This is a genomic window from Mycobacterium sp. NGS26 (assembly GCF_059813025.1).
In genome coordinates this window covers 170,004-224,998 of sequence record NZ_JCALDU010000008.1, presented here as the reverse complement: position 1 = coordinate 224,998, position 54,995 = coordinate 170,004, and the positions used below count along the sequence as shown (strand labels likewise).

57 protein-coding genes and 1 pseudogene (2 of these 58 cut by a window edge) are annotated in these 54,995 nt (G+C 68.7%); 30 read left to right on the top strand and 28 right to left on the bottom strand.

What is annotated here, in order from left to right:
- Positions 1-264: pseudogene (locus AC5Y6X_RS23825) on the bottom strand (pyridoxal phosphate-dependent aminotransferase); it reaches 1,037 nt to the left of the window's first position.
- A 66-nt stretch (positions 265-330) separates the two neighbouring features.
- Here AC5Y6X_RS23825 and AC5Y6X_RS23820 point away from each other — a divergent pair.
- Positions 331-564, top strand: a complete 234-nt coding sequence (locus AC5Y6X_RS23820; protein WP_499989592.1) for an antitoxin MazE-like protein — start codon at positions 331-333, stop codon at positions 562-564.
- Positions 561-884, top strand: coding sequence for a type II toxin-antitoxin system PemK/MazF family toxin (locus AC5Y6X_RS23815; protein WP_499989591.1), 324 nt, complete (start codon positions 561-563; stop codon positions 882-884). Before AC5Y6X_RS23820 ends, AC5Y6X_RS23815 begins: the two co-directional genes overlap by 4 nt.
- A gap of 7 nt (positions 885-891) precedes the next feature.
- On the opposite strand, the gene AC5Y6X_RS23810 is transcribed toward AC5Y6X_RS23815, so the two are convergent.
- The 5 genes from AC5Y6X_RS23810 to AC5Y6X_RS23790 form a co-directional block, all read right to left on the bottom strand.
- The gene (locus AC5Y6X_RS23810; RefSeq protein ID WP_499989590.1) at positions 892-3,717 is read right to left on the bottom strand and encodes a (Fe-S)-binding protein; all 2,826 of its coding nucleotides are present in this window, start codon (positions 3,715-3,717) and stop codon (positions 892-894) included.
- Between the two features lie 112 nt (positions 3,718-3,829).
- Positions 3,830-5,539, bottom strand: coding sequence for an Hsp70 family protein (locus tag AC5Y6X_RS23805; protein ID WP_499989589.1), 1,710 nt, complete (start codon positions 5,537-5,539; stop codon positions 3,830-3,832).
- A 100-nt stretch (positions 5,540-5,639) separates the two neighbouring features.
- Positions 5,640-6,173 carry a hypothetical protein gene (locus AC5Y6X_RS23800; RefSeq protein WP_499989588.1) on the bottom strand — a complete coding sequence of 178 codons (534 nt, stop codon included), beginning with the start codon at positions 6,171-6,173 and terminating at the stop codon, positions 5,640-5,642.
- Positions 6,174-6,243: 70 nt separating this feature from the next.
- Positions 6,244-6,489, bottom strand: a complete 246-nt coding sequence (locus AC5Y6X_RS23795; RefSeq protein ID WP_499989587.1) for a hypothetical protein — start codon at positions 6,487-6,489, stop codon at positions 6,244-6,246.
- Between the two features lie 58 nt (positions 6,490-6,547).
- Positions 6,548-7,087 (bottom strand): hypothetical protein, encoded by a 540-nt coding sequence (locus tag AC5Y6X_RS23790; protein WP_499989688.1) that lies wholly within the window; start codon positions 7,085-7,087, stop codon positions 6,548-6,550.
- Positions 7,088-7,522: 435 nt separating this feature from the next.
- Here AC5Y6X_RS23790 and dnaK point away from each other — a divergent pair, with 435 nt between their 5' ends.
- The 4 genes from dnaK to AC5Y6X_RS23770 all read left to right on the top strand — a co-directional run bounded on the left by dnaK (position 7,523) and on the right by AC5Y6X_RS23770 (position 11,689).
- A complete protein-coding gene (gene dnaK, locus AC5Y6X_RS23785; protein WP_499989586.1) occupies positions 7,523-9,385 on the top strand; it encodes a molecular chaperone DnaK in 1,863 nt (620 codons plus the stop codon).
- Positions 9,382-10,065: a nucleotide exchange factor GrpE gene (grpE, locus tag AC5Y6X_RS23780; RefSeq protein ID WP_499989585.1), complete on the top strand. Its 684-nt coding sequence runs from the start codon at positions 9,382-9,384 to the stop codon at positions 10,063-10,065. Before dnaK ends, grpE begins: the two co-directional genes overlap by 4 nt.
- A 62-nt stretch (positions 10,066-10,127) precedes the next feature.
- Positions 10,128-11,303, top strand: coding sequence for a molecular chaperone DnaJ (gene dnaJ / locus AC5Y6X_RS23775; protein ID WP_499989584.1), 1,176 nt, complete (start codon positions 10,128-10,130; stop codon positions 11,301-11,303).
- On the top strand, positions 11,303-11,689 hold the full coding sequence (locus tag AC5Y6X_RS23770) for a heat shock protein transcriptional repressor HspR (RefSeq protein WP_499989583.1): 387 nt from the start codon (positions 11,303-11,305) through the stop codon (positions 11,687-11,689). The genes dnaJ and AC5Y6X_RS23770 overlap by 1 nt, the downstream gene beginning before the upstream one ends.
- On the opposite strand, the gene AC5Y6X_RS23765 is transcribed toward AC5Y6X_RS23770, so the two are convergent.
- The 3 genes from AC5Y6X_RS23765 to AC5Y6X_RS23755 are packed head-to-tail and all read right to left on the bottom strand — an operon-like array spanning position 11,686 to position 14,287.
- Positions 11,686-12,324 carry a HEAT repeat domain-containing protein gene (locus AC5Y6X_RS23765; RefSeq protein WP_499989582.1) on the bottom strand — a complete coding sequence of 213 codons (639 nt, stop codon included), beginning with the start codon at positions 12,322-12,324 and terminating at the stop codon, positions 11,686-11,688. The genes AC5Y6X_RS23770 and AC5Y6X_RS23765 overlap by 4 nt on opposite strands.
- A 14-nt stretch (positions 12,325-12,338) precedes the next feature.
- Positions 12,339-12,974 carry a HEAT repeat domain-containing protein gene (locus AC5Y6X_RS23760; RefSeq protein ID WP_499989581.1) on the bottom strand — a complete coding sequence of 212 codons (636 nt, stop codon included), beginning with the start codon at positions 12,972-12,974 and terminating at the stop codon, positions 12,339-12,341.
- Positions 12,971-14,287: a putative toxin gene (locus AC5Y6X_RS23755; protein WP_499989580.1), complete on the bottom strand. Its 1,317-nt coding sequence runs from the start codon at positions 14,285-14,287 to the stop codon at positions 12,971-12,973. Before AC5Y6X_RS23755 ends, AC5Y6X_RS23760 begins: the two co-directional genes overlap by 4 nt.
- Before the next feature lie 92 nt (positions 14,288-14,379).
- Between AC5Y6X_RS23755 and AC5Y6X_RS23750 the strand changes: the two genes are divergently transcribed.
- Positions 14,380-15,504 carry a hypothetical protein gene (locus tag AC5Y6X_RS23750; protein ID WP_499989579.1) on the top strand — a complete coding sequence of 375 codons (1,125 nt, stop codon included), beginning with the start codon at positions 14,380-14,382 and terminating at the stop codon, positions 15,502-15,504.
- On the opposite strand, the gene AC5Y6X_RS23745 is transcribed toward AC5Y6X_RS23750, so the two are convergent.
- Complete coding sequence (locus AC5Y6X_RS23745; protein ID WP_499989578.1) at positions 15,479-15,769, bottom strand: WXG100 family type VII secretion target; 291 nt, start codon at positions 15,767-15,769, stop codon at positions 15,479-15,481. The genes AC5Y6X_RS23750 and AC5Y6X_RS23745 overlap by 26 nt on opposite strands.
- A gap of 2 nt (positions 15,770-15,771) precedes the next feature.
- On the bottom strand, positions 15,772-16,095 hold the full coding sequence (locus AC5Y6X_RS23740) for a WXG100 family type VII secretion target (protein WP_499989687.1): 324 nt from the start codon (positions 16,093-16,095) through the stop codon (positions 15,772-15,774).
- Positions 16,096-16,144: 49 nt separating this feature from the next.
- On the opposite strand from AC5Y6X_RS23740, the gene AC5Y6X_RS23735 reads away from it, so the two are divergent.
- On the top strand, positions 16,145-16,576 hold the full coding sequence (locus AC5Y6X_RS23735; RefSeq protein WP_499989577.1) for a hypothetical protein: 432 nt from the start codon (positions 16,145-16,147) through the stop codon (positions 16,574-16,576).
- 1 nt (position 16,577) lies between these two features.
- Here AC5Y6X_RS23735 and AC5Y6X_RS23730 read toward each other — a convergent pair whose 3' ends face one another.
- The 3 genes from AC5Y6X_RS23730 to AC5Y6X_RS23720 form a co-directional block, all read right to left on the bottom strand.
- Positions 16,578-16,868 (bottom strand): YbaB/EbfC family nucleoid-associated protein, encoded by a 291-nt coding sequence (locus AC5Y6X_RS23730; RefSeq protein ID WP_499989686.1) that lies wholly within the window; start codon positions 16,866-16,868, stop codon positions 16,578-16,580.
- 71 nt (positions 16,869-16,939) lie between these two features.
- Positions 16,940-17,830: an aldose 1-epimerase gene (locus AC5Y6X_RS23725; RefSeq protein WP_499989576.1), complete on the bottom strand. Its 891-nt coding sequence runs from the start codon at positions 17,828-17,830 to the stop codon at positions 16,940-16,942.
- A 3-nt stretch (positions 17,831-17,833) separates the two neighbouring features.
- Positions 17,834-19,006, bottom strand: coding sequence for an FAD-binding oxidoreductase (locus AC5Y6X_RS23720; protein WP_499989575.1), 1,173 nt, complete (start codon positions 19,004-19,006; stop codon positions 17,834-17,836).
- Between the two features lie 142 nt (positions 19,007-19,148).
- Here AC5Y6X_RS23720 and clpB point away from each other — a divergent pair, with 142 nt between their 5' ends.
- The 8 genes from clpB to AC5Y6X_RS23680 all read left to right on the top strand — a co-directional run bounded on the left by clpB (position 19,149) and on the right by AC5Y6X_RS23680 (position 28,816).
- Entirely contained in the window at positions 19,149-21,695 is a 2,547-nt protein-coding gene (gene clpB, locus AC5Y6X_RS23715; protein WP_499989574.1) for an ATP-dependent chaperone ClpB, read from the top strand.
- 141 nt (positions 21,696-21,836) lie between these two features.
- On the top strand, positions 21,837-22,703 hold the full coding sequence (ttfA, locus tag AC5Y6X_RS23710) for a trehalose monomycolate transport factor TtfA (protein WP_324682073.1): 867 nt from the start codon (positions 21,837-21,839) through the stop codon (positions 22,701-22,703).
- A gap of 55 nt (positions 22,704-22,758) precedes the next feature.
- Positions 22,759-23,532 (top strand): SDR family NAD(P)-dependent oxidoreductase, encoded by a 774-nt coding sequence (locus tag AC5Y6X_RS23705; protein WP_499989573.1) that lies wholly within the window; start codon positions 22,759-22,761, stop codon positions 23,530-23,532.
- A complete protein-coding gene (gene pyrE, locus AC5Y6X_RS23700; protein ID WP_499989572.1) occupies positions 23,519-24,058 on the top strand; it encodes an orotate phosphoribosyltransferase in 540 nt (179 codons plus the stop codon). The genes AC5Y6X_RS23705 and pyrE overlap by 14 nt, the downstream gene beginning before the upstream one ends.
- Before the next feature lie 12 nt (positions 24,059-24,070).
- Positions 24,071-24,976 carry a hypothetical protein gene (locus AC5Y6X_RS23695; protein ID WP_499989571.1) on the top strand — a complete coding sequence of 302 codons (906 nt, stop codon included), beginning with the start codon at positions 24,071-24,073 and terminating at the stop codon, positions 24,974-24,976.
- Entirely contained in the window at positions 24,973-25,617 is a 645-nt protein-coding gene (locus tag AC5Y6X_RS23690; protein WP_499989570.1) for a TrmH family RNA methyltransferase, read from the top strand. The genes AC5Y6X_RS23695 and AC5Y6X_RS23690 overlap by 4 nt, the downstream gene beginning before the upstream one ends.
- 131 nt (positions 25,618-25,748) lie before the next feature.
- Positions 25,749-26,873 (top strand): glycoside hydrolase family 76 protein, encoded by a 1,125-nt coding sequence (locus AC5Y6X_RS23685; RefSeq protein ID WP_499989569.1) that lies wholly within the window; start codon positions 25,749-25,751, stop codon positions 26,871-26,873.
- Positions 26,870-28,816 carry an acetoacetate--CoA ligase gene (locus AC5Y6X_RS23680; RefSeq protein ID WP_499989568.1) on the top strand — a complete coding sequence of 649 codons (1,947 nt, stop codon included), beginning with the start codon at positions 26,870-26,872 and terminating at the stop codon, positions 28,814-28,816. Before AC5Y6X_RS23685 ends, AC5Y6X_RS23680 begins: the two co-directional genes overlap by 4 nt.
- Here AC5Y6X_RS23680 and AC5Y6X_RS23675 read toward each other — a convergent pair.
- A complete protein-coding gene (locus tag AC5Y6X_RS23675; RefSeq protein WP_499989567.1) occupies positions 28,778-29,488 on the bottom strand; it encodes a DedA family protein in 711 nt (236 codons plus the stop codon). The genes AC5Y6X_RS23680 and AC5Y6X_RS23675 overlap by 39 nt on opposite strands.
- Before the next feature lie 93 nt (positions 29,489-29,581).
- On the opposite strand from AC5Y6X_RS23675, the gene fbaA reads away from it, so the two are divergent.
- Entirely contained in the window at positions 29,582-30,625 is a 1,044-nt protein-coding gene (gene fbaA, locus AC5Y6X_RS23670) for a class II fructose-bisphosphate aldolase (protein ID WP_499989566.1), read from the top strand.
- A gap of 75 nt (positions 30,626-30,700) precedes the next feature.
- On the opposite strand, the gene AC5Y6X_RS23665 is transcribed toward fbaA, so the two are convergent.
- Positions 30,701-31,567, bottom strand: coding sequence for an Rv0361 family membrane protein (locus tag AC5Y6X_RS23665; protein ID WP_499989565.1), 867 nt, complete (start codon positions 31,565-31,567; stop codon positions 30,701-30,703).
- 18 nt (positions 31,568-31,585) lie between these two features.
- Here AC5Y6X_RS23665 and AC5Y6X_RS23660 point away from each other — a divergent pair, with 18 nt between their 5' ends.
- Complete coding sequence (locus AC5Y6X_RS23660; protein ID WP_324681629.1) at positions 31,586-31,999, top strand: DUF3151 domain-containing protein; 414 nt, start codon at positions 31,586-31,588, stop codon at positions 31,997-31,999.
- On the opposite strand, the gene AC5Y6X_RS23655 is transcribed toward AC5Y6X_RS23660, so the two are convergent.
- From AC5Y6X_RS23655 to AC5Y6X_RS23640, 4 genes are all read right to left on the bottom strand, one after another.
- The gene (locus tag AC5Y6X_RS23655) at positions 31,996-32,895 is read right to left on the bottom strand and encodes a cation diffusion facilitator family transporter (protein ID WP_499989564.1); all 900 of its coding nucleotides are present in this window, start codon (positions 32,893-32,895) and stop codon (positions 31,996-31,998) included. The two genes, AC5Y6X_RS23660 and AC5Y6X_RS23655, sit on opposite strands and share 4 nt — an antisense overlap.
- Positions 32,896-32,936: 41 nt before the next feature.
- Positions 32,937-33,710 carry a site-2 protease family protein gene (locus AC5Y6X_RS23650; RefSeq protein WP_499989563.1) on the bottom strand — a complete coding sequence of 258 codons (774 nt, stop codon included), beginning with the start codon at positions 33,708-33,710 and terminating at the stop codon, positions 32,937-32,939.
- Between the two features lie 9 nt (positions 33,711-33,719).
- Positions 33,720-34,106, bottom strand: a complete 387-nt coding sequence (locus AC5Y6X_RS23645; RefSeq protein WP_499989562.1) for a DoxX family protein — start codon at positions 34,104-34,106, stop codon at positions 33,720-33,722.
- Positions 34,107-34,279: 173 nt separating this feature from the next.
- Entirely contained in the window at positions 34,280-34,624 is a 345-nt protein-coding gene (locus tag AC5Y6X_RS23640) for a hypothetical protein (protein WP_499989561.1), read from the bottom strand.
- Between the two features lie 2 nt (positions 34,625-34,626).
- Here AC5Y6X_RS23640 and AC5Y6X_RS23635 point away from each other — a divergent pair, with 2 nt between their 5' ends.
- Complete coding sequence (locus tag AC5Y6X_RS23635) at positions 34,627-35,052, top strand: hypothetical protein (RefSeq protein ID WP_499989560.1); 426 nt, start codon at positions 34,627-34,629, stop codon at positions 35,050-35,052.
- A gap of 7 nt (positions 35,053-35,059) precedes the next feature.
- Here AC5Y6X_RS23635 and AC5Y6X_RS23630 read toward each other — a convergent pair whose 3' ends face one another.
- The 3 genes from AC5Y6X_RS23630 to AC5Y6X_RS23620 all read right to left on the bottom strand — a co-directional run bounded on the left by AC5Y6X_RS23630 (position 35,060) and on the right by AC5Y6X_RS23620 (position 37,658).
- Complete coding sequence (locus tag AC5Y6X_RS23630) at positions 35,060-35,686, bottom strand: peptidase M50 (protein WP_499989559.1); 627 nt, start codon at positions 35,684-35,686, stop codon at positions 35,060-35,062.
- Between the two features lie 9 nt (positions 35,687-35,695).
- On the bottom strand, positions 35,696-36,646 hold the full coding sequence (locus tag AC5Y6X_RS23625; protein WP_499989558.1) for a DMT family transporter: 951 nt from the start codon (positions 36,644-36,646) through the stop codon (positions 35,696-35,698).
- A gap of 130 nt (positions 36,647-36,776) precedes the next feature.
- Positions 36,777-37,658 carry an oxidoreductase gene (locus tag AC5Y6X_RS23620; RefSeq protein WP_499989557.1) on the bottom strand — a complete coding sequence of 294 codons (882 nt, stop codon included), beginning with the start codon at positions 37,656-37,658 and terminating at the stop codon, positions 36,777-36,779.
- Between the two features lie 170 nt (positions 37,659-37,828).
- Between AC5Y6X_RS23620 and AC5Y6X_RS23615 the strand changes: the two genes are divergently transcribed.
- Positions 37,829-38,815, top strand: coding sequence for a diacylglycerol/lipid kinase family protein (locus AC5Y6X_RS23615; protein WP_499989685.1), 987 nt, complete (start codon positions 37,829-37,831; stop codon positions 38,813-38,815).
- A gap of 24 nt (positions 38,816-38,839) precedes the next feature.
- On the opposite strand, the gene AC5Y6X_RS23610 is transcribed toward AC5Y6X_RS23615, so the two are convergent.
- Positions 38,840-39,145: a hypothetical protein gene (locus AC5Y6X_RS23610; RefSeq protein WP_499989556.1), complete on the bottom strand. Its 306-nt coding sequence runs from the start codon at positions 39,143-39,145 to the stop codon at positions 38,840-38,842.
- 410 nt (positions 39,146-39,555) lie between these two features.
- On the opposite strand from AC5Y6X_RS23610, the gene AC5Y6X_RS23605 reads away from it, so the two are divergent.
- From AC5Y6X_RS23605 to AC5Y6X_RS23565, 9 genes are all read left to right on the top strand, one after another.
- Complete coding sequence (locus tag AC5Y6X_RS23605; RefSeq protein WP_499989555.1) at positions 39,556-42,807, top strand: thioester reductase domain-containing protein; 3,252 nt, start codon at positions 39,556-39,558, stop codon at positions 42,805-42,807.
- Between the two features lie 30 nt (positions 42,808-42,837).
- A complete protein-coding gene (locus AC5Y6X_RS23600) occupies positions 42,838-43,746 on the top strand; it encodes a metal-dependent hydrolase (protein WP_499989554.1) in 909 nt (302 codons plus the stop codon).
- Positions 43,747-43,761: 15 nt separating this feature from the next.
- Positions 43,762-44,667 (top strand): alpha/beta fold hydrolase, encoded by a 906-nt coding sequence (locus AC5Y6X_RS23595; protein WP_499989553.1) that lies wholly within the window; start codon positions 43,762-43,764, stop codon positions 44,665-44,667.
- On the top strand, positions 44,664-45,746 hold the full coding sequence (locus tag AC5Y6X_RS23590; protein WP_499989552.1) for a PDR/VanB family oxidoreductase: 1,083 nt from the start codon (positions 44,664-44,666) through the stop codon (positions 45,744-45,746). Before AC5Y6X_RS23595 ends, AC5Y6X_RS23590 begins: the two co-directional genes overlap by 4 nt.
- A gap of 194 nt (positions 45,747-45,940) precedes the next feature.
- The gene (locus AC5Y6X_RS23585) at positions 45,941-47,239 is read left to right on the top strand and encodes an adenylosuccinate synthase (protein ID WP_499989551.1); all 1,299 of its coding nucleotides are present in this window, start codon (positions 45,941-45,943) and stop codon (positions 47,237-47,239) included.
- On the top strand, positions 47,236-47,892 hold the full coding sequence (locus AC5Y6X_RS23580) for a PaaI family thioesterase (protein ID WP_499989550.1): 657 nt from the start codon (positions 47,236-47,238) through the stop codon (positions 47,890-47,892). Before AC5Y6X_RS23585 ends, AC5Y6X_RS23580 begins: the two co-directional genes overlap by 4 nt.
- A gap of 35 nt (positions 47,893-47,927) precedes the next feature.
- The gene (gene purT / locus AC5Y6X_RS23575) at positions 47,928-49,091 is read left to right on the top strand and encodes a formate-dependent phosphoribosylglycinamide formyltransferase (protein WP_499989549.1); all 1,164 of its coding nucleotides are present in this window, start codon (positions 47,928-47,930) and stop codon (positions 49,089-49,091) included.
- Entirely contained in the window at positions 49,088-49,504 is a 417-nt protein-coding gene (locus AC5Y6X_RS23570) for a rhodanese-like domain-containing protein (RefSeq protein WP_499989548.1), read from the top strand. Before purT ends, AC5Y6X_RS23570 begins: the two co-directional genes overlap by 4 nt.
- Positions 49,501-50,721: an O-succinylhomoserine sulfhydrylase gene (locus tag AC5Y6X_RS23565; RefSeq protein ID WP_499989547.1), complete on the top strand. Its 1,221-nt coding sequence runs from the start codon at positions 49,501-49,503 to the stop codon at positions 50,719-50,721. Before AC5Y6X_RS23570 ends, AC5Y6X_RS23565 begins: the two co-directional genes overlap by 4 nt.
- Here AC5Y6X_RS23565 and AC5Y6X_RS23560 read toward each other — a convergent pair.
- Positions 50,718-52,100: an NAD(P)/FAD-dependent oxidoreductase gene (locus AC5Y6X_RS23560; protein ID WP_499989684.1), complete on the bottom strand. Its 1,383-nt coding sequence runs from the start codon at positions 52,098-52,100 to the stop codon at positions 50,718-50,720. The genes AC5Y6X_RS23565 and AC5Y6X_RS23560 overlap by 4 nt on opposite strands.
- A gap of 45 nt (positions 52,101-52,145) precedes the next feature.
- Here AC5Y6X_RS23560 and AC5Y6X_RS23555 point away from each other — a divergent pair, with 45 nt between their 5' ends.
- Positions 52,146-53,570 (top strand): HNH endonuclease signature motif containing protein, encoded by a 1,425-nt coding sequence (locus tag AC5Y6X_RS23555; RefSeq protein ID WP_499989546.1) that lies wholly within the window; start codon positions 52,146-52,148, stop codon positions 53,568-53,570.
- 12 nt (positions 53,571-53,582) lie between these two features.
- Here AC5Y6X_RS23555 and AC5Y6X_RS23550 read toward each other — a convergent pair whose 3' ends face one another.
- The 3 genes in view from AC5Y6X_RS23550 to AC5Y6X_RS23540 are tightly spaced (at most 12 nt apart) and all read right to left on the bottom strand, a layout consistent with a single transcriptional unit that may run on beyond the window.
- Positions 53,583-54,194 (bottom strand): hypothetical protein, encoded by a 612-nt coding sequence (locus tag AC5Y6X_RS23550; protein WP_499989545.1) that lies wholly within the window; start codon positions 54,192-54,194, stop codon positions 53,583-53,585.
- An 11-nt stretch (positions 54,195-54,205) separates the two neighbouring features.
- A complete protein-coding gene (locus AC5Y6X_RS23545; RefSeq protein ID WP_499989544.1) occupies positions 54,206-54,844 on the bottom strand; it encodes a TetR/AcrR family transcriptional regulator in 639 nt (212 codons plus the stop codon).
- A 12-nt stretch (positions 54,845-54,856) separates the two neighbouring features.
- On the bottom strand, positions 54,857-54,995 hold the 3' portion of the coding sequence (locus AC5Y6X_RS23540; RefSeq protein WP_499989543.1) for an acyl-CoA dehydrogenase. The gene runs 1,049 nt beyond the window's last position; only the last 139 of its 1,188 coding nucleotides appear in the window; its start codon lies off the right edge, out of view; its stop codon occupies positions 54,857-54,859.

Genomic DNA, 54,995 nt, shown 5'->3' with positions numbered 1-54,995 from the left:
CCTGGATGATGTCGCGCATGATCACGTCGGGCGCCTCGAAGCCGAACGGCGCCGGGTTGCCGATGTTCAGCTTGAGGATGCGGTGCCCTTCGGCCTCCAGCCGCGCGGCGTGCTGGTGCACCGGACCCCGGATTTCGTACAGGACGTCCTGCAGTTTGGACGACTGCGCGAAGGTCCGCTGCCGGTGATGACCGGGCGGATGACCTGGGGTGGGCAGGTGCAGCGGGTGAGTTGTCACGTCCCTATGGTGCCATCGTTGTCCAATCGAATTTGCTGATTGGGCGCCTGCCGCCCGCGGCGCCGTTGCATGCAACAGGCGTTTCATGCAACATGTTGAGTGTGGGTAGGACATCGACGCGGCGGGCCAGCGAATACCGCCGCCGCATGCGTGAACGGGGATACCGCCCCGTCCAGATGTGGGTGCCGGACGTCCGGTCGGCGCGGTTCGCCGCGGAGGCGCACCGGGAATCCTTGGCGTTGGCCGAAGCCGACCGGCGCAGCGATGACATGGAATTTGTCGAAGCGATCTCGGAGGATCTGGCGTCACCGGATGACGACGAGTGAACCGCGGCGAGTTGTGGACGGTCTCGGGAGGCGTCTACGCGGCCAAGCCTCGTCCGGCGATCATTGTTCAGGACGACCTGTTCTCCGCGACGAAATCTGTCGTCGTCATCCCGCTGACGGCGACGACGGTCGCCGGCGTGGCGGTGGCGCGGATCGCGGTCCCGACGACGACCGGCGTTGCGCAGCCGAGCTACGCCATGATCGACAAGATCACGACCGTCCGCCGGTCGAACCTCGGAACGCGGATCGGTCGCGTGTCCGCGACGCTCATGGCGGAGATCGAGCGGTCGCTCATGGTGTTCCTCGGCTTGGCCTCCTGAGAGGCAGTCAGCGCTTGCCGGGCGGACGCGCCCCGCGCGCGATGCCCAGCCCCTTGACGGGCGCTGCCGGCGGTGCGGCGTCGCCGTCGGGCTGGGCGGAGGGCTCCGGTTTTTGCTCGGGCTCCGCCTTGGCCTCGGGCTCCGCCTTGGCCTCGGCCGGCTTCGCCTCGGCCGCCGGCGCGGCCTTCTTGGCGCCGGGCCGCTTGGCGCCTGCGGCGATGCCCAGCCCCTTGACCGGCTGAGCGGCGGGCGCGGGCGCCTCCGTCTTGGCCTCCGTCTTGGCCTCGGGCTTGGCCTCGGCCGGGGCGGGTGCGGCCTTCTTGGCGCCGGGTTTCTTGGCCCCGGCGGCCAACCCCAGCCCCTTGGCCGGCGCCGCCGGGGCGGGCGCGGCGCTTGCCGATGGCTCCGACGGCTGGGCCGCGGCTTTCTTGGCGCCCGGTTTCTTGGCGCCGCCGGCGATGCCGAGACCCTTGGCCGGCGCGGGGGCGGCGGGAGCCTTCGCCTCGGCGGGTTGCTCGGCGGGTTTGGCGGGCGCTTCAGCCGGGGCCTCGACGGTCGCGGTGGCCTTGGGCTCCGGCTTGGGCGCCCGAGCCGCCCGCTCTTCGGCTTCCTTGGCGGCCGTGCCCTTCTCGGGCAGCGTCGCCTTGTCGTACTCGAGCGAGCCCAGCAGCACCTGGGCCACGTCCAGCACCTCGACGCCGCTGCGGCCGGCTTCCTCCTGCCGGTCGTTGACGCCGTCGGTGACCATCACCCGGCAGAACGGGCATGCGGTGGCGATGGTGCCGGCCCCGGTGGCCAGCGCCTCGTCGACGCGTTCGTGGTTGATCCGCTTGCCGATGTGCTCTTCCATCCACATCCGGGCGCCGCCCGCGCCGCAGCAGAAGCTGCGCTCGGCGTGCCGCGGCATCTCGGTGAACTTCGCCCCGGAGGACCCGATCAGCTCGCGCGGCGCCTCGTACACCTTGTTGTGCCGGCCCAGATAGCACGGGTCGTGATAGGTGATGTCCTGGGAGACGGGCGAAACGGGCACCAGTTTCTTGTCGCGCACCAGCCGGTTGAGCAGCTGGGTGTGGTGCAGCACGGTGTAGTTGGCGCCCAGCTGCCGGTATTCCTTGCCGATGGTGTTGAAGCAGTGCGGGCAGGTGACGACGATCTTGCGGTCGACGGTCTCCACACCCTCGAACAACCCGTCCAGCGTTTCCACGGCCTGCTGGGCCAGCTGCTGGAACAGGAACTCGTTGCCCGACCGGCGCGCGGAGTCGCCGTTGCAGGATTCCCCGGTGCCCAGCACCAGGTACTTGACCCCGGCGATGGACAGCAGCTCGGCGACGGCCTTCGTGGTCTTCTTGGCCTTGTCGTCGTAGGCGCCGGCGCATCCCACCCAGAACAGGTATTCGTAGCCGTCGAAGCTGTCCACGTCTTGGCCGTACACCGGGACGTCGAAGTCCACCTCGTCGATCCAGTTGGTCCGGTCGGAGGCGTTCTGCCCCCACGGGTTGCCCTTGGTTTCCAGGTTCTTGAACAGCGTGGACAGCTCGGAGGGGAACTCCGACTCCATCATCACCTGGTAGCGGCGCATGTCGACGATGTGGTCGACGTGCTCGATGTCGACCGGGCACTGCTCGACGCACGCGCCGCACGTCACGCAGGACCACAGCACGTCGGGGTCGATCACACCGCCCTGCTCGGCGGTGCCGACCAGCGGCCGGCTCGCCTGCTCGGGCCCGTGCCCGGGAACGCGGCCGAAGCCGGACTCCGGCACATGGTGGGCCTCTTCTTTGGGTGTTTCGAGGTCGAGGCCCTCGAGCGGCTCCGAGCTCTTCTCACCCAGCAGGTAGGGCGCCTTGGCCATCCAGTGGTCGCGCAGGTCCATGATGACGAGCTTGGGTGACAGCGGCTTGCCGGTGTTCCAGGCCGGGCACTGCGACTGGCAGCGCCCGCACTCGGTGCAGGTGGCGAAGTCGAGCATGGCCTTCCAACTGAAGTCCTCGATCTTGCCGCGGCCGAATTCCGCGTCGTCCGGCGGGTTTTCGAAGTCGATCGGCTTGCCGTCGGACTCGATCGGCAGCAGCGGACCCAGCCCGTCGGGCAGCCGCTTGAACACCACGTTGATCGGCGCCAGGAAGATGTGCAGGTGCTTGGAGTGCAGCACGATGATCAGGAAGGCCAGCATCACGCCGATGTGCAGCAGCAGCGCCACCGTTTCCAGGACCTCGTTGCCCTGGTGGCCGAGCGGCGCCAGGATCTTGCCGAACAGCTGCGAGAGGAAGGCCGCCTTGCCGTAGGGCAGCGTGCCGTTGTTGACCGCGGAGCCGCGCACCAGCACGTAGGTCCAGATGACGTTGAAGATCATGAACAGGATCAGCCACGCGCCGCCGGTGTGCGAGCCGTAGAACCTCGACGTCCGGCCGATCTCCCGCGGGCTGCGCATGATCCGGATGACCGCGAAGGTGGCGATGCCGAGGAACACGGCCGTCGCGAAGAAGTCCTGCAGGAAACCGAGCGCATCCCATCGGCCGATGATCGGGATGTGGAAGTTCGGCTGGAACAGCAGCCCGTAGGCCTCGATGTAGACCGTGAGCAGGATGAAGAAGCCCCACATGGTGAAGAAGTGCGCCAGCCCCGGAATCGACCACTTCAGCAGGCGGCGCTGCCCGAAAACCTCTGAGACCTCGGTCCAGATCCGCGTCCCGATGTTGTCGGTACGCCCCGTTGCCGGCTGGCCGGACATCACCAGCTTGTACAGCCAGAAGACCCGGCGGGCCGCGAATGCGCCCACCAAGAAGGTCATGCCCAGGCCCAGTACCAGTCTGATGACGGTCTGCGTGGTCACAGAAAGTCTCTCCAATGCATAGTTGCTCTGGCGTGCTTTGTTGCCTGCTTAGGCTTTGCTCATAGTGACATCTTCGCCGCTTGCGGCGCGAGAAAGGCTGCCCTAAGCGGCGTCAGTGCGGGAACACCGGGAATATCGGCCTGGGTCGCGAGGTCGACGACGACGGCGCGGTGGTGGTCGCCTGCGATGTCGTGGTCGGCGGGGCCGTGGTGGTCGTGGTGGTGGGCGGCGGGCTGGTCGTCGTCGTTGTCGTGGGCGGCGGGGTGGTCGTCGTCGTGGTCGGGGCGGGCGCCGTCGTCGTGGTGGGGGCGGGCGCCTCGCTGGTGTTGGTCGACGGCGATGGCGGCGGCGGGACGACGGTCACGGTGGGGCTGTTGTTCGGTCCGGTCACGGTGATGGTTTGCGACGTCGGCGGCGGCGCCGGTGCGTTCGCCGGCGCGGTGTTGGTGTGGCGCAGGGTCAGCGCCAGCACCACGGCCACCAGCACCGCGGCGAGGGCACCGGCCACGGTCAGGACCAGCGCCGTGCGCTTGTACCAGGGCAGTCGCGCGGCCTGCGCGCCGTAGCGATCGTCGTCGCCGTCGCCGAATCCCGTTGGCTCCCTGCCGTAATCGCCGACGTATTCGGGGCCGGCGTACGGGACGGGCTCGGCCCCGTCGGCGTCCTGTGACCACGCCAACGGGTGGTCGTCGCCGGCCCGGGCGGCCAATGCGGCCCGGGTCATCTCGTCGGTGGCCCCGCCCACCAACTCGGTCGGGTTCTCCACGATCGGGCTCGCAGCGGTCGCGCCGCCCGCCGACGACTGCAGTTGGCCGAGCACCGCCGCGCCGATGGCGGCGCTGTAGACGGGCTGCGGCGTGGTGAGGACGGGCACCCGCAGGCGCCCGGACAGTCGCGTGGTGATCAACGGGATGCTCGCGCCCCCGCCGACGATGGCCGTGGCGGCCAGGTTTGACCGAATCCCGTTGCGCTGCAACATTTCTTCCACGGCGCCGACGAACCGTTCCAGCGGCTCGGAAATGAGTTGCTCGAACTCGCTGCGGGACAGGCTGACCTCCGCGCCGGGGCCGGCGTGGACCGTGGTCACGGTGCCCGCCGACAGGTGTTCCTTGGCGCGCCGGCACTCGCCGAGCAGGCGGGTCCACGAACCAGCCCGCGTGGTGCCCGCGACGTCGAGGGCGGTGTCCGCGCCGGCCTCCGCCGCCGCCCGCACGTGATCCAGGAGGAGCTGATCGATCCCGTCGCCGGAGAAACCCGCATACCGGACCGTCGGACCGACCTGCTGAAAGTTCGCTCCGGCGTTGGTCAACGTGACGCTGGTGCCGCCGGCGCCGAAGTCGCACAGCGCGACGATGCCGTTCGCCGGGAACCCCGGCTGGGCGCGCAGCGCCGTCAGCGCGGCCGTGGCGTCGGAGATCAACGCCGGGGCCACGCCGTTGGGCGCCAGCGTCGGTTGGGCGAAGAACTCGGCCCGCAGGGCGGCGTACTGCCCCTCGGACCAATACGCGGGGACCGCGACGGTGACCGGGGACCCGTAGCCGACCTTGCGCGCCATCACCTCGAGCGCCTCGACGGTCAGCGCCTCGCCGCTGAACTTGGTCCCGTCGGCCGCCACCAACGGGGCCCGGTCCCCGACCCGCTCGACGAATCCCCGCATCACCAGGCCGGGTTCGCCCGCGTTCGGGTCTTCGTCCGGCAGGCCAACTTCGGACGGCCGCTGGTCGTACACCGTGAGCACGGACGTGCGGATCACCGGGGTGCTGTCCTCGCGGGCCGCGACCAGGTTGGCCACACCCAGCGACAGCCCGAGCGACTCGCCCATATCGCGCACCCCTGTGTTCGTCGTTAGCGGCGGTGGATTCCAGCGAGTCTAGGTGCGCCGCGGCGGCACACGCCGGGCGGCGACGTCATTGGGCGCAATGTCAGCGCAGGGCGGGCGGGACGTTCACCGTCGGCCCCCCGGGGATGGTGATCACCGGCGGCAGCTGCGGCATGTGATGCCGATGCGATGGCTGCTGCGTGGGCTGCTGCGTGGGCTGCTGGGTCGGCTGTTGCGCCGGCGGCTCGACCGCACTGCTGGTCGGCGGTGTCGTCGTGGCCGTGGTGCTCGGCGGCGTCGTCGTGGTGGTGGTAGTGCTGGGCGGGGTCGTGGTGGTGCTCGGGACGGGGCTGGTGCCCTGCTGTCCACCGATCAGCTGCATGATGCCGAAAACGATCAGCGCGATCAGGATCAGAACGAGCACGGCCCAGCCGATGAGCATCACCGGCCTGCGGTACCACGCCGTCGGCTCGATTTCCTGGTCGAACGGGTCGCCGCCGGGTTCGTACTGCTCGGGGGGAAATTGCTCGGGCGACGGATCGGTGCGGCCCGCGTCGTTCGGTTGCTCGGCCATGTCGAAGTTGGCATTGCGGGTCGGCTGGTTGTGGAAGTCATCCGGTGGGCCAAAGCGTGCCACGAAACCGATCGTACTGACCCTGCCCGCGAACCAGCTCAGGCCGGTCTCGCGGCGGGCGATCGTTGATCAATTAGTTCTGGGCGGTGACCCAGGGATCGTTGGGCTTCTGGCCGGTATAGGGCATCCACTGGTAGTTGCTGTCACAGATGATGGCCTGACCGTTAGGGGCGACGTCCCGCTTGCCGATGTCGGCGCCGATGCACTGCTCACCCACAACATGCTCGGCCTTGGGTTCTGCGATGGCCGCACCGGCTGTCGTGCCCGCTACGGTTCCGGCGACAGCGAATGCGGCCGTGGCTACTGCCATGCGTTTCATGGCAAAAGTATGGACCGCCCGCCGATGCCATGAGGTCAGATCCGCGTGACGCGAGCACTCAGAACGTGTTCACCTTGTCGACGCTGACGAACATTCCGTGCCCGGTGTGGTCGTTGGTGAACCGGGTTCCGTCGGCGGTGGCGTTGATCGTCCAGCCCTGAGCGGAGTAGGTCTTGTAGTCGATGGTGACGGTCGGGATGGCCCCCAGGTTGCCCAGCACCCACTGAACGGCGCCGCTCGACGTGACGCTGACGCCGTTGGCGTGCTCACCGTCTTGCAGCGGAGAGTTGGTGAACGGCGCCTCGCAGCCCACTGTCTCCTTGTTGATCTGGCAGCGCGTCACGCCGGACTTCGTCTCGATGAAGACGTAGCCGTTGTTATCCGGCGGAAGCGGGATGGCGCCGGCCGGCGTGGTCGGGCCCGTCGGCGCCAGGGTGGGGCTGGTGGGTGTCGTGGGCGGCTCCGCCGTGGGGAATGCGGGTTCGGTCGGCCCGGCGCCGGGCGCCGCGACCGGCCTGCCGTCGATGGTGTTGCTGCAGCCGGAAACCAGGGCTGAACTGGCCAGCAGGGTCACCAGGAGCAGCGAGCCACCGGACAGGCTCCGCTGCGCCTTTCGCGATAACCGCACAGGAAATCAGGGTACGCACGGAGTCGCGAAAGTTGCTGCAACCAGTCGGCTATCGATATCGAGCCGATGGCGCGGGTTTATCGCTGCGTGACGGATCCGCTTTCCGGACGGGTCCGGCCGAGCGTGAATCCAGGGCGTTGAGCGTGAGCGTGGGGCGGGATTCCGGCGACATCCACGCCGTGGGTTCACTGCGAAAGCCCTGGATTCACGCTCAAAGCCCTGGATTCACACCCAAAGCAGACCCCCGGGAACAAGACGGCGCCGCCCACCGTTAGCATGATCGATAAGTTGAGTGAACCAGGCTCAATCCTGGGTTGACAGTTTGACGTCACCGGTAGCAGGCTTGAGTGGGGTTCACTCAGCATAGTGCCACCAACAAGCTCTACATATTCAGGAGGAATCACCATGGCTCGTGCGGTCGGTATCGACCTCGGGACCACCAACTCCGTCGTCTCCGTACTCGAGGGTGGCGACCCTGTCGTCGTCGCCAACTCGGAGGGCTCGCGGACCACTCCGTCGGTCGTCGCGTTCGCGCGCAACGGCGAGGTGCTCGTCGGCCAGCCCGCCAAGAACCAGGCGGTGACCAACGTCGACCGGACCGTTCGTTCGGTCAAGCGGCACATGGGCACCGACTGGTCCATCGAAGTCGACGGCAAGAAATACACCGCGCAGGAGATCAGCGCCCGGATTCTGCAGAAGCTGAAGCGCGACGCCGAAAGCTACCTCGGTGAGGACATCACCGACGCGGTCATCACCGTGCCCGCGTACTTCAACGACGCCCAGCGTCAGGCGACCAAGGAGTCCGGCCAGATCGCCGGTCTGAACGTGCTGCGCATCGTCAACGAACCGACCGCTGCGGCACTGGCTTACGGCCTGGACAAGGGCGAGAAGGAACAGACCATCCTCGTATTCGACTTGGGCGGCGGCACATTCGACGTCTCGCTGCTCGAGATCGGCGAGGGCGTGGTCGAGGTGCGAGCCACCAGCGGTGACAACCACCTCGGTGGCGACGACTGGGACGACCGCATCGTCAACTGGCTCGTCGACAAGTTCAAGGGCACCAGCGGCATCGACCTGACCAAGGACAAGATGGCGATGCAGCGGCTGCGCGAGGCGGCCGAGAAGGCCAAGATCGAGCTGTCGAGCTCGCAGAGCACCTCGATCAACCTGCCCTACATCACCGTCGACTCCGACAAGAACCCGCTGTTCCTCGACGAGCAGCTAACCCGCGCCGAGTTCCAGAAGATCACCCAGGACCTGCTGGACCGCACCCGTCAGCCCTTCCAGTCGGTGATCAAGGACGCCGGCATCTCGGTTTCCGAGATCGACCACGTCGTGCTGGTGGGTGGTTCCACCCGGATGCCCGCGGTGACCGACCTGGTCAAGGAGCTCACCGGCGGCAAGGAGCCCAACAAGGGCGTCAACCCCGACGAGGTCGTGGCCGTCGGTGCCGCGCTGCAGGCGGGTGTCCTGAAGGGTGAGGTGAAAGATGTTCTGCTGCTTGACGTTACGCCGCTGAGCCTCGGTATCGAGACCAAGGGTGGCGTGATGACCAAGCTCATCGAGCGCAACACCACGATCCCGACCAAGCGGTCGGAGACCTTCACCACGGCCGACGACAATCAGCCGTCGGTGCAGATCCAGGTCTATCAGGGCGAGCGCGAAATCGCCTCGCACAACAAGCTGCTCGGCTCCTTCGAGCTGACCGGCATCCCGCCGGCTCCGCGCGGCGTCCCGCAGATCGAGGTCACGTTCGACATCGACGCCAACGGCATCGTGCACGTCACGGCCAAGGACAAGGGCACCGGCAAGGAGAACACGATCAAGATCCAGGAGGGCTCCGGCCTTTCCAAGGAGGAGATCGACCGGATGATCAAGGACGCCGAGGCGCACGCCGAGGAGGACCGCAAGCGCCGCGAGGAGGCCGACGTTCGCAACCAGGCCGAGACGCTGGTCTACCAGACGGAGAAGTTCGTCAAGGAGCAGCGCGAGGCCGAGGGCGGCTCGAAGGTTCCCGAGGACACCCTCAACAAGGTGGACGCCGCGGTCGCCGAGGCCAAGAAGGCGCTCGACGGCACCGACATCACCGCGATCAAGTCGGCGATGGAGAAGCTGGGGCAGGAGTCCCAGGCGCTCGGGCAGGCGATCTACGAGGCCACGCAGGCGGAGGCCGCGCAGGCCGGCGGCGGTGAGCCCGGCGCGGGTACCGGCTCGGCGGACGACGTCGTGGACGCGGAGGTGGTCGACGACGACCGGGAGGCCAAGTGAGCGAAGGCAACCCGCAGGAACAGGTGACGGTCACCGACAAACGGCGAATCGATCCCGAGACCGGCGAAGTCCGCCACGTCCCTCCCGGCGCCCCTTCTGGTTCGGGGCCGGGAGGGACGGCGCCGGAGGCCGCGATCACCGCATCGGGCGGCGCGGCGGCCGACAAGGTGGTCGAGCTGACCGCCGATCTGCAACGCGTGCAGGCTGATTTCGCGAACTACCGCAAGCGGGCGCTGCGCGATCAGCAGGCGGCGGCGGATCGGGCGAAGGCCACCGTGGTCAGCCAATTGCTGGGCGTGCTCGACGATCTCGACCGGGCACGCGCCCACGGCGACCTCGACTCGGGCCCGCTGAAGTCGGTCGCCGACAAGCTGATGAACGCGCTGACCGGGCTCGGCCTGACGGCGTTCGGCGCCGAGGGCGAGGACTTCGACCCGCTGCTGCACGAGGCCGTGCAGCACGAGGGCGACGGCGGCGAGGGCTCAAAACCGGTCATCGGGACGGTCATGCGGCAGGGCTACCGGCTCGGCGAGAACGTGCTGCGCCACGCTCTGGTCGGCGTGGTGGACACCGTCGACGACGGCGAGGCCGCCGCGCCCGAACCCGAGCCGGCCGAAACCGTGCAGGCCGAAACCGAGCAGGCCGATGCGGACGATAACGCCGACGCCTCCGGTGAATAAGGCACAGAATCAAGACAACCGAAGAGACAACCAAAGAGAAAGGTGGGAGGGGGTGGCGCGACATGGCCCAGCGTGAATGGGTCGAAAAAGACTTCTACAAGGAGCTGGGCGTCTCCTCCGACGCCAGTCCCGAAGAGATCAAGCGGGCGTACCGCAAGCTGGCGCGCGACCTGCATCCGGACGCGAATCCCGACAACCCCGCCGCCGGCGAGCGGTTCAAGGCGGTGTCGGAGGCGCACAACGTCTTGTCGGATCCGGCTAAGCGCAAGGAGTATGACGAAACCCGCCGGCTGTTCGCCGGCGGTGGCTTCGGTGGCCGCAGGTTCAACACCGGCGGCTTCACCTTCGACGTGGGCGGCGACGGCGCCGAGTTCAACCTCAACGACCTGTTCGACGCCGCGGGCCGAACCGGCGGCACCAACATCGGCGACCTGTTCGGCGGCCTGTTCGGCCGGGGCGCCAGTGCGCGCCCCAGCCGGCCGCGGCGCGGCAACGACCTGGAGACCGAGACCGAGCTGGATTTCGTCGAGGCCGCCAAGGGCGTGGCGATGCCGCTGCGGCTGACCAGTCCGGCGCCCTGCACCAACTGCCATGGCAGCGGCGCGCGGCCGGGCACCAGCCCGAAGGTGTGTCCGACGTGCAACGGCTCCGGCGTGATCAACCGGAATCAGGGCGCTTTCGGCTTTTCCGAGCCCTGTACCGATTGCCGGGGCAGCGGCTCGATCATCGAGCACCCGTGCGACGAGTGCAAGGGCACCGGGGTTACCACCCGTACCCGCACCATCAACGTGCGGATACCGCCGGGTGTCGAAGACGGACAACGCATTCGGCTGGCCGGGCAGGGCGAGGCCGGGTTGCGCGGTGCCCCGTCGGGAGACCTGTACGTGACGGTGCACGTGCGGCCGGACAAGATCTTCGGCCGCGACGGCGACGACCTCACCGTGACCGTTCCGGTGAGCTTCACCGAATTAGCTTTGGGCTCAACGCTTTCGGTGCCAACGCTGGACGGCAAGGTCGGTGTCCGGGTGCCCAAGGGCACAGCCGACGGCCGCATCCTGCGGGTGCGCGGACGCGGTGTGCCCAAGCGCGGCGGGGGACACGGGGACCTGCTCGTCACCGTGAAGGTCGCCGTACCACCGAATCTGGAGGGCGCGGCCAAGGAGGCGCTGGAGGCGTACGCGGAGGCCGAGCGCTCCAGCGGGTTCAACCCGCGGGCCGGATGGGCAGGTAACCGCTGATGGCCAAGAACCGCAAGGAACGGGAATCGCGGACCTTCCTGATCTCGGTGGCCGCCGAGCTGGCCGGCATGCATGCACAGACATTGCGCACCTACGACCGGCTCGGGCTGGTCACTCCGAGCCGGACTTCCGGTGGGGGGCGCCGTTATTCGGAGCGCGACGTGGATCTGCTGCGCGAGGTACAGCGGCTGTCGCAGGACGAGGGGGTCAACCTCGCCGGCATCAAGCGGATCATCGAGCTGACCAATCAGGTCGAGGCCCTGCAGTCGCGGGTCAAGGAATTGACCGAGGAGCTGATGACGCTGCGCGCCAACCAGCGCCGCGATCTCGCCGTGGTGCCCAAGAGCACCGCGGTGGTGGTGTGGCAGCCGCGCAAGGGTCGCTAGTTCTCGGGGAGTTTGTCGAGGGTCTTGCGTGCTTCTTTGCGGAAGACCTCGTGCTCGTTGTCGAGGTACACAGCGACCGCAGTGCGCACGCCGGTGGCTTTCTGGCGCACCAGAGCACGCATGGCGGGAATCCGGGTTCCTGGATTCGTAAGTTGGCTGACGGCTAGCTCTTTGGCCTCTTCGGTTTTGATCCGGCCGAGCCATTCAACCAGTACCGATTTGGTGGGAAAGTCACGCTCAGAGCGGATCAGGGCGGCGATCCGTGGGAAGTCGGAGGGCTCGCAGATTTCGGCCAGCGCGAATCCGGCGGCCTCCAGCTCTAAGTCGGTCAGCGGCGGTTCGATCTCGAATTGGTGGAACAAGATGTCGATGGCGGCGCGGTTCCCCTTGGCGTGCTTAGTAATCAGATTGCGGATCAGCCCGCCCCGCCACGCTCGACGGTCCTCGTCCGGCGGGACGCGCTCATCCAGATGCTGCAGCCAGTCGATCATTATCGGGACCGCTTGCGGATAGTCGTTGCGGGAGTTGACCAGCTGCCAGACGGTGTCTTCGGGGATGCCAGCCTCGTCGAGTTCACGTTTTATTGCTCGTCGATATTCCGGCCAGGTGTCGGGATCGTCCCCGTATCTGCTCATTGCGAGTAGGACACTTAATCTTCGGGCAGTTTGTCGAGGGTCTTGCGTGCTTCCTTGCGGAAGACCTCGTGCTCGTCGTCGAGGTACACCGCGACCGCATCACGCACGCCGGTGGCCTTCTGGCGCACCAGAGCGCGCATGGCCTCAATCCGGGTTCCCGGATTCTTAAGTTGGCTGACGGCAAGCTCTTTGGCCTCTTGGGTTTTGAACTGACCTAGCCACTGGACTAGATCCGGCTTGGTGGGGAAATCGCGCTCGGACCAAATTAGGGCGGCCACCCGTGGGAAGTCGGAGCGGTCCGCGACTTGGGCCAGCGCAAAGCCGGTGGCCTCAAGTTCCTCATTAGACAACGGTGGCTCGATCTCGAATTGATGGAACAGGATATCGGCGGCCGCGCGGTTGCCCTTAGCGTGCTTGGTAATGAGATTGCGTATCAACCCAACCCGCCAGGCACGGCGATCTTCCTTGGGCGGAACGCGTTCATCGAGATGCTGTAACCAGTCGATCATGATCGGGACGGCTTGCGGGTAATCGACGCGCGAATTCATTAGTTCCCAGACGGTGTCTTCGGGGATGTCGGCGGCGTGAAGTGCGCGTTTCATCGCTTGTTCGGACTCCGGCCAGGTCTCGGGCTCGCCCGGCGACCTCATGACAAGTTCGTCGAGTCGTCGATCCGCACATCCAGCCCTTGAAATTGTTGTCTCAACGTGTCCTCCACTCCGTGGTTGATAGTGCGGCCCTTGTCCACCACTATGACCAATTTGTAGCCGTTGTCTCGTGCCCACTGCGCCATATCGCGGATCTGCTCGGTTGCGTATAGATCCTGGACGTTTTTTACTTCGCGCATCACACGCCTCGTCGGGTCGAGTTCGTCGGGTATGCGGGTTCTTCGTTGACCCGTAACCTGGTCGGTCACGCGGATCGTCGTCTTCGGCACATTTGGGTCAATGCCGGCGAGCTGCTCGGCGCGGCGGCCTTTGCGCCGGTTTTCGTTGACCCGCTGCGTGGGTGTGGGATTCACGCTGCGGGGCACCAGCGCAAGCAGCGTTTTCACCGCAGGCAGGGCGGTGCCCATCGAGGTGCCCGCCGATGTCAGATCCTTCATCGACGATGTCGCCGTGACCCGCAGCGAGGCGTTGAGCCCATTGATCTGGGTGACCGCCGTAGCGATGAAAGTCCGCTTGATGGCGTCGGTGATGATGTGCAGTTGCGGCGGGTAGCCGTCGAGAATCTTGATGATCAGGTCGAGGCTGCGTACGACAAAGGCCATGTCGTCCTTGACCGACTTGAGTTTCTCTCCATAGTCCTTGGCCGCGCGCGACAGATCCCCACACGCCCCGGCGATGTCGGTGCTGACGCCACGCGCCTCGTTGAGCCGGTCAATGACGAAGGCGATTTCCGCGGCCTCCACGTCGACGATGAGGCGCTGTTCCTCCGGACCGGGCTGGTCGTCGATATGGACCAGGTCGTGACCGAAGGTCTCCCACGCCTTCGAGGCCAACAGCGCACGGTCAGGATGCCCGTCGGGCCAGCCATCGACGATCTGACCGCTGACCAGATCCCAATGCGGCGGTTCGGGGTCACCGCCGCCGGCTACCGAACCGACCTTGACCGCCGTCTCGATATACGTCCCGGCGGATTCGCCGGGCGGGGTGATCGGCGCACCGTAGGGATCCCGCTGATTGAGCGTCGATGCCTGTTCTGTCTCGTCGTGGTTGATGCCGTCCTGGCGAAGCAGACTTCCCAAGTTGCTGAACACATTGACCAGTCGGTAGGCGACCTGGCCGACCTCGTCGCCCGCCGTGTCGTAGGCCGTCGCCCATTGCGGGCCAACCCCGTGCGTTCCGGCGGCGGTCGAGGAGTCCACCCCGGTGAGCTTGCCCAGCGCTGCGGCGGTGTGATCGCTGTTCTCCTTGTACGCCTCGGCCGCGTCGTAGAACAGTTCCGGATCGACGTCGGTCACGGTGCCCCCGCCTCACTCTCGCACCAGCGGATCGATTCTATGGCAACCTGGGTTTTTGCGATTACGCGCGAACCGGGGAGTACTGATAGGCGATGTCCTATGACCTGACGGTCTATGCGGCGTCCAGCATCGACGACGAAGAGCTGGAAGCGGTCATCGAATCCGTTCCTGGGCTGGCAGCCGGCGACAGCGGCGATCACGAGGTGACCGTGCTGCGCGGTAAACAGCAAAAGTATGCGTTCACCGTCTTCGGGCCTTACGAGATCGAGCCGCAGGATGTGCCCGACGACGTGGTGCCGTATGTCCTGGAGCCCACGACCAGCTGGCAGGTCATCGTCGAGGGCAGCGACCCCGCCGAGGTGCGGCCCGCCCGAAGGTTCGCCAAAGCCCTGGCCGTGGCGGCGGGAGGTGTCGCGGTCGACGAGCAGACCGAGGACATCCTCGGCGCAAAGCGGGTCCGCAAGACGATCCGCCCCGCCGCGGAAAAGCTGATCCGCATCCTCGACATCCATTGGTACTCGCCGGCATCGGCGCCCAACGCGCCCACGCTCTGGCTCGAGCTGGCGAGAAAGCTTCTGCCCGAAGCGCTTCCCCGCCGCTTTGGAAACTACTACCCGCTACGATATCGGCTGAATCGTGACGGGGACGATCAGTTCATATCCGTGTATTCCGCCGGTGCCTGGTTCAGCGCCACTCCGCCGTGCCTGGACGGGGGGCTGTATCAAGAACCGTGGGGCGGCATCCTCGTCGACAGCATCCGCATGGTGGCCGAGCCGCTGGACGACCCGCGTTGGCGAAACACCGTGCGGCGCTTCTTCGTCGAGTACGCCCGGCGACGCGGTTGTGTGCTCGCCACCGGCGAAGTGTTGCGCAACCACAAAATCGCGGGCCCCCGCGATCCCAATCGGGACCCCAGCGGCGGATTGCTCCGCGACGGCGACGGGATCTTGGGGTTGCCCGCGATCCCGATCTGGTGGACCTGGCTGGGCAACGACTACCTACCGGTGGTGCGCGAGTATCTGCCACCCGAGCACACCACCTATTACGACGAGGGGGCGCTGTATGCCCCCACCGACGAACCCGCCGACCGCGGCCAGCTCGCAGCCCTACCGGACCCGTTTCCCAAGTCATTGCGCGTCACCGCGATCCCGCCCGAGTATCCGGGAAACTCTCCCACCAACAGCCCGGCCGCTATCCGCCCCACATCGAAGTGTTGACCTCGGCGTTGTGGATGTAGTTGCGGTGCGCGATATGCGCATTGAGGTGCATGTCGAAAACCACCTCGCTCATCTCGTCCGCCCAGCGCTGCCAGTGCTGCAGCCGCTCGAGGAACGCGTCGAATGCGATGCCTTCCCAGCTGCTCTGCAGGCCCTTCAAATCGGTGGCCACCTCGTTGAGGCGGTCCGTCATGACCTGACAGAACTGCCGCATCGCGTCGGCCGCGTCCACCAGCTCGTCCTCGTTGACGGTGCGCCGCGCCATGGTCAGAGGCCGTCCGCGTTCATGGGCCTGACGCCGCCGAGCGCCTGCGCTCCGGCGTTGTCCATTTGCGAGTAGCCCGCGGCGGCAGCGGCGAGCGATTCGCCGATCCACCGCAAGTCGGCGAGCATCTCGCCGCACTCGTCGTTGATCTCGTTCCACACGGCCAGATATGCGGTGGCGGCCTGCCCGGTCCAGGTCCGACCCAGGTTGTCCATCTGTGTGCCCAGCTTGGCGCGCAGTCCGTCGATCTCGTCCGCGGCCCCAGTGGCCACCTTGGACGCGCGTGTGAGTTCGGCGCAGTAGGCGCGCAGCGCATCGGCCCCCATGCTCAGCACCTTTCGAAAGCTGTCCTGATCGCAGGCTACTCTCTGGCGTATGGGCTGGCGAGACACCGTGACGGAACAAGCGCAAGCCGACCTTGACGATCTGGTGGATGCGGCAGTCGAATTCGCTCTGGAGCGCATCGCGTCTGCGGGCGAGTTTCTGCCGTTCGCGCTTGCGGTGTCGACTCGCGGTGAGCGCCAAGCCATTCAGCCCAACTACCCGCGCGGTCAGGATCTACAGATCCCGGAGCAGCTCGACGCGCAGTGGCGCGCCCTTACCGACCTGAAAGGCAGCCTGCGGGCTGCCGTCGTCGCGCTGAACGTGACGTTGACGCAGGCGAATCGGGACGGTATCGAGGTCCGCGCCGAACATCGCGAAGGCGTGGCGATCGGGCTGATATTTCCCTATACGGTCGGCGCCGACGGTAACGCGGAACTGGAAGCGCCGTCGGCCTACCGGGAAGACCGTCGCATCTGGGTTTGACCTACGTTGCTGGTGGTAGGTCCCGCAACTCGGCCAAGGCGTCTGCGATCCGACTTTGCAATTCAACGAGATCGGCGTCGACACCGTCGCATGCGAAATCGATTGCCGCGCCAAGGGCTTCATTGATCCGGGCCGCAACCTCTTGAGCACCCAGGCCGAGTATGCGCGGGTCGATTTTGAGATCCGTGAGGCGGAGATGACCGTTGAGTGTCACCTCGACGGTGCCCGCCTGATCGCCGACGACGAACGACTCGGCACCCATCCGCTCAACTTCCTCGTCGAGGAGGGACATCACCGCTTCGAAGCGGCGCATCATTTCCGCGACCTGTGGATGTCTGGGGCCGGTCAGCTGTCGACCCTCGCTCAAACCCGGACCGAAAACTGCATGACCGCCGGCTCGCCCGGGTGCGCGCAGCGGTAGCCGCCGCGGCGCAGCGCATCGGTCGGTGCGGTCATCGGCTCGAAACAAACCACGTCCTCGGCGAGTGGTGCGAAGATCTGCGCCGCCGGGTAGCCCTGCTCGAAGTGCACCTCGACGCGCCGGCCGCCACCGGATACCGCGAACACCGCGCCGTCGGCGAGCCGGTCGTAGGCGTCGTCAAAGGCCTTGTCGCCCAACGGCCCTGACGCGGCCGGCACCGCGGCCGCATCCCCGGTGGGCAGCCCCCTTTCGTCCAGGCTCAAATGCCGCATCGGCGGCGTCTCTATGATCCACTCGCGGCGGGCCACGCCCGGCACGCGCAGATACGGATGAAAGCCGAAGCACAGCGGCACCGCCGTCGAACCGGTCGCGGTGACCGTGGTGCGCACCGTCAGCGTCCGTTCCGCCAGCCGCACCCCCACCGCCAGCAGATGCGGGTACGGGAAGCTGGCCAGCAGCCGGGGGTCTGCGCCGTAGTCCAGCTCGGCGGTCAGCTCGTTGGCCGTCTGCGCCGTCACCCGCCATCCGGGATGGGCGGCCAGCACACCGTGGATCGGCAACCCGTTGGGGTCGGGCCGGACACCGTTCTCCCCAGGCGTCAGCGTCACCGTCACGCCCTGTGCCGTATAAGTGTTGTCGCCCAACCGATTTGCCCAGGGATACAGGATCGGAATGCCCATCGTCTTGCCGTCCGAGACGTAGGCGCCCAGCCCGCGCCGCTGCCCGAGCAGCTCCGCGCCGGAGTCGTTCAGCGACGTGCCGATCATGCCCGCCTCGGGCACCCACTGCGCGGTCACCGACGACGACGGGTCGCGCAGGGTCACCACCTGCACAGCCTAGCGCGACAGCGGGTCGTGCTGAATGCGCTCCGGCGGCGCACCTTTGGCGATCAGCGCCGCCTTGGTGGCGCGGACCATCGCCGGCCCGCCGCAGATCAGGATCTGCCGGTCGCCCCAGCCGCCGTACTTGGTCACCACATCGGGCAACCGCCCGCTCTGGCGCACGTGCAGCCCGCGCGGCGGCGTCACGTCGGGATAGTCGGCGGCCCAGGGCGGGTCGCGGTTGTACTCGGTCACCGGCGAGACCGACAGCCACGGGTTGTGCGTCGAGACCTGCCACAGCGTGGGCAGGTCGTAGAGCTCACAGAAATAGCGGGCGCCGAAGAACAGGTGCACGCGCGGGTTCTCGGCGTAGCGGGACAGGTCCATGATCAGCGCCCGCAGCGGTGCCAGGCCGGTGCTGCCCGCCACCATCAGAACGTCGCCGCCGTCGCGGTCGACCCGCAGGCCGCCGTGCGGGCTGGACAGCCGCCACCGATCGCCGGGCCGGGTCTCGTCCACGATGGCGGTGCTGACCAGCCCACCGGGAACGAGGCGAACATGGAATTCGATCCCGCCATCCGGGTCGGCCGGAATGGCCGGGCTCAGATACCGCCAGCGGCGCGGGCACTGCGGAATGTGGACGTTGACGTATTGGCCCGGGTGATAGTGCATCGGCCGGTCCAGCCGCAGCCGGACGACCGCGAGATCCCTGGAGACCCTGAGGTGTTCGATGACGGTGCCGTCCCACCAGGCGGGTCCCTCGTCGGCGTCGGCGGCCCCGCTCATCACCCCGGTGATGAGGTTGAGCGACTGCGTGGCGGCGGCGTCGACCGCGTCGCTCCAGGCGTCGCCGACGTGGGTTCGCAGCGTCGCGTACAGCGCGCGCCGCAACGTGTCGTAATGGCTTGGCAGCACACCATATTTGCGATGATCGCGGCCGAGCTGGGCGAGGAAGGCGACCGGCTCCTGCGCGCGCTGCGCGACCAGCTCGCCATACACCCAGTGCAGCGCGTGGGCGAAAGCGGCCCGCTGACCCTCCATTTCGGGCGGGAACAGGTCGCGGACCGACATGTCGAGGTCGAACCAGCTGGTGTAGAAGCGGCGGACGACCTCGTTGCCGCGGCCGGGCCCCTCCGGCGCGAACGCGTCGCGCAGCACCTGCAGCGCGTCCCGGTCGTCCAAACCCACGGACGCCGATTCTAAGTTCCAGCAGCGTGTCAGCGGTGTCCGCGCTCCGAATCCAAAAATTTAGAGTTGAGCGGAACAGACTCAACCTTGACGACGTTGAACATCCCGACAAGCATTTTCCTAGTACCCGAACGGAGGTGTCGTGGACTCTTTCAACCCGACAACCAAGACGCAGGCGGCCCTGACATCGGCCCTGCAGGCGGCGAGTTCCGCCGGTAATCCCGAGATCAGGCCCGCTCACCTGCTGCTGGCGCTGCTGACCCAGAACGACGGGATCGCCGCGCCGCTATTGGAGGCTGTCGGCGTCGAGCCCGCCACCATCCGCGCCGAAGCGGAGCGCCTCCTCGCCCAGCTGCCGCAGGCCAGCGGCGCCAGCTCGCAACCGCAGCTGTCCCGCGAATCGCTGGCCGCCATCACCACGGCCCAGCAGCTGGCCACCGAGATGGACGACGAGTACGTCTCCACCGAGCACCTGATGGTCGGGCTGGCCACCGGCGACTCCGAGGTCGCCAAGCTGCTGACCGGGCACGGCGCCTCACCCCAGGCCTTGCGGGAGGCGTTCGTCAAGGTGCGCGGCAGCGCCCGGGTCACCAGCCCCGACCCCGAGGCCACCTACCAGGCGCTGGAGAAGTACTCCACCGACCTGACCGCCCGCGCGAGGGAGGGCAAGCTCGACCCGGTCATCGGGCGGGACAACGAGATTCGCCGCGTCGTGCAGGTGCTGTCGCGTCGCACCAAGAACAACCCGGTGCTCATCGGCGAGCCCGGCGTCGGCAAGACCGCGATCGTGGAGGGCCTGGCGCAGCGCATCGTCGCCGGCGACGTGCCGGAAAGCCTGCGGGACAAGACCGTCATCGCCCTGGACCTCGGGTCGATGGTGGCCGGCGCCAAGTACCGCGGCGAGTTCGAGGAACGGCTCAAGGCCGTGCTCGACGACATCAAGAACTCCGCCGGTCAGATCATCACGTTCATCGACGAGCTGCACACCATCGTCGGCGCCGGCGCGACCGGCGAGGGCGCGATGGACGCCGGCAACATGATCAAGCCGATGCTGGCCCGCGGCGAGCTGCGGCTGGTCGGCGCCACCACGCTCGACGAGTACCGCAAGCACATCGAGAAGGACGCCGCCCTGGAGCGGCGCTTCCAGCAGGTCTTCGTCGGCGAGCCGTCGGTCGAGGACACCGTCGGCATCCTGCGCGGCCTGAAGGACCGCTACGAGGTGCACCATGGCGTGCGCATCACCGACTCCGCGCTGGTGGCCGCGGCCGCGTTGTCCGACCGCTACATCACCGCCCGCTTCCTGCCGGACAAGGCGATCGACCTGGTCGACGAGGCGGCCAGCCGGTTGCGGATGGAGATCGACTCGCGGCCCGTCGAGATCGACGAGGTCGAGCGGCTGGTGCGCCGGCTCGAGATCGAGGAGATGGCGCTGGCCAAGGAGGAGGACGAGGCGTCCAAGGAGCGGCTGGAGAAGTTGCGCTCCGAGCTGGCCGACCAGAAGGAGAAGCTGGCCGAGCTGACCGCCCGCTGGCAGAACGAGAAGAACGCCATCGACGTCGTCCGCGAGCTCAAGGAGCAGCTGGAGACGCTGCGCGGGGAGTCCGAGCGCGCCGAGCGCGACGGCGACCTGGCCAAGGCCGCCGAGCTGCGCTACGGGCGAATCCCCGAGGTGGAAAAGAAGCTCGACGCCGCGCTGCCGCAGGCCGAGGCCCGCGAGAACGTGATGCTCAAGGAGGAGGTCGGGCCCGACGACATCGCCGACGTGGTGTCGGCGTGGACCGGCATCCCGGCCGGGCGGCTGCTGGAGGGCGAGACCGCCAAGCTGCTGCGGATGGAGGACGAGCTGGGCAAGCGCGTGGTCGGGCAGAAGAAGGCGGTGCACGCCGTGTCCGACGCGGTGCGCCGCAGCCGCGCCGGGGTCGCCGACCCCAACCGGCCGACGGGCTCGTTCCTGTTCCTCGGCCCCACCGGCGTCGGCAAGACCGAGCTGGCCAAGGCGTTGGCCGACTTCCTGTTCGACGACGAGCGGGCGATGGTCCGCATCGACATGAGCGAGTACGGCGAGAAGCACTCGGTGGCCCGCCTGGTGGGGGCGCCCCCCGGCTACATCGGGTACGACCAGGGCGGTCAGCTGACCGAGGCGGTGCGCCGCCGGCCCTACACGGTGGTGCTGTTCGACGAGGTCGAAAAGGCCCACCCGGATGTGTTCGACGTGCTGCTGCAGGTGCTCGACGAGGGGCGCCTGACCGACGGGCAGGGCCGCACCGTCGACTTCCGCAACACCATCCTGATCCTGACGTCCAACCTCGGGTCGGGCGGCAGCGAGGAGCAGGTGATGGCCGCGGTGCGCGCCACGTTCAAGCCGGAGTTCATCAACCGCCTGGACGACGTGCTGGTCTTCGACGGCCTCAACCCCGAAGAGCTGGTGCAGATCGTCGACATCCAGCTGGCCCAGCTGGACAAGCGGCTGGCGCAACGGCGGCTGCAACTCGAGGTGTCGCTGCCGGCCAAGCGCTGGCTGGCGCAGCGCGGGTTCGACCCCGTGTACGGCGCCCGGCCGCTGCGGCGGCTGGTGCAGCAGGCCATCGGTGATCAGCTGGCCAAGATGCTGCTGGCAGGCGAGGTGCACGACGGCGACGTGGTGCCCGTCAACGTCGGCCCGGACGGCGACTCGCTGGTCCTGGGGTAAATCTCTTTGGCGAGCAGACGCAAACGCCCCCGTTTCAGCGCGAAATTGGGGGCTTTTGCGTCTGCTCGGCGCAATGCCGTAACCGCGTTGTGACCTGGTCGGTTTCGGTATTCCGGCCCAACAGCAGATACCCTGTGTGGGATGGTCCCCCTCTGGTTCACGCTGTCCGCGCTGTGTTTTGTCGGCGCGGTGGTGCTGCTGTACGTCGATATCGATCGGCGCCGCGGCCGCAGCCGGCGGCGCAGGTCGTGGGCGCGGTCGCACGGCTTCGACTACGAGCCGGAATCGACCGACATCCTGAAGCGCTGGAAGCGCGGGGTGATGTCGACCGTGGGCGACGTCCCGGCCCACAACGTCGTGCTGGGCCAGATCCGCGGCGAGGCGGTGTACATCTTCGACCTCGAGGAGGTCGCCACCGTGATCGCGCTGCACCGCAAGGTGGGCACCAACGTCGTCGTCGACCTGCGGCTCAAGGGACTGAAAGAGCCACGGGAGAGCGACATTTGGCTACTGGGCGCGATCGGGCCGCGGATGGTGTACTCCACCAACCTGGACGCGGCGCGCCGCGCCTGCGACCGGCGCATGGTCACCTTCGCGCACACCGCGCCCGACTGCGCCGAGATCATGTGGAACGAGCAGAACTGGACGCTGGTCGCCATGCCGATCTCGAGCACCCGCACCGAATGGGACGAGGGCCTGCGCACCGTGCGCCAGTTCAACGACCTGTTGCGGGTGCTGCCGCCACTGCCGGACGAGACCGCGCAGGAGGCGGGAGCGCCTGCGGGCCGTCGCAACGCGGCGCCGAGCCGTCCGTTGGCGCCGGCCGGCCGCGCGGAGCTGCCGTCCCGGCGCCCCGGGCAGGATGTGGCCGGGCTGTTGGGCACCGACGTCCAGGGCGCCCGTCGCAAACCCGAGCCGGTCCGCCGCGACGAGGGCCGCTCCGAGGCCGGCCGGCGACCACCGCCGGCGGGCCGCAACGGCCGTCAGGCCAGCAACTACCAGCGCTGACGGCGCCCCGGGCCGGGCAGGGCCCGGTCGGGCCGTCGTCATTAAGATGTCGCTCATGCCACGCCCCGTCGCCGTGATCACCGGGCCCACGTCCGGGATCGGCGCCGGCTACGCGCGGCGCTACGCGAGCGACGGCTACGACCTGGTTCTGGTCGCCCGCGACGTCGACCGGTTGAACCGCTTGGCCGGCGAGCTGAAGGGTCAGGCGGGCAACGTCGAGATTCTGCCCGCCGACCTGGCCGAGCGCGCGGGCCGGGAAAAGGTCTGTGAGCGCCTCGGCGCCGGTGTCCGAGTCCTGGTGAACAACGCGGGATTCGGCACGTCCGGCGAATTCTGGGAAACGGATCCCCAGCTGCTGCAGGCGCAGCTCGACGTCAACGTCACCGCGGTCATGCACCTCACCCGCGCGGCGCTGCCGGCCATGCTCGACGCCGGCGCGGGCACCGTCATCAACATCGCCAGCGTCGCGGGCATGGTGCCGGGGCGCGGGTCGACCTATTCGGCGTCCAAGGCATGGGTGATCTCGTTCAGCGAGGGCCTGGCCGTCAGCCTGCAGGGCACCGGCGTCGGCGTGCACGCGGTGTGCCCGGGCTACGTGCACACCGAATTCCACACCAGGGCGGGGATTGAGATGGCCAAGCTGCCGTCGTTCATGTGGCTCGAGGTCGGCGACGTCGTCGCGCAAAGCCTGGCCGACATCGCGGCTGGCAAGGTGGTCAGCATTCCGGGCGTGCAGTACAAGGCGATCGTCACCGCGGGCCGGATGATGCCGAGGGGCCTGATGCGGGGCATAACCAAGCGAGTCGGCGGCGGCCGTGGCAGAACCTGACCGCGCCGAGCTGGCAGAGCTGGTGCGGCGGCTGTCGGTGGTGCGCGGCCGGGTCACGCTGTCGTCGGGCAAGGAGGCCGACTATTACGTGGACCTGCGCCGCGCCACCCTGCACCATCGGGCCTCCGCGCTGATCGGCGCGCTGATGCGCGAGCTCACCGGCGACTGGGACTACGCGGTCGTCGGCGGCCTGACCCTGGGCGCCGACCCGGTGGCGACGGCCATCATGCACGCGCCGGGCCGCCCGATCGACGCGTTCGTGGTGCGCAAGTCGGCGAAAACCCATGGCCTGCAACGACTTATCGAGGGATCTGAGGTCGCCGGTCAGCGAGCGTTGGTGGTCGAGGACACCAGCACGACGGGCGCGTCGGCGCTGACGGCGGTGCGGGCCGTGCAGGACGCGGGCGGGCACGTCGTCGGGGTGGCCACGGTGGTGGACCGCGCCACCGGCGCCGCCGAGGCCATCGAGGCCGAGGGGCTGCCGTACCGCAGCGTGCTGGGCCTTGCCGACCTGGGGCTGGACTAGGCCGCGGGCGGTATGCGCAGTCTTCTCGTCTTGCTCGCCTGCCTGGCGGTCTGCCTGCCGGGCTGCTCGGGCTCCAACCGACCCGTCAACCCGTACGGCGCCCAGGGCGCGCGGCTCGGCGAATCGCTGGCGCTGCTCGGCTGGAACGTGTCGGTGTCGAACCTGCGCTGGGACGGCGACTATGTGCTCATCGACGTCTCGGGTGCGGTGGCGTCCAAGGACCCGCACGCGTCGCACGCCAAGCCCGAGGACATTCGGTTCGGGCTGTACGGGGCGCTGGCGCACCCGCTGGAGGCGTTCGGGTTGGGCAGCTGTGACGCCGCGACGGCCAGCGTGCACGACCTCGGGTCGCCGCTGTCGGCGCCCCCCGACCGGCTCACCGGCACCGTCTGCCTGGGCCCGCTGAAGGATCACAGTCAGGTTCGCGGGGTGTACGTTTACTCGCCGCGGGACCGCATCCCCAACACCTCGGCGGCCTACCCGGCGGCGTTCCCCGTGGGGCTGATGCCGACCAACGCCAACGACACCGGCCTGGTGGTCAAGACCACCAGCCTGTCGGCATGGCGCGCCGACGGCACCCCGATCACCAAGGCGCAACTGGGCGACGCGGGGGCGTTCACCGGCAACGGCTACATGCTGCTGGGGCTGCAGGCCGACGCCGTCGCCGCCCGGTATCGCGACGACTCCGCCAAGCGCGGCGGCCCGATGATGCTGCTCGCATCGCCGACCGTGCCCGGCCCGGGGCTCAATCCGGCGTGCGCGACGTACGGGTCGTCGGTGCTGATCCTGCCCGACGCGTCGCTGGACGCGGTGCGCGTCAACGCGTCGCTGTGCACCCAGGGCGAGATCAACGAGGCGCTGCTCTACGCGACGGTTGCCATCGACGGCACCCACGCCGGTGTGTGGACGCAGCGATGAGCGAACCCGGGCCCACCGAATGGGGGAGGCCTGCCGGTGGCGTCGGCCCCTGGCGGGGCGATCTTCCCGACGACCCACGGTATGACCCAGTCCTGTTGCGCGACGGCGATACTCGCAACGTCGTCGATGCCTACCGGTACTGGACCCGGGAAGCGATCATCGCCGACATCGACAAGCGCCGCCATCCGCTGCACGTGGCGATCGAGAACTTCGGCCACGACGCCAACATCGGCTCGGTGGTCCGCACCGCCAACGCGTTCGCGGTGCACACCGTGCACATCGTGGGGCGGCGGCGGTGGAACCGCCGCGGCGCCATGGTGACCGACCGCTACCAGCGGCTGTGTCATCACGACAGCACCGCCGACCTGCTGGACTTCGCCGCGGACGCGGGCCTGACAATCGTCGCGGTGGACAACGTCCCGGGCGCGGCGCGCCTGGAGGAGACGACGCTGCCGCGCGACTGCCTGTTGGTGTTCGGCCAGGAGGGCCCCGGCATCACCGACCACACCCGCGCCGGCGCGGCGCTCACGGTGTCCATCGCCCAGTTCGGCTCGACGCGCAGCATCAACGCCGGCGTGGCCGCCGGGATCGCGATGCACACCTGGATCAGGCAGCACGCGGACCTGACCCAGGCGTGGTAGCGGCCGGCCGTGAATCCAGGGCGTTGATTGTGAACTGGCGCAGGGGATTTGGCGATTTGGCCGCCGTGGCGTCACGCTCGAAGCCGTAGGCGCACACTCGATGAACCCGCGGCTGAGGCAGGATCTACCCCATGGACCAGCTATGGGCGAACCGGGCGGCCAGCTCGGAGGCGGCGATCTCGCAGCGACACCTGAAACGGCTGTGGGCGCTGCCGGGAACCCAGCTGGGAGTGGTGGCGTGGCCGTCGACGCGGCGCGACCGGTTGTTCGGCACGTGGCACTACTGGTGGCAGGCGCACCTGCTGGACTGCCTGGTCGACGCGCAGCTGCGCGACCCGCAGCCGCAACGGCGGACCAAGATCAACCGTCAGGTGCGCTCGCACCGGCTGCGCAACAACCTCTCGTGGGTCAACAGCTATTACGACGACATGGCGTGGCTGGCGCTGGCGCTGCAACGGGCGGCCACGGTGGCCGGCGTCGAACGCAGGCGCGCGCTGCCCAAGCTCGCCGACCAGTTCGTCCAGGCGTGGGTGCCCGAGGACGGCGGCGGCATCCCGTGGCGCAAGCAAGACCAGTTCTTCAACGCGCCGGCCAACGGGCCGGCGGGACTCTTCCTGGCCCGGTATCCGGGCGGGCTGGAACGGGCCGAGCAGATGGGCGACTGGATCGACCGCACGCTGATCGACCCGGAGACGCACCTGGTGTTCGACGGCATCAAGGGCGGGTCGCTGGTGCGCGCGCAGTACACCTATTGCCAGGGCGTGGTGCTCGGGCTGGAAACCGAGCTGGCGGCGCGCGCGCAGGACAGGGCCCGGCACGCCGCGCGGGTGCACCGCCTGGTCGCGGCCGTCGACGAGCACATGGCGACGTCGGGCGTGCTGCGGGGCGCCGGCGGCGGGGACGGCGGGCTGTTCGCCGGCATCACCGCCCGCTACCTCGCGCTGGTGGCCACCGCGCTGCCCGGCGACTCCGCCGACGACGCAAAGGCCCGCGACACCGCCCGCACACTGGTGCTCACGTCCGCGAAATCGGCCTGGGATTATCGGCAAACGGTGGACGGGCTGCCGGTGTTCGGGCCGTTCTGGGACCGCGACGCGCAGCTGCCCACCGCGGAGGGCGAAGCGGCGCAATTCGTCGAGGGCGCGGTCACCGAGTCCGAGGTCGCCGAGCGCGACCTGTCGGTGCAGCTGTCGGGCTGGATGCTGATGGAGGCCGCGTGTGCGGTCGCCGCCGCGCAAGCGGGAAACGAGGCATGAGCGAACCCGGCGGCTGGATCCCCGACGACGCGACGCTGGCCGCAGCCAACCTCACCCGGTTCCTGGGCTGGCTGGACGCGACCGGACGCGGGCGGTTCGCCGACTACCACCAACTCTGGCGCCAGTCCGTCGCCGACATCGAATGGTTCTGGGACGCCGTCTGGAACTTCTTCGACGTGCGGGCCGACAGCCCGCCCCGCTCGGTGCTGGGCAACCGTTCCATGCCGGGCGCCGAGTGGTTTCCCGGCGCCACGCTCAACTACGCCGCCGAGGTCTTCCGGCACGCCACCGACGACCGCCCGGCCCTGATCGTCGCCGGCGAGGACGGCTCGAGCGAGTGGTCGTGGGCGCGGCTGCGGCGGGAGACCGCGGCGTTCGCGGCCTACCTGCGCAACCTCGGCATCAAGCCCGGGGACACCGTCGTCGGCTACCTGCCCAACGTCGCCGAGGCCGTCGTCGCCGCCCTGGCCGCCGCGAGCGTGGGCGCGATCTGGGCGGTGTGCAACCAGGACCTGGCGGTCGACGGCGTGCTCGCGCGCCTGGGCCAGCTGCGGCCGAAAGTCCTGGTGGCCAGCGACGGTTCGCTGTACGGCGGCAAGCGCGTCGATCGCCGCGACGAGCTGGCCGCGATCCGGCGGGCGATCCCCACGCTGCGGGCCACCGTGGTGGTGCCGCGGCTCGGGCTCAAGACCCAAGGCGGCGACGCGGTGCCGTGGGCCGCGGCGGTCGACGCCGATGCCGCTCTCGAGACCACCCCGGTGCCCTTCGCGCACCCGATGTGGGTGCTGTTCTCGTCGGGAACCACCGGCAGGCCGAAGGGCATCGTGCACGGTCACGGCGGCGTGCTGCTGGAGCACCTGAAGTATCTGGGCCTGCAGCTGGACCTGCACCCCGGCGACCGCTTCCTGTGGTACTCGTCGACGAGCTGGGCGATGTGGAACATCGCGCTGTCCGGTCTGCTGGTCGACGCCACCATCGTGCTGTACGACGGCAGCCCGACCCACCCGGGCACCGACGGCCTGTGGCGGGTCGCCGCCGGGGCCGGCGTGACGGTGCTCGGCACCGGGGCCGGCTACCTGCTGGCCTGCGCCAAGGAAAAGCTGAAGCCCGGCGCGTCGTATCCGCTGGAGGGGCTGCGCGCCGTCGGCTCGACGGGTTCACCGCTGCCGGCGTCCGGCTTCCGCTGGGTGCACGAGGGGCTCGGCCGGGCGGTCCCGGTCATCTCGATGAGCGGTGGCACCGACGTGTGCACCGCCTTCCTCGGCGGTTGCCCGATCCTGCCGGTGGTCGCCGGTGAGCTGTCCTGCATCTGCCTGGGTGCTGCCATCGAATCCTGGTGCGGCCCAAACAATCCCGTCATCGGCGCGGAGGGTGAGCTGGTGCTGACACAGCCGATGCCGTCGATGCCGGTGTGCTTCTGGAACGACGACGACGGCAGCCTCTACCGCGCCGCCTACTTCGAGAAGTACCCGGGCGTGTGGTGTCACGGCGACCTGATCACCATCACCGACCGGGGATCGGTTGTGGTGCATGGCCGTTCGGATGCCACCCTGAACCGGCTGGGCGTGCGGATGGGCAGCGCGGAGATCTACGCCGCGGTGGACGGGCTGCCCGAGGTGCGCGACAGCCTGGTCGTCGGCGTCGAGCTCGACGACGGCGGCTACTGGATGCCGCTGTTCGTCGACCTGACCGACGGCGCCGAACTCGACGAGGGGCTGACGTCGCGGATCGTCGCCGACATCCGCCGGCACGCCTCGCCGCGGCACGTGCCCGACGACATCCTCGCCGTTCCGGGCATCCCGCGGACGCTGACCGGCAAGCGGCTGGAGATCCCGATCAAGCGGATCCTGCTGGGGACGGCGCCCGGCGAGGCCGTGCAGCGGAGTTCGGTCGACCGGCCGGAACTACTGGACGCTTTCGTTGCGTACCGCAGGTTGCCCTGAGTCCGGTTCGGGCTCTTGGTTTTTCGTCGCGCGGCGGCGTCCCCGGTAGCCGCGCCAGGCCGCGAGGAACGCCGGCATCAGCGACACGAACAGGATCGCCAGGATGATCTTTTCCAGGTTCTGGTGCACGAACGGCACATTGCCCAAAAAGTAGCCCGCGAGCGTCGCGCCGCCGCCCCACGCGATGCCGCCGACGATGTCGAACCCGAGGAACAGCGGGTAGCGCATGTAGGACACCCCGGCGACCACCGGGACGAACGTCCGCACGAACGGCGCGAACCGCGCCAGGATGACCGCCCACGGCCCGTATTTCTCGAAGAACGCGTGGGACTCGGTCACGTAGTGCTTCTTGAAGAACCGGGAATCTTCCTTCTTGAACAGCGCGGGGCCGATCCGCCGCCCGATGAAGTATCCGGTTTGGTCGCCCAGCACTGCGACCAGCGCGACGGCGGGGGCCAGCACCCAGATGCTGGCCGGCGGGTTCGGGTGCGCGGCCAGCAGGCCGCCGGTGAACAACAGCGATTCGCCGGGCAGCAGCGGAAACAGCAACCCGGTCTCGATGAACACGATGACCAGGATCCCGGGCAGCACCGCGGACCCGAAGACGCCGTCGGCACCCAGCCAGTACATCGGGTCGAGGATGTTCGGCAGGGCCGTCACCGCGGTGTGCATGATGCATCAACATACCGGCGCTGCGTTTCGGGACGGCAAAGGCGCAGCCCGGACGGGGTATCGAAACCGGTCGCGGTGTTGCCATACTGACGCATGCCCATCGCAACGCCCGAGGTCTACGCCGAGATGCTGGGACGCGCCAAGGAGCACTCCTACGCCTTCCCGGCCATCAACTGCACGTCGTCGGAGACCGTCAACGCCGCCATCAAGGGATTCGCCGACGCGGGCAGCGACGGCATCATCCAGTTCTCCACCGGCGGCGCGGAGTTCGCCTCGGGGCTCGGGGTCAAGGACATGGTCACCGGGGCGGTGGCGCTTGCCGAGTTCACCCGCGTCGTCGCGGCCAGGTACCCGATCAACGTCGCGCTGCACACCGACCACTGCCCCAAGGACAAGCTGGACACCTACGTGCGGCCGCTGCTGGAGATCTCGGCGAAACGGGTGGCCGCCGGCCAGGACCCGCTCTTTCAGTCGCACATGTGGGACGGCTCCGCGGTCCCCATCGACGAGAACCTGGAAATCGCGCGGGGGCTGCTCAAGGAGGCCGCGGCCGCCAGGATCGTCCTGGAGATCGAGATCGGCGTGGTCGGCGGCGAGGAGGACGGCGTCGCCAACGAGATCAACGACAAGCTGTACACCACCCCCGAGGACTTCGAGAAAACCATCGACGCGCTGGGCCACGGCGAGCACGGCCGCTACCTGCTGGCCGCGACCTTCGGCAACGTGCACGGCGTGTACAAGCCGGGCAACGTTAAGCTGCGCCCCGACATCCTCGCCCAGGGCCAGAAGGTGGCCGCGGCCAAGCTCGGGTTGCGCGACTCCGATGCTTTGCGGGCCAAGCCGTTCGACTTCGTCTTCCACGGCGGATCGGGCTCGGAGAAGTCGGAGATCGAGGAGGCGCTGCGCTACGGCGTGGTCAAGATGAACGTCGACACCGACACCCAGTACGCGTTCACCCGCCCGATCGCCGCCCACATGTTCACCAACTACGACGGCGTCCTCAAGGTCGACGGCGAGGTGGGCAACAAGAAGGCCTACGACCCGCGCAGCTACCTCAAGAAGGCCGAGGCCGCGATGACGGCGCGGGTGATCGAGGCCTGCAACGACCTGCACTGCGCCGGAAGGTCGGTCGGCTGAGACTGCCGAGCAGACGCAAAAGCCCCTAATTTCGGTGCGAAATAGGGGCTTTTGCGTCTGCTCGGCAAGTAAAAGCTAGCCGCTGGGCGACTGGCAGATCTTCCACTGATCGTCGCGGTATTGCAGGTCCAGGCTGCGCGTCGAGCGGACCTGCGGGTCGTAGGCCATGAACGTGGTGACGTTCGCCTCGGCGTGCTGGCCGTTGACCACGACCTGGTCGATGCTGGCGATCACCGGGTATTGCTTGGCCGCGGAAACGCGCTGGTAGGTCTCGGCCCAGGAGTGTTCGTCGTAGTCCACATAGCCGTCGCGGGTGGTGCCGCAGGTGATGCTGCGCAGCGCCGTCAGGTCGCCCCGTTGCACCGCGACGTCGAACTGCTGGATGGTGTGGCGCACCTGGTCTTCCTGCGAGACCTTCATGTGCTTGCCGCGGGTCAGCAGCACGGTGCCCAGGATCGCGATCGCCGCCAACGCCAGCACGATGACGACCAGCGCCAGCACCCAACCCCAGTTGAATTGCCTTGAGATCCGGCTTTTTTCCCCATCGCGGGGCGGAATCGACTGTGGCACCGCTGATTTCGGTGGCATGCCGGCTGGCGGTGGCGGCGGGCCGGGGGGCGCCGGGGGCGTGGCGAAGGCCTCGGTGGCGGGCTCCGGTGTGGTGGCGATGACCGCCGTCTCCTTGGCGTCGAATCCCGGTGCGGTGAAACGACGTTCGCGCTGCTGCCTCTCCGGGTTCGGCTCGGGGTCGCCGGCCGGCTCGGGCTTGTTGATCACCACGGTCTCGGTCTCGGCGTCGTCGGGCACCAGCGGCTGGCCCTCGGTTTCGTCTTCGCCGGGCTCCACGGCCCGCTCGGCACCCGGATCGTTCCGGGATTCGTGTGGATCGGACCCAGGCCGGTTCGGCGTCCCGCCGCGGTCGGGCTCGGGTGCGTTGGGCATGACGGCAGAATAGACGACATGACGCCGATGGGTGATCTCCTGGGACCCGATCCGATTCTGTTGCCCGGTGACAGCGACGCCGAGGCCGAGCTGCTCGCCGGCGAGAACCCGGGCATCGTCGCCGCGGCGCATCCGTCGGCGTCGGTGGCCTGGGCGGCGCTCGCCGAGGAGGCGCTGGCCGACGACAAGGCCATCACCGCCTACGCGTACGCACGCACCGGCTATCACCGCGGCCTGGACCAGCTGCGCCGCAACGGCTGGAAGGGTTTCGGCCCGGTGCCGTATGCGCACGGGCCCAACCGGGGCTTCCTGAGGTGCGTGGCGGCGCTGGCGCGGGCCGCCGACGCAATCGGCGAGACCGACGAGTACGCACGCTGCCTGGACCTGCTCGACGATTGCGACCCCGCGGCCCGGCCAGAGCTCGGGCTCTAGCAGCCGTCCGGGCAGTCGCCGTCGCCGCCCGGGCCGTCGATCTGGACGGTGGCGTGGTGCAACCCGCGTGCGGACAACACCGCCCGCGCGTCCTGCAGCACCCGGGCGGAGTCGGCGCCGCTGGTCAGGTGCGCGGTGCACATGTCCTTGCCGGGCGACAGCGTCCACACGTGCAGGTCGTGCACCTCGGTCACGCCGTCGACGGCGCGCAGGGCCGAACGCAGCTCCTCGACGTCGATGTGGGTCGGCGACGACTCGGACAGGATGCGCAGCGCGTCGCGGGCCAGGGTGATGGCCCGCGGCAGCACCCACAGCGCGACCAGCACGGCGACCACCACGTCGGCGTACGGCCAGTGTGTGGTGACGGTGACCACGCCGGCGATCAGCACCCCCAGGCTGCCGACGGTGTCGGCGACGACCTCCATATAGGCGCCCCTGACGGCCAGGCTGTCCGAGGAGTGCGACCGCAGCAGCACCGCCACCACGAGGTTGGCGGCCAGCCCGCCCAGCGCCACCACGATCATCGGCACGCCGGGCACCGACGGCGCGTCCCCGAGCCGCCGGATGGCCTCCCAGAGGATGAACAGCGCGACGCCGATCAGCAGGCCGGCGTTGGCGACGGCGGTGAACACCTCGGCGCGATGCCACCCGTAGGTGCGGGCGGGCGACGAGCTGCCGCGTCGCGCCAGCACGACGGCGGCCAGCCCCATGAACACGGCCACCACGTCGGTGAGCATGTGCCCGGCGTCGGCCAGCAACGCGATCGAGTTGATCAGCAGCGACGTGGTCAGTTCCACGACGAAGAACGCCGCCAGGATCGCCGCGGCCGCGATCATCCGCGGGATCAGCCGCGACGCCTGGCCCCCGGCGGGGGTGTGGTTGTGGCCGGCGCCCATAGCATTGCAATATATGCGTGGCTACGCATATATTGCAAGCGTCAGAACCAGCGGCTCCAGAACCGGGTCAACTGGTTTCCGGCGGACACCAGCCAGTGCGGCACCCCGGAGAAATCGAACAACCAGAGCACAACCGCGAAGAACCACGGGCTGGCCGCCAACAGCACGAACAGCAGGACGAAAAAGCCCCACTGCTTGGCCGGCGCCAGGGCGCGCTGGGTCTCCGGACTCAGATGCGGTTCCAGGGCGTCGTAGCCGTCCAGGCCCGGGACGGGCAGCAGGTTCAGCAGCACCGCGGTGAGCTGGAGGAATCCCAGGAACGCGACGCCCGCCCACAGCACGGCGTGGGCCGGGTCGTAGAGCAGCCGGGTCAGCGCCAGCAGCAGCACCGCCAGGGCGAGGTTGGCCGCCGGTCCCGCCAGGCTGACGAGGGTGCGGCGGGTGGCCGTCATGAACCAGGTCCGCACGTAGACCGCGGCGCCCGGCAGCCCGATGCCGCCGAGCGCGACCAGGATGATCGGCAGCAGCAGCGACAGCGCGGGATGGCTGTAGCGCCGCGGGTCCAGGGTCAGGTAGCCGCGCACGGCGGCGTCGTGGTCGCCGAACCGCCAGGCGGTGAACGCGTGGCCGAACTCGTGCAGGCACAGCGACACCAGCCACCCGGCGATCACGAAGATGAAGACCCCGACGTAGGCCAGCGGCCGCACGCTGGATCCGGCCAGCCAGGCCAGCACGCCGCCCGCCGCCGTCAGTCCGAGCAGGGCCAAGAAGATCGGGCTGGGCCGCACCGATTCGCGCGCCCGTGGGAAGTTCACCGATCGAAACTACCGGACCGGCCTCTCGACGCGCCGCGACTGCGGGCGCAGCGCCCAGGAGGCGACGGCCAGGCCCGCGAACACCAGGGGACCCACCAGCGTGGTGGCGCCGTCGCCGACCCAGATGTGCGACGCGATCGCCCCGGCGTAGACGAACATCAGACCCGCGTACGCCCACTCCTTGACCAGCGCCAGGCGCGGCGCCAGCAGCGCGACGCCGGCCGAGACGTAGCAGACACCGAGGATGGTCATGAAGTACGGCGGATACCCCAGATGCGTCATCACGCGGTTGAACGGTTGCAGTCGGAAGGCGCCCAGCACCCCGCCCACGAAGCACTCGGCGGTGAGCAGGGCCGTCGTCGTCCAGTAGGCAGCGCGGATTCGTGCGGGTGTCATACAACATCGACACCGCGCCGCCCCGAAACGTGACCGGACGCGCTGAACGTCCTCTGAGCTGGCCACCATGTTTGTCGGCCGATGAACGTATCGTGCCCGGCATGGTTCGCCGCCGGCAGCAGGGGCAGCAGAAGCTCCGCAAAGCACGCCGCGAGGCAGTCGATCGGCTGGAATCAAGCGAAGGGGCATAGCGGCCCGATCGGCGAAACTCCCTCGCGCGACAATGGGAAACCGCTGGCGACGATCTCAACACGGTCCGGGTGCAAAACCTGATCTGGTACCGGAAAGGCCAACTGGTCGATTTCGTGATAAATCTCCAAATACTCACCTCCGAGGGCTGGGAGACAGTCGAATACGTCGACTGTTGCCATGGCAGCTGTCACCACCACCCGCAAAAGGGTGCAACACGCGCCATCCAGCGGCTGGATGTCGTAGACGACGTACAAAATGCTTACCGGGTGGCGCAACCGTTGATCTACGAACGTTTGCGTACCATCCGGGGTGAGGAGCGTGAGCAAACATGAGCGATGACCGACTCGACGCTTTTCGCCGCGAAGTTGACTGGAACCTCGCAGGTGGCGCCTTAGGGGGCGTGGAATTACCCGTCACCAGTGACGACGGTAGTTTTCCCGTGATTGTTGCGATGGAGGATGAACGGTTCTCGGTGTTGCTCGGCCGGTTGCGCGCCGTCGGCGGCTCCGCAAACCTTTTCGTGAAGAATGACGATGGACGAGTGCGCACCGCGTCAGTGATCGGCGAAAGCTGCGCGATCCCCACGCCCGACGACGAGATGGTCGGTGCCGACGCCCCGGGCGCTGACGCCACCGTGGGAATGTTTTTCGACTACCTCGAACACCAGCCGAACGGTGTCGCGGTGTCCGCTGCCGTGGGCCACCCAGCTCGCGCGCGTGACGCGAAGACCGTGGAATTCGCCGCGACGAAATAGCCGGAAGTCAGCGGACCAGCAGCCAGCCCTCGACGTGGCGGAAGAACGTCGAGCGGCGCGCGGGGCGGGCCGCCGCGACGCCGTCGCGCACCACGACGACGCCGGTGCTGCCCAGCTGGACCGCGCGGCCGCTGATCCACCTGGGCCACAACCGGTTTCGCGCCGACGCCCGCAGGCCCGGCATGGCCAGCGTCGGCTCGACGCGCACGCCGGCGACGTCGCCGTCGAACAGCGGGGTGTCGTCGACCACCGCCTCGCCGTGAAGGAGCTTCCCGTCGCCGGGCGGCCGCCAGCCGGCCCGGCCCGCGATCACCGACCCGGTCTCGTCGCGGATCAGCGGCACCCGCCGGGCCGTGCCGCGCCGGGCGCGCCTGGCCGCGCGCCGGCCGGCGGGGAGGCGATAGGCCCGGGTCGCCGGGGTGCGCCGGCGCGGCACGTAGGCCACCTCGACGTCGAGCCGTCCCGCGCGCAGCAGCCCGGTCAGCACCGCGGCCAGATCGGCGTCGCCGCCGACCACCACCAGCCGCCGGTAGGCGCCGATCGCGGCGTCGACGTCGCCCGCGTGAACCGGCAGGCCGGTCAGCGGTCTCGGCACGCGTCGATCGCCGAACAACAGCACCCCCACGGTTTCCATGCCGAGTGTTCAGCCCGATCGCCGATCCCGAGCGACCTCGGCGCCCAAGCCTTGCGACGGCGCCTTGCGGTGGGCGGATTTCAGGTCTCGGCCCGCGCCGGCCGCCATGGTGGCGGCCTCACCGCGAGCCAGGCCCACCGTCGCGACGATCACCATCACCACCGCGACCGCCAGCACAAACCACTGCGTGCCCTCGGTGCGCACCGTCTCCTCGAGCACCAGGACGCCCAGCACGCCGCCGACCACGGGCTTCGCGGCGATGATCGTGGGCAGCGAGGCGGTCAGCGCGCCGGCCCGATACGCCGATTGGTGATAGATCATTCCGGCCACTCCGCAGAACACCCACAGATAAAGCTCCGGCGCCTGCCACAACTGCCCGGCGTGGTGCTCGACGATGTCGATGACGCCCTTCATCAGCACCGCGAACGCCGCCAACAACGAACCCGCGACCGCCGCCAGCAAGACGGCCGCGACCGGACGTTCCCTCCAGACCCGGGCCCCGATCAAACACAACACCAACGGCGGCCCCATCACGAGGGCGACGACAAGCCAGGTGCTGCCGGTTGCCCGCTCCTGGCCTCCCACCGGCTGCCCGAGGGCGATGGTTATCGCCAACGCCACGGCCAGCAATACCGCCCACATCCATTCCCGGCGGGTCACCGGGTGACGGGCGAACCGCGAGTAGATCGGCAGGGCAAACAGCAACGCCGTCACCTGCAGCGACATGACCAACAACACCGAGCCGTCGTCGAGGGCGAGGGCAAGCAGGCAGTAACTGGAGATGTCGCCCACGCCGCCCAGCCACCAGCGTTTGTCGCGCAGCAACATGCCGAACAGCGCCAGGTGGCCGACGGGTTTGTCGGTGACCTCCTGCGCGGCCCGCTGACGAACGACGTTGCCGATCGCCGATGCCAGTGCGGCGCACAGCGCATAGAACACTGCAAGATCCGCTTTCGACATCGGGTGCCCTCCTCGCCGGCATCCGGCTCCGTCTCTTCTGCCGCTTGCCCTGAGAGCCCGCGCCGAAACGCGCGTCCGGTCACTACCTCACCAATTTAGCCGCGGCCGTGGAAGCAGCTCACGGGGTGGCTCAGAGCGGAAACTTGGTATCCGTGAGCCGTTCGGACAGCTCCCAGAGCGTGGCGGCGGTGGTTGCGCGCTTGGCCGGCCAGCTGCGCCAGGTCGGCTGGGTCGGGCCGTACAGGCCGAATCGCGGGCCGACGAACGTGTCGCCCGGTAGATCCTGCGATGCCGCGTACAGGGTTTGCCGGGCACCGAATTCGGCATCGGTGGACACCACACGGTCGGCGGCCAGCACCACCGCGTCGGTCAACCTGCGGCCGGAGCGTCCCTGCAGGTTGGTGTGCGACCAGCCGGGGTGGGCGGCAAGCGCGCGCAGCGACGATCCGACGGCATCCAGGCGCCGCTGCAGCTCGCTGGTGAAAAGCAGGTTGGCCAGCTTCGATTGGCCGTAGGCCAGCCACCTCGAGTACGGCCGGGATTGCCAGTTCAGGTCGTTGATGCTGATGTGGCCGATGTTGTGCAGCAGCGAGGACACGGTCACCACGCGGTCGGTCAGCTTGGGTAGCAGCAGGTTGGTCAACGCGAAGTGCCCGAGGTGGTTGGTGCCGATGTGGCGCTCGAAGCCGTCGGCGGTGAGCGCGTGGTCGACGGCCATGATGCCGGCGTTGTTGATCAGGACGTCGGCGTGGGAGATCCCGTCGGCGAAGCGGCGCACCGAGGACAGGTCCTGCAGGTCCAGGTGACGCACTTCGGCTTGGCCGGTTGTCACGCCGGTCATGCGCAGGGCGGCGGCCGCACCCTTCGCGGTGTCGCGCACGGCGAGGATGACGCGGGCGCCGACCCGGGCCAACTCACGGGCGGTCACCTCACCCAGACCGCTGTTGGCGCCGGTGACGACGACGGTGCGTCCGGCGAACGAGGGCAGCTCCGCGGCGGTCCAACCAGGCATGCAGCCACCCTAATAACGGCTACCGGACACGGTTGGCCGACCGCCACTGACCTGCCACCGACCCGCCAACCGCGAGGCCGCAGGTATCGTGCGGAAAAGCCCCCCGAAAGGAGCATTTGAGTTGCGGTCCGATGCGCCCGTCGAGCCAGACCCGCATCGGTGACGTTCGGATGTACTTGGGGGTCATCGTCAATCCGGTCGCGCGCAAGAACCGTGCCGCCCGGGGTGAGCGCGGCGCCGAGCTGCGCCGCATCGTCGGCCCGTGGGGTGAGGTGCACGAAACCAGCTCGGTCGAAGACGTCCGCGGGGTCATGGAACGGCTCCTTCCGCGGGTCAGCCACCTGGTCAGCGACGGCGGCGACGGCTCGCTGAACTGGTTGATCAACGAAACCGAGCGAGCCATCGGCGATCCGGAACGCTGGCCGGCGTTCGTGCCCGACAACGGTGGCAGCGTGAACGCGGTCGCGCGCAAGGCGCGAGTGCGGGGGCGGCCCACGGCGATCGTGCGCGCGCTGGCGGCCGCCGCCGAGACGGACCGGCCGCCGCCGGAGGTGCTGCTGGACACGCTGGCGCTCGACGGCGAGACCGCCGACGGCGCGAAGTTCCATCGGCTCTGCTTCGGGCTGGCCGCCGGGGGCGTCGGGAACCGCTTCTACGACAAGTACTACGACAGCCACACCCATGGCCGGGCCGACGTCGTTCGCGTGATTGCCCGCTCGTTCGGCGACTACGTTGCCAACAAGGTCGTGCGCTCCAGCAGGCCCAACTATGCGACCAGTTTGTTCGCCCCGACGCGGGCCCGGGTGGTGATCGACGGCGAGGAGGTCCCGACGCGGACGCACCGGCTTGTGCACGCCGGCGCGATCGACCTGCACATCGGTGCGGGGTTCCGGCTGTTTCCCAAGGCGGAGAAACCCGGCGCGCTGCACTTCCAGGCCGGAAACATGAGGCCCTCCAAGATCATTGCGAACCTTCCCACGGCGCTTCGCAGCGGGAGGTTGCGCGGTGACGAGGTACGCGACGTCAACGGTCAAGAGATGATCATCGAGGCCGACGACGAGCCGCTGTCGCCGATCATCGACGGCGAGCGCTTCGTGGGAATCGTCAGGCTGGTGGCTCGTGCCGGGCCGCGCGTCCGCGTCGCCCAGGTGGGGTGATCGTGACGGCCGTCGGCGGAGTGATCACCGTCGGGCCTGGAGCGAACGAATGATTTCGGCGGACAGTCTCGGGTCGCTCAGCAGTTGATCGATGAGCGCGGTGAGGACCTCCTGTCCGGTGACGCGGGCGACCCCGAGGCGGTCGGCGGCTTCGCGCTGCCAGGTGTCGAGAGCTCGGTGCTGGCCGGCTAACAGGTCGACCGTCCGCCGTATGCGCGCACCGCGCGTTCGTCCGATCGCAAAGGAGTCGGTCGGCGCCGCGGCCAGCGACGGTGTGACCGGCGTCATGGCAGCGTGTGATCGGCCGGCGTCGGGGCGGTTAGGGCTCATGTCCAGCCTCCTCGCACGAGCAGTACGTCAGTATGTCAGTAGATCAGTTTCAGTATATGCGCGCGGCGTGCTTCGGCGGGGTGGCAATGCGGCGAGTTTGCTAATAAAGTGCCGAAGCGGAAATTCCCATTTTGTTTGCAGAATTGTGCAGAAAAGCGTGGCGCGTAGGTCAGTATCTCCGTATTCAAGGAGATCAGGAAGAGAACTGCCAGCTAGCTACATCATTAAATACTGATCGCAGTATTTCTTGACCGGGCGTGGCGACTGGATTATCGCGAAAATGTGCTGCCTGTATTTAAGCTGTGAGACCAATCCGAACCTTTGCCTGGTGTCAATCGAAAGCGTTAAATTGGCCTTATATCGATTCGTGGGCAGTGACTTTCAGTCGAGAGCGATGGGAAGGGCCTACCGTGGAAACGCTGCTTGATTACCTGCGGCTGGGGGAAGCGCGGATACCGAACCAGACCCTGTACCGGTTCGTCGACGTCGACGGTCGGGAGCTGGAGCACTACACGTACCAGAGTTTCGCCGAACGGACGCGCGAGCTGGCCGCCTACTTGTCCACCGAGGCCGGGTTGCGGTCCGGAGATCGGGCGCTGCTGGTCTACCCGCCGGGTCTCGAGATGGTGGCGGCGTTCTTCGCGTGCGCACGGATCGGCGTGATCGCCGTCCCGGTCAGCCCTCCCACGCCCATGGCGTTCGAGGCCGGCCTGGCCAAGCTCAACTACGTCGCGCGGGACAGCCAGGCCAAGGTGGTGCTGTCCACCAAGCAGTTCGAGTACGACTTCCGCCAAATGCTCGGCCACCGACGGGCCGCGCTGCCCTGGCCGGATGCCCAGCAGCTGGCGCGACTGCCCTGGTTCGGGACGGACGGCGCGCAGGACTTCGGCGGCGCCCACGTGCCGGACACGCCCGCCCCGGTGCTCTTCCTGCAGTACACGTCCGGCTCCACCAGCGATCCCAAGGGCGTGATCGTGAGCCACGCCAACGTCATCGCCAACGCCTCGGCCTTCACCGGCAGCGAGGTGTGTGTCAGCTGGCTGCCCCAGTACCACGACATGGGCCTGATCTCCCCGTACCTGTTCGTGTTGGTCGTCGGCGGGACCACCCATGCGATGTCACCGCTGGACTTCCTGAATCGGCCGTCGGCCTGGCTCCGGCTGATCGGCCAGGTGCGTGCCACGCACACGCCGGCGCCGAACTTCGCCCTCGAGTACTGCCTGCGCGAGGACAAGCTGCCCGAATCCGAGCTGGCCGGGACCGACCTGAGCAGCCTGGAGAGCATGGTCATCGGCGCGGAGCCGTTGCGGCCCAACACGTTTGCCCGCTTCCGGGAGCGCTTCGCCCCCTACGGTCTGCGGCCCGGCGCGCTGACCGGTGCCTACGGCATGGCGGAAAACACCCTGATCGTGTCCATGCGGGGGCGCCAGACCCTGACCCTCAACAAGCGCGCGCTGGAGAACAACCTCGCGCGCGTCGAAAAGGCCCTGCCCGAGAACGGCAACCAGGCGGCCGTGGTCAGCTGCGGCAAGCCCGTCGCCGGGAACACGGTCCGGATCGTCGATCCGCAATCGAGGCATGCCCTGGGCGACGGCCGGGTCGGCGAGATCTGGGTGGACGGACCCTCCAAGGGGGGCGGCTACTGGCATCGGCCCGAGCTCACCGCGGAAACCTTCGCGGCCCGCATCGCCGGCGACGACGAGCGCACCTATCTGCGGACCGGCGATCTCGGATTCCTTTACGAGGGTGAGCTTTTCGTCTGCGGCCGCAAGAAGGACCTGATCATCGTCCGCGGCGTCAACTGCTATCCCTCGGACATCGAGGCGGTCACGGAGCGGTCGTCCGCGGAAGTTCGCAGCGGCTGTGTCGCGGCCTTCTCGGTCGAACGCGAGGAGCACGAATCGCTGGTGGTGGTCGCCGAGGCGCGCGACGAGCGCGCACTCCCGGACGGCAAGGCCCTCGCGCGAGCGATCCGACGGCACGCCCACATCGATCCGCACGCCATCGTGTTCGTGCCGCCGCGCAGCATCCCCAAGACCACCTCGGGGAAGATCCGGCGCGCGGAAACCCGCCAGCTTTGGCTGGACGACAAGCTGCCCGTGCTGGCGACCTGGATAAACCGGACGGCCCACCACACCCACGACCGGCAGGACGCCAGCACGGGCTCCCTCGAACGGTTCCGCCACCTGATCGAGAGCTACGACCTCACCGGGCAGGAGGACTGCTCCTTCGCGGACCTCGGCATCGACTCGGTGGCCTTGGCCGAGCTGCGCGGCGAGTTGCGGGCCCTGCTCGACGAGCACGGCGCCGGCGAGCTGGCCGAGGAGGTCAACACCCGCCTGCTGCAGCGCCTGACGATCGCCGAGTTCTTCCGGCTGATGCGACAGTTCGGCGAGGGCTCCGACCAACCGCTCGCCGCCCTGCGGCGGGCGCTGGACGAGATCTCCGCCGAGTACGAGGCTCACGAGGCCGCACAGATGCGCGCCGACGCGCGGCTGCCCCTTCCGGAGCTGCCGCCGGCACGAGCGGGTGCGCGCGGCGACGTCCTGGTCACCGGCGTCACCGGGTTCCTGGGACCGTTCCTGATGAGCAGCCTGCTCGGGCGCACGTCCTACACCCTGCACGCGCTGATCCGCGCGACGGATGCAGAGCATGGTCTGGACCGGATCGTCGCCGCGCTGCGGCGGGCCCGGCTGTGGTCGCCGAGCCTTGAGAGCGAGGTCCGGTCGCGGGTGCGGGTGATCTGCGGTGACCTGGCCGAGCCGCACCTCGGAGTCGGCGAGGCGGAGTTCGCGCGACTGGCCGAAAGCGTCGACGCGATCGTCCACAACGGCGCCCTGGTCAACTACGTCAGAACCTATGACGCCCTGCGGCCCGCGAATGTGCTTGGCACGCATGAGCTTTTGCGGCTGGCCATGACCGCGCACCGCAAGACCTTCCACCTGGTCTCCAGCACGTTCATCTACGGGTGGAGCGTCAAGCCGGTGGTCGGGGAGTCCGACGTGAACGCGGAGATGAACGCCCTGGACTTCGGCTACTCGCAGACCAAGTGGGTCGGCGAGCAGCTGGCGCTCGCCGCGCGGCGGCGAGGACTGGACGTGCGCATCTACCGGCCCTCGCTGATCTCGCCCACCCGCGCAGGTTTCGGGAGCCAGGACGACATCCTGGTGCGCACCATGGCGTTCATGATCGAGCACGGCATCGCCGCCGACGCGCTCAACCAGCTCAGCCTGCTGCCCGCGGACCTGATCGCGGATCACATTGTCGCGCTGATGGATCTGCCGGCCGAGGCGGGCACAGTTTTCAACATGACCGCCGACGATTACTACAACCTGCCGGACATCACCCGGATCCTGTCGGAACGGTACGGCTACCGCTTCACCTACCACGACATCCCGTCCTTCGTGCAGGAGATGAATCGCCGGTGCACGCCGGGCGACCCGATCTATCCGCTGGTCGACTTCCTCACCCGCTCGGCGGACAAGATCGCGGCCATGCGAGACAAGCGCTACGACAACGCCCGGTACCGGCACGCGCGTGCACGGGCCGAGGTGCGCCTGAACGAGCCGGCCCTCACCGAGACCGTCGACAACCTCGTCCGGTTCCTGCGAAGCGAGGGCATGATCACGGAGAATCGGTCCGAGACGCCACAGATTGCCTAGTGACACAAGGGGTTTGACAGGAGTTTGACGATGTTCACAGTCGATGACCAGGCGGCGGGCCCGCACGACGCCTCGCTCGATCACGAACGACTCGTCCTTCAGGCGCGGGACGTCGAGTTCGACTGGGCCAAGCTGCCGTTCTACTACGTGCCGGGCGAGCCCTTCGCCACCCACTTCTGCAACGTCCTGCACCTGTTGCTACCGGCGGGCGAGGAGTTCATCGTCGACGCGTTCAAGAACGCGTTGCCGCTGATCAAGGACGACCAGCTGCGGCTGGACGTGCAGGGGTTCATCAGCCAGGAGGCCATGCACTCCCAGGCGCACGCGGGAGTGCTCGCGCACTTCGCGGCCAAGGGCATCGACGTCACACCGTTCACCAACCAGATGGCCTGGCTGTTCGGCAAGCTCATCGGCGACCGGCCCCGGTGGAGCCGGCGGCGACGGCAGAGTTGGCTGCTCGAACGGGTGTCGATGGTGGCGGCCCTCGAGCACTACACCGCGATTCTGGGTGAATGGATCCTCGACACCCCGCAGCTCGACGCCATGGGCGTCGACCCGGTGATGCTGGACCTGATTCGCTGGCACGGCGCCGAAGAGGTCGAGCACAAGGCGGTCGCCTTCGACACCATGAAGCATCTGCGCGCCGGGTACTGGCGGCAGGTGCGCACCCAGCTGCTGGTGACGCCGGCGTTGCTGTGGTTGTTCGTGCGCGGCGTGCGGTTCATGTACTCGGTCGACCCCCACCTCCCGCCGGGGACCAAGCCGCGCTGGCGCGACTACTTCGACGCGGCGCGCCGCGGTCTGGTGCCCGGGCCGACCCAATTCCTGGGCGTCATCGGCGCCTACTACAAGCCGAGCTTCCATCCGTCCCAACTGGGTGGCGTCGGGCGCGCGGTCGAGTACCTGGCGAAATCGCCGGCCGCCCGCGCCTCCCACTGATTTTCGGAGGACTCGATGAGCACCACCGTGATCGCGTCCGACGGCGTGGCGTTGGCGGTCCACGCCTACGGCGAGATCGACAGGCGGCGCCCGACCATCCTTGCCATCCACGGCTATCCCGACAACCACCACGTCTGGGACGGGCCCGCCGAGATGCTGATCGACCGGTACAACGTCGTCGCCTACGACGTGCGTGGAGCCGGCGAATCGTCAACGCCCGCCGACCGATCCGGATACCGGCTCGGCCAGCTGGTCGCCGACGTCGGCGCGGTGATCGACAGCCTGGGGGTGGACGAGGTGCACCTGCTGGGCCACGACTGGGGCTCCATACAGGGTTGGGCGGCGGTCACCGACGAGTCGGTGATGGGAAGGATCGCCTCGTACACGTCGATTTCGGGGCCGCACCTGAACTATGCGGGCAGGTTCCTGCGGTCGGCTCGCACGCCGCGCGCGGTGGTCGACGTCGCCAGGCAATTCCTGGCGTCCGGATACATCTGGTTCTTCCTGTGCCCGGGTGCACCGGAGCTGGCGATCCGATCCGGGGCGACGGCGAAAGTCTTTGCCGCAGTTGAACGTATCGGCCGCGCGGGCGCCACCAGCCCGCGCCGGGCCGCGTCGCTCCGATCGATCGACGACTACCTCAACGGGCTCAACCTGTACCGCGCCAACATGCCCGGCGCGATCCTGGCGCCAGGGCCGCAGCTACCCCAGACGACGGTGCCCGTGCAGGTGCTGGTCGCGCGTCGGGATCATTTCGTGACGCCCGCCCTGCAGCGGTTCACAGGCTCGATCCCGGCCGGCAGCAGGATCCTGCCGATCGAGGGCGGGCACTGGGTAGTGGCCTCGCATCCCGACGTCATCGCCCGGCTCACCAGCCGGTGGGTCAACCTGGTCACCGAACGACTGGCCCCGGTGGGATGACTGTGTCGCAGGACATTTGGAGCACTCGACCACCCGACCTGTACGGTCGCCGCCGTCGCGATCGCCTCACCACCGCGCTGTGGGGACTGGGCGCCCTGTTCGGCGGGCTGGCGTCGGCGTCGCGCTGGAACCCGTCGCGCGTGACGCCGGTGCGGCGGATCAACACCGCGGTGATCACCAAACGCGAACTGCTCGCCCCCGATGTCGTCGGTTTGACGCTGGCCGACCCCGACGGCGGATTGCTGCCATCCTGGACACCCGGCGCGCACATCGATGTTCGGCTGCCGTCGGGCCGCTGCCGGCAGTACTCGCTGTGCGGTGCGCCCGGGCGGCGCACCGACTACCGCATCGCTGTACGCCGAATCGCCGACGGCGCAGGCGGTTCCGTCGAGATGCACGACGACTTCGAGGTGGGCGACACGTGCGAGTTCGAAGGCCCCCGCAATGCTTTCTATCTCGTCACGGACGAGCGCGAGGTGTTGTTCGTGGTCGGCGGCATCGGGATAACGCCGATCCTGCCCATGATCCGGGCGGCTCATGAGCGCGGAATCGACTGGCGGGCAGTGTATGCCGGGCGCAGCCGGGAGTACATGCCGCTGCTGGACGAGGTATTGGCGGTGGACGCCGACCGGGTCACCGTGTGGGCCGACGACGAGCGTGGCCGCTTCGCCACCGCGGACGAGCTGCTTGCCGACGCCGGCCCGGCGACGGCCGTCTACGTGTGCGGCCCCACCGGCATGCTCGAGTCGGTGCGCGCGGCGCGTGCCAAACACGCCGACGCGCCGCTGCACTACGAGCGGTTCAGCCCGCCGCCGGTGGTCGACGGCGTGCCGTTCGAGCTGGAACTCGCGCGCTCGAAGCGGGTGCTGCGCGTCCCGGCGAACCGATCGGCGCTGGCCGTCATGCTCGACCGGGACCCGACGACCGCGTACTCGTGCCAGCAGGGGTTCTGCGGGACCTGCAAGGTCAGGGTGCTGGCCGGCGACGTCGATCGCCGCGGACGCACCGCGGAGGGCGACGACGAAATGCTGGTCTGCGTCTCGCGGGCGCACGGTGATCGCGTGGTGATCGACGCCTGATCAAAGCCAACCTTTAGGATCATCCCGTGACCAGACACTTCAGCGGGTCCGGGGAAACCGGCTCTTGCGGTGCGGTGGCAAACCCGAACCCGCTGCACGGCAACCGCGCGAACACGGGCCGCGAATTGAAAACCGTTGTGGCACAGGACCACAACGTGCAGCCTTGAGCAGGCGGGATTAGGCGGGAGCAAGCCATGCCGGCAATCGTCCTCATCGGCGCCCAATGGGGCGACGAGGGCAAAGGTAAGGCCACCGACCTGCTCGGCGGGCGCGTGCAGTGGGTGGTGCGCTATCAGGGTGGCAACAACGCCGGGCACACGGTGGTCCTGCCGACCGGGGAGAATTTCGCGCTGCACCTGATCCCGTCCGGGGTGCTGACGCCGGGCGTCACCAACGTGATCGGCAACGGCGTCGTCGTCGATCCCGGCGTGCTGCTCGACGAGTTGGAGAGCCTCGAGGACCGCGGCGTCGACACCACGAAGCTGTTGATCTCCGCCGACGCGCACCTGCTGATGCCCTACCACGTCGCCATCGACAAGGTCACCGAGCGCTACATGGGCAACAAGAAGATCGGCACCACCGGCCGCGGCATCGGGCCGTGCTATCAGGACAAGATCGCCCGCATGGGGATCCGGGTGGCCGACGTGCTCGACCCCGACCAGCTGACCCACAAGGTCGAGGCCGCGCTGGAGCTCAAGAACCAGATCCTGGTCAAGATCTACAACCGCAAGGCGCTGGACCCGCACCAGGTCGTCGACGCCCTGCTGCAGCAGGCGGAGGGATTCCGTCACCGCATCCGCGACACCCGGTTGCTGCTCAACACCGCGCTGGAGGCCGGCGAGACGGTGCTGCTGGAGGGCTCGCAGGGCACGCTGCTCGACGTCGACCACGGCACGTATCCCTATGTGACGTCGTCGAATCCGACGGCGGGCGGCGCGGCCGTCGGCTCCGGGATCGGCCCGACCCGGATCACCACCGTGCTGGGCATCCTCAAGGCCTACACCACCCGCGTCGGCTCCGGGCCGTTCCCCACCGAGCTGTTCGACGAGAGCGGCGAATACCTGTCCAAGACCGGCGGCGAATTCGGTGTCACCACCGGACGGCGCCGGCGCTGCGGCTGGTTCGACGCCGTCGTCGCCCGGTACGCCACCCGGGTCAACGGCATCACCGACTACTTCCTGACCAAGCTCGACGTGCTGTCCAGCCTGGAAACGGTCCCGGTGTGCGTCGGCTACCAGGTCGACGGGGAGCGCATCCACGACATGCCGATGACCCAGAGCGATCTGCACCGGGCCGAACCGATCTACGAGGAGCTGCCCGGCTGGTGGGAGGACATCTCGGATGCGCGGGAGTTCGACGACCTGCCCGCCAAGGCGCGTGACTACGTGTTGCGGCTGGAAGAGCTTGCCGGAGCGCATGTTTCGTGCATCGGCGTCGGCCCCGGACGCGATCAGACCATCGTGCGCCGCGACGTCCTGGCGGCCCGCCCGTGACCGAGCAATCGGAACAATCCGAACCGAACCCGATCGAGCTCGATCCCGAATACGAACACCACGGCGGCTTCCCCGAATACGGCCCGGCCAGCCCCGGCCCGGGCTTCGGCCGGTTCGTGGCGGCCATGCGCCGGCTGCAGGACCTCGCGGTGTCATCCGATCCCGACGACGGCGTCTGGGACGACGCGGCCGATCGCGCGGCGGCGCTGGTGGAGCTGCTCGGCCCGTTCGAGGCCGACGAGGGCAAGGCGCCGGCCGGCCGGACACCCGACCTGCCCGGCATGGGCAGCCTGCTGCTGCCGCCGTGGACGTTGACGCGGTATGCCCCCGACGGCGTCGAGATGACCGGCCATTTCACCAGGTTTCACGTCGGCGGCAACCACGCGGTGCACGGCGGCGTGCTGCCGCTGCTGTTCGACCACATGTTCGGGATGATCTCGCACGCCGCGGGACGGCCGATCAGCCGGACGGCCTTCCTGCACGTCGACTACCGCAAGATCACCCCGATCGACACGCCGCTGGCGGTGCGCGGCCGGGTCACCAACACCGAGGGGCGCAAGGCGTTCGTGTCCGCCGAATTGGTCGACGGTGACGACGTCGTGCTGGCCGAGGGCAACGGCCTGATGGTGCGGCTGCTGCCGGGCCAGCCCTGAGCAGCAGTTTTGTGCCGCGGACCTATCCTTGTGCGGTGACTGACGGCACGACCGAAGGACCTGCCGCCGACGCGCGCGCCGCCGGCGACGGCAGGCCCCGCGTGCTGCTGCTGGGCGCCGGCGAGCTCAACCGGGAGCTGGCGATCGCCCTGCGGCGGCTGGGCGCCGAGGTGACCACGACGAGCACCGCGGACGAGCTTCCGGCGGCGATCGGGCGGTCGCGACCGGACTTCGTGGTGTCCGCCGCCGACACGGCCTTCCTCGACGCGCTCGACGCGCTTCCCGACGGCGAGCGCCCCGAGCTGGTGCCCAGCGCCCGCGCCGCGCGGCTCACCGCCGACCGCGAGGGCCTGCGCCGGCTGGCCGCCGACCAGCTGGGCCTGCCCACCGCGCCGTTCTGGTTCGCCGGATCGGTCGGCGAGCTCGAGGCCGTGGCCGCGCACGCCGGATACCCGCTGCTGGTCAAGCCGGTGACGGGGCCGTCCGGCCCGGGACGCTCGGTGGTCCGGCGCCCCGACGACATCGCGCCCGCCTGGCAGCGCGCGGCGGGGGCGCAGGCAAGGCCGCGGGTGCTGGCCGAAACGGTGGTCGACATCGAATTGGACGTCACCCTGTACGCGGTGCGCAGCGACGGCCCGCGCGGCCCGGTGATCGAGTTCTGCTCACCCATCGGCCATCGCCGCGCCGAGGCCGGCGAGCTGGAATCCTGGCAACCGCAGCAGCTGACCGACGCCGCGCTGGACGCGTCCCGATCGGTCGCCGCGCGCATCGTCAAGGCGCTCGGCGGGCGCGGGGTCTTCGGCGTCAACCTGATGATCAACGGCGACGAGGTGTACTTCGCCGACGTGTCCGCGGGCCCGCGGCCGAGCGCCTGGGTGACCCTGCGCAGCCAGCGGCTTTCGGTGTTCGACCTGCAGGCGCGCGCCGTCCTCGGCCTGCCGGTGGACACCATCATGGTTTCGCCGGGTGCCGCCCGGGCGATACCGCCGGGGCGCACCGCGTTTCCCGCCGCCGGCGCGCTCGGCGGCGCGCTTGCCGTCCCCGAAACCGACCTGCTGGTGTTCGGCCCCGGCTCGGGGCCGTCGGACACCACGCGGCCGCTGGGTGTGGCGCTGGCCACGGCGCCGGACGTGGCGGTCGCGCGCGACCGCGCCCGACAGGTGGCGACCGCGGTGAATATGCGAGACTCACGCGGATGAGCTACGCGGGAGATATCACGCCCCTCGAGGCCTGGAAGATGCTCAGCGACAACCCCCGGGCGGTGCTGGTCGACGTCCGCACCGACGCCGAGTGGCGGTTCGTCGGTGTGCCCGACCTGTCCAGCCTCGGCCGCGACGTGGTGTACATCGAGTGGAATACGACCGACGGGACGCCCAACGAGAACTTCGCGGCCGAACTGCGGGAACGGGTGCCGCCGTCCGACGAGGAGCGCCCCGTGGTCTTCCTGTGCCGCTCGGGCAACCGCTCCATCGGGGCCGCCGAGGTCGCGACCGAGGTCGGCATCACCCCGGCCTACAACGTGCTGGACGGCTTCGAAGGCCACCTCAACGCGCAGGGCCATCGCGGCGAAACAGGTTGGCGGGCAATAGGATTGCCCTGGAAGCAGCTATGACCGACCCCCGTTCGGTCCGCACCCCCAAGGCGCTGCCCGACGGCGTCGGCCCGGCCACCACCGGCGTGCGCGGCGGAATCCTGCGGTCCGGGTTCGACGAGACCGCCGAGGCGATGTTCCTGACGTCCGGCTACGTCTACGAGTCGGCCGCCGTCGCGGAGAAGTCGTTCACCGGCGACCTGGACCACTTCGTGTACTCCCGATACGGCAACCCCACCGTGACGATGTTCGAGGAGCGGTTGCGCCTCATCGAGGGGGCCCCGGCAGCGTTCGCCACCGCGAGCGGCATGGCCGCGGTGTTCACCTCGCTGGGCGCGCTGCTGGCCGCCGGTGACCGGCTGGTCGCGTCGCGCAGCCTGTTCGGGTCGTGTTTCGTGGTGTGCAACGAGATCCTGCCGCGCTGGGGCGTGGAGACGGTGTTCGTCGACGGCGACGACCCGGCGCAGTGGGAGCGGGCGCTCTCGGTGCCGACCCAGGCGGTGTTCTTCGAGACGCCGTCGAACCCGATGCAGTCGCTGGTCGACATCGCCGCGGTGACCGAGCTGGCGCACGCCGCGGGGGCAAAGGTGGTGCTGGACAACGTGTTTGCCACGCCGCGGCTGCAGCAGGGCATCCCGCTCGGGGTCGACGTGGTGGTGTACTCCGGCACCAAGCACATCGACGGCCAGGGCCGGGTGCTCGGTGGCGCCATCCTCGGCGACAAGGAGTACATCGACGGCCCGGTGCAGAAGCTGATGCGGCACACCGGCCCGGCGATGAGCGCTTTCAACGCCTGGGTGTTGCTGAAAGGCCTTGAGACGCTGGCGATCCGGGTCGAGCACAGCAACTCGTCGGCGCAGCGGATCGCGGAGTTCCTGGAGTCCCATCCCGCGGTGAGCTGGGTGCGCTACCCCTACCTGGTGTCACACCCCCAGTACGATCTGGCCAAGCGTCAGATGTCCGGCGGCGGCACAGTTGTCACGTTCGCGCTGGACTGCGCCGAAAGCGCCGCCAAGCAGCGGGCCTTCGAGGTGCTGGACAGGCTGCGGCTGATCGACATCTCCAACAACCTGGGCGACGCCAAATCGCTTGTCACCCATCCGGCGACGACGACGCACCGGGCGATGGGCCCCGAGGGCCGCGCGGCGATCGGGCTGGGCGACAACGTCGTTCGCATCTCCGTCGGGCTGGAGGGCACCGACGACCTGATCGCGGACATCGATCAGGCGCTGCGCTAGCCCGCGGCCTTCCGCTCGGCCACCTCGGCGTTCTCGGCCGCCGCCAGGGTTCCCCCCTCGGCCTGCTGCTCCACCCAGTTCGCCAGCGGCCGTGCGTAAATCATCTGGCTGGTGATCGCCATCTGGCCGCGGGTGCGACCCAAAAACGAGATGCCCCAGGCGAACATGGCGGCGAGGCGGTTGCGGAAGCCGACCAGATACAACAGGTGCAGCAGCAGCCAGGCCAGCCAGGCGAAGAAGCCGGCGAACTCCACCCTGCCGATCTTCGCGACGGCGCTGTACCGGGAGATGAGCGCCATGCTGCCCTTGTCGAAGTACTTGAACGGCTTGCGGTTGGCCGGATCGTCGTGGCCCTTCACCGCGTGCTTGATCAGCGTGGCGGCGTAGTGCGCCCCCTGGATCGCGCCCTGGGCCATCCCAGGGACGCCGGGGACGGACATCAGGTCACCGACGACGAAGACGTACGGGTGGCCCTTGACGCTGAGGTCGGGCTCGACGATCACCCTTCCCGCGCGGTCGGTTTCGGTTCCGTCGGACTGGTCGGCGATCATCTTGCCGAGCGGGCTGGCCGCGACACCGGCCGCCCACACCTTGCAGGCGCATTCGATACGCCGCTCGCCGCCGTCTTTGTCCTTGACCGTGATGCCCATGTAGTCGACCGCGGTCACCATCGCGTTGAGCTGGATCTCGACGTCCATCTTCGTCAGCCGCCGTTGCGCCTTGAGGCCCAGCTTCTCACCCATCGGCGGGAGCACCGCGGGCGCCGCGTCGAGCAGGATCACCCGGCAGTCGCTGGGCGTGATGGTCCGAAACGCCCCGGCCAGGGTGCGCTCGGCCAGTTGGACGATCTCGCCGGCCAGCTCGACGCCCGTCGGCCCGGCGCCGACCACGACGAAAGTGAGCCGGCGTTGCCGCTCGGCCGGATCGGTGGCGACCTCGGCGGCCTCGAAGGCGCCCAGGATGCGCCCGCGCAGCTCGAGCGCGTCGTCGATGGACTTCATGCCCGGCGCGAAGGCGGCGTACTCGTCGTGGCCGAAGTAGGACTGCTGGGCTCCGGCGGCGACGATGAGGCTGTCGAACGGGGTCACCGTCTGCATGCCCATCAGGTGCGACGTGACCGTCTTCGCCTTCAGGTCGATCGCGCTCACCTCGCCCCACAGCACCCGGACGTTCTTCTGGTTGCGCAGGACCAGCCTGGTCGTCGGCGCGACGTCGCCCTCGGACAGGATCCCGGTCGCCACCTGGTACAGCAGCGGCTGGAACAGGTGAGTGGTCGTCTTCGAGATCAGGGTGATGTCGACATCGGCCCGCCGGAGCGACTTCGCCGCGTTCAGGCCCCCGAATCCGCTCCCGATGATGACGACGCGATGGCGCGACATGCTCATCACCCTATGTTGTCAGACGGCGTTCCTATAATCGAACGCATGTTCGAAGACCTGGTCGACGCCGGCGTGGTGGACGCCATCGCGGAGGCGGCGCGCGCGCAGAACGTGATGTGTGCGCGTGAGTTGGCCGCGATCGGCGAGCTGTATGCGCGGCGGGCGCCGGCCGAGGACACCGAGCGGCTCAGTTGGGCCGTCGACGGCCACGAGAACGTGGTCGCCGAGGTGGCCGCGGCGCTGGGGATCAGCCGGGGCCGGGCGGCGGGCCGGTTGCGTTACGCCATCGCGTTGCGCGAGCGGCTGCCCCGGGTGGCCGAGGTGTTCGCGCGCGGAGACATCGACTACCGGCTCATGACCACCGTGGTGTACCGCACCGACCTGATCGACGATCCCGAGCTGGTTGCGAAGTTGGACGCGGCGCTGGCCAGGCATGCCCCGCGGTGGATGGCGCTGTCGGAGCCGAAAGTCATGGCGCGCATCGACATGTGGGTCGCGCGGTTCGACCCGGCCGGCGTGCGGGTGCCGCGCGCTCGCACCGAGGACCGCTACGTCGAGTTTGTCCCGGCGCCTCCCGGGCTCGCCGGGTTCTATGCGCAGCTGCACTCCACCGACGGCGCGGCGCTGGACACCGCGCTCGACCAGCTGGCCGCCACCGTGTGCCGCGATGACCCGCGCACCAAAAAGCAGCGGCGCGCCGACGCCCTGGGTGCGTTGGTCGCCGGGTTGGACGGTCTGCGTTGTCTGTGCGGTGCGCCCGATTGCGCGGCGGCACAACGGCATCCGGGAACCGACGTCGTGATCCATGTGCTGGCCGAGCAGGCCGCGCTCGAGGACGCCTCGCACGCCCCGGCATACCTACCCGGATTCGGCCCCGTGCCGGCGCCGCTGCTGCGCGATCTGGCGCCGTTCGCCAAGACCACCTCGCTGGTGATACCGCGGGCCGGTGCGGAGCCGGGCTACCGGCCTTCGGCGGCACTGGCGGAATTCATCCGATTCCGGGACCTGACTTGCCGGTTCCCCGGGTGCGACTGCCCCGCGGAGGTCTGCGACATCGACCACACCGTGCCCTTCCCGTTCGGCCCCACCCACCCGTCGAACCTCAAACTGCTGTGCCGTTTCCACCACCTGCTCAAGACGTTCTACAACGGGTGGCGCGATCTTCAGTTGCCGGACGGAACCGTGGTCTGGACATCCCCGTCGGGCAACACCTACACCACCAAACCGTTTGGCGCCCTGCTCTTTCCGGCGCTGGCCATCCCGACGGGGACGCTGACGTTGCCCACCGACCTGCGGGCGCCGCAGCCCAACCGCGGCGTCATGATGCCGCGGCGGCGACGCACCCGCGCCGCCGACCGCGCCGCCCGCATCCGCTGGGAGCGCGGCATCAACGAAGCCCGCCTCGCCGCCGAGGCCGCCCGCCGCGACCTGCGGCCGACACCCCACAACAACGACCCGCCACCCTTTTAGAAGGGCCACGCGTTAGAAGGGCCAAGCGCTCGCGTTGGTCTTGTACTTCGCGTTGAGCTGGCTGCAGAAGTCGTCGGCCGTGCCGGCGAGCAGGATGTAATACGCCTCGCCGCCCCGGCTTTCGAAGGAGTTGGGCGTCGTCCAGCCGTTGTCGCACATCGACGTCTGGTTGCCGGCCGTCGGCCTGCGCCAGTTGGTCTTGGCGCACGACGCGAGGGCGTCGACGTTGCCCACGGTGCTCTTGGAGGCGACCAGCATCGCGCCTCCCCACTGGCCGTCGTTGCGCCGGTAGGCCCGCGCCCCGAATCCGGCATTGTTGGTCTGGCACGCCAGCGCCCGGCGCAACAACCCGAAGGGCGCCGCGAGCTGCGGGTTGGCCACCGCGGCGGCGGCGGTGATGAACTGGGCCGCGTCCGAGCCGTCCACCTCCTGGACATCCGGATTCCCGAGGCTGGTCAACTGCTGCGCGATCCCGGCGTTGCTGCCGCCGCCGATGATCGGCCCGCCCCCGCCGGACGTCATCGCGGGCAGCGCGACGGGATCGGCGGTCGCCGTGGGCGTCCCGACCAGAACGCCCGTGGATAGTGCACAGGCCGCGATCCTCGCGGCGACCCGGACTGTCATAGCTCTCGAGCCTATCCCCCCGGGGGCAACAGCAACGCGTTGATCACGTGGGCCGTCTGCACCCGGATGTATTCGTCGACGGTGTAGATCGGCCCGAAGTGCCAGTGCTTGAGCGCCCACCCGTGCGCGATCAGCATGATGTCGAACACGGTGAGATCGACGTCGACGTCGCGGAACACGCCCTGAGCGATCCCGGCCTCGATCGCCGCGCGAAGCGGTGCGGCCGTGGCGATTTCGAGCTCCTTGATCCGTGCGCGGCCGGCGGGCCCCAGCGTCCGGCTCTCGCGGTAGGTCAGCACCACGCCGTCGAGGTTCTCGTCGACGATCTGGATGTAGCGGCGGATCCCGGCGGCCAGCCGTTCGACCACATCGTCACCGGCGGCGTCCATCACCGGCGCCAGCTGGTCGCGGAACACGTCCAGGATGCGCACGATCGTCGCGAGCAGCAGGTCTTCCTTGCCGCCGAAGTACTTGTAGAGCAGGCCGACACTGACATTGGCCTCGGCGGCCAGGTCCTGCATCGACATCCGGTGGAACCCGGTCCTGCCCATGACCTTGACCGCGGCGTCGAGCACCTGACGGCGCCGCGAGCTGGCCCGCACCGCGCGGACGGCCTCCTCGACGGGAAGCTCACCGTAGTCGACGGCCATCGGGTGCTCCTGTCAGCGGAAGGCGTCGCTGCCGGTGAAGGCCTGGCCGAGGACCAGCTGGTGCATCTCGGGTGTGCCCTCGTAGGTCAGCACCGACTCCAGGTTGACCATGTGCCGGATGACGGGGTATTCCAGCGATATCCCGTTGCCG

What these genes read in the sequence shown, in the direction of transcription:
- AC5Y6X_RS23680 (WP_499989568.1), top strand. Translation starts at nt 26,870, where the DNA reads ATGAGCGAACCCGGCGGCTGGATCCCCGACGACGCGACGCTGGCCGCA.
- AC5Y6X_RS23660 (WP_324681629.1), top strand. Translation starts at nt 31,586, where the DNA reads ATGACGCCGATGGGTGATCTCCTGGGACCCGATCCGATTCTGTTGCCC.
- ttfA (WP_324682073.1), top strand. Translation starts at nt 21,837, where the DNA reads ATGGTCCCCCTCTGGTTCACGCTGTCCGCGCTGTGTTTTGTCGGCGCG.
- dnaK (WP_499989586.1), top strand. Translation starts at nt 7,523, where the DNA reads ATGGCTCGTGCGGTCGGTATCGACCTCGGGACCACCAACTCCGTCGTC.
- AC5Y6X_RS23695 (WP_499989571.1), top strand. Translation starts at nt 24,071, where the DNA reads ATGCGCAGTCTTCTCGTCTTGCTCGCCTGCCTGGCGGTCTGCCTGCCG.
- AC5Y6X_RS23645 (WP_499989562.1), bottom strand. Translation starts at nt 34,106, where the DNA reads ATGACACCCGCACGAATCCGCGCTGCCTACTGGACGACGACGGCCCTG.
- AC5Y6X_RS23600 (WP_499989554.1), top strand. Translation starts at nt 42,838, where the DNA reads ATGTTCACAGTCGATGACCAGGCGGCGGGCCCGCACGACGCCTCGCTC.
- AC5Y6X_RS23765 (WP_499989582.1), bottom strand. Translation starts at nt 12,324, where the DNA reads ATGAGCAGATACGGGGACGATCCCGACACCTGGCCGGAATATCGACGA.
- AC5Y6X_RS23820 (WP_499989592.1), top strand. Translation starts at nt 331, where the DNA reads ATGTTGAGTGTGGGTAGGACATCGACGCGGCGGGCCAGCGAATACCGC.
- AC5Y6X_RS23590 (WP_499989552.1), top strand. Translation starts at nt 44,664, where the DNA reads ATGACTGTGTCGCAGGACATTTGGAGCACTCGACCACCCGACCTGTAC.
- AC5Y6X_RS23805 (WP_499989589.1), bottom strand. Translation starts at nt 5,539, where the DNA reads ATGGGCGAGTCGCTCGGGCTGTCGCTGGGTGTGGCCAACCTGGTCGCG.
- AC5Y6X_RS23625 (WP_499989558.1), bottom strand. Translation starts at nt 36,646, where the DNA reads ATGTCGAAAGCGGATCTTGCAGTGTTCTATGCGCTGTGCGCCGCACTG.
- AC5Y6X_RS23705 (WP_499989573.1), top strand. Translation starts at nt 22,759, where the DNA reads ATGCCACGCCCCGTCGCCGTGATCACCGGGCCCACGTCCGGGATCGGC.
- AC5Y6X_RS23690 (WP_499989570.1), top strand. Translation starts at nt 24,973, where the DNA reads ATGAGCGAACCCGGGCCCACCGAATGGGGGAGGCCTGCCGGTGGCGTC.
- AC5Y6X_RS23635 (WP_499989560.1), top strand. Translation starts at nt 34,627, where the DNA reads ATGAGCGATGACCGACTCGACGCTTTTCGCCGCGAAGTTGACTGGAAC.
- AC5Y6X_RS23770 (WP_499989583.1), top strand. Translation starts at nt 11,303, where the DNA reads ATGGCCAAGAACCGCAAGGAACGGGAATCGCGGACCTTCCTGATCTCG.
- AC5Y6X_RS23730 (WP_499989686.1), bottom strand. Translation starts at nt 16,868, where the DNA reads ATGTCCCTCCTCGACGAGGAAGTTGAGCGGATGGGTGCCGAGTCGTTC.
- AC5Y6X_RS23550 (WP_499989545.1), bottom strand. Translation starts at nt 54,194, where the DNA reads ATGACAGTCCGGGTCGCCGCGAGGATCGCGGCCTGTGCACTATCCACG.
- AC5Y6X_RS23735 (WP_499989577.1), top strand. Translation starts at nt 16,145, where the DNA reads ATGGGCTGGCGAGACACCGTGACGGAACAAGCGCAAGCCGACCTTGAC.
- AC5Y6X_RS23675 (WP_499989567.1), bottom strand. Translation starts at nt 29,488, where the DNA reads ATGCACACCGCGGTGACGGCCCTGCCGAACATCCTCGACCCGATGTAC.
- AC5Y6X_RS23560 (WP_499989684.1), bottom strand. Translation starts at nt 52,100, where the DNA reads ATGTCGCGCCATCGCGTCGTCATCATCGGGAGCGGATTCGGGGGCCTG.
- dnaJ (WP_499989584.1), top strand. Translation starts at nt 10,128, where the DNA reads ATGGCCCAGCGTGAATGGGTCGAAAAAGACTTCTACAAGGAGCTGGGC.
- AC5Y6X_RS23685 (WP_499989569.1), top strand. Translation starts at nt 25,749, where the DNA reads ATGGACCAGCTATGGGCGAACCGGGCGGCCAGCTCGGAGGCGGCGATC.
- AC5Y6X_RS23595 (WP_499989553.1), top strand. Translation starts at nt 43,762, where the DNA reads ATGAGCACCACCGTGATCGCGTCCGACGGCGTGGCGTTGGCGGTCCAC.
- AC5Y6X_RS23740 (WP_499989687.1), bottom strand. Translation starts at nt 16,095, where the DNA reads ATGGGGGCCGATGCGCTGCGCGCCTACTGCGCCGAACTCACACGCGCG.
- AC5Y6X_RS23750 (WP_499989579.1), top strand. Translation starts at nt 14,380, where the DNA reads ATGTCCTATGACCTGACGGTCTATGCGGCGTCCAGCATCGACGACGAA.
- AC5Y6X_RS23610 (WP_499989556.1), bottom strand. Translation starts at nt 39,145, where the DNA reads ATGAGCCCTAACCGCCCCGACGCCGGCCGATCACACGCTGCCATGACG.
- AC5Y6X_RS23620 (WP_499989557.1), bottom strand. Translation starts at nt 37,658, where the DNA reads ATGCCTGGTTGGACCGCCGCGGAGCTGCCCTCGTTCGCCGGACGCACC.
- AC5Y6X_RS23585 (WP_499989551.1), top strand. Translation starts at nt 45,941, where the DNA reads ATGCCGGCAATCGTCCTCATCGGCGCCCAATGGGGCGACGAGGGCAAA.
- AC5Y6X_RS23555 (WP_499989546.1), top strand. Translation starts at nt 52,146, where the DNA reads ATGTTCGAAGACCTGGTCGACGCCGGCGTGGTGGACGCCATCGCGGAG.
- fbaA (WP_499989566.1), top strand. Translation starts at nt 29,582, where the DNA reads ATGCCCATCGCAACGCCCGAGGTCTACGCCGAGATGCTGGGACGCGCC.
- AC5Y6X_RS23655 (WP_499989564.1), bottom strand. Translation starts at nt 32,895, where the DNA reads ATGGGCGCCGGCCACAACCACACCCCCGCCGGGGGCCAGGCGTCGCGG.
- AC5Y6X_RS23795 (WP_499989587.1), bottom strand. Translation starts at nt 6,489, where the DNA reads ATGAAACGCATGGCAGTAGCCACGGCCGCATTCGCTGTCGCCGGAACC.
- AC5Y6X_RS23630 (WP_499989559.1), bottom strand. Translation starts at nt 35,686, where the DNA reads ATGGAAACCGTGGGGGTGCTGTTGTTCGGCGATCGACGCGTGCCGAGA.
- AC5Y6X_RS23570 (WP_499989548.1), top strand. Translation starts at nt 49,088, where the DNA reads ATGAGCTACGCGGGAGATATCACGCCCCTCGAGGCCTGGAAGATGCTC.
- AC5Y6X_RS23615 (WP_499989685.1), top strand. Translation starts at nt 37,829, where the DNA reads ATGTACTTGGGGGTCATCGTCAATCCGGTCGCGCGCAAGAACCGTGCC.
- AC5Y6X_RS23760 (WP_499989581.1), bottom strand. Translation starts at nt 12,974, where the DNA reads ATGAGGTCGCCGGGCGAGCCCGAGACCTGGCCGGAGTCCGAACAAGCG.
- AC5Y6X_RS23565 (WP_499989547.1), top strand. Translation starts at nt 49,501, where the DNA reads ATGACCGACCCCCGTTCGGTCCGCACCCCCAAGGCGCTGCCCGACGGC.
- AC5Y6X_RS23745 (WP_499989578.1), bottom strand. Translation starts at nt 15,769, where the DNA reads ATGGCGCGGCGCACCGTCAACGAGGACGAGCTGGTGGACGCGGCCGAC.
- AC5Y6X_RS23545 (WP_499989544.1), bottom strand. Translation starts at nt 54,844, where the DNA reads ATGGCCGTCGACTACGGTGAGCTTCCCGTCGAGGAGGCCGTCCGCGCG.
- AC5Y6X_RS23665 (WP_499989565.1), bottom strand. Translation starts at nt 31,567, where the DNA reads ATGCCCAACGCACCCGAGCCCGACCGCGGCGGGACGCCGAACCGGCCT.